The following is a 56,823-nucleotide window of genomic DNA, read 5'->3' on the forward strand; positions in this document are numbered from 1 at the left end:
TAACCGCTGAAAGCATCTAAGCGGGAAGCGAGCCTTGAGATGAGTTTTCCCTGGCACTATAAGTGTCCTAAAGGGTTGTCGTAGACTACGACGTTGATAGGCAGGGTGTGTAAGTGCTGCGAGGCATTGAGCTAACCTGTACTAATTGCCCGTGAGGCTTAACCATACAACACCCAAGGGGTTTTGTGGACTCAAAGAAAGACCAGACCTTGAATGCGTTTGAAGAGACTTTTAAATCAGTTTTCCAGATTATTTTGCCTTTAGTTTTTTTAAAACTGAAAGTAAAAGCAAAATTTGCTTGGCGACCATAGCATTGTGGACCCACCTGATTCCATGCCGAACTCAGAAGTGAAACACAATAGCGCCGATGGTAGTGTGGGGCTTCCCCATGTGAGAGTAGGACATCGCCAGGCTTTAAATTAAATCTTTAGGTTGACCGACCTGGAGATATGGACGCTCACTTAGTGAGTTGACCACTGCGGAGTGGTAGTTCAGTTGGTTAGAATACCGGCCTGTCACGCCGGGGCTCGCGGGTTCGAGTCCCGTCCACTCCGCCACTTATTAGACAAAGCCCTAACAGAAATGTTAGGGCTTTTTCGTATCTAGTGTTTTGGTCTGCGACCAACGAGTCCCGGTGCCTGCAACCCCAGCCGTTCCGCCATTTATTAGAAAGCCTAGTCTTATGACTAGGCTTTCGTCGTTTCAGGGCTGTGAGTTTTTGTCTTCGACTACGATAATATCGCCACAGATTGAGAAGACTCGCTAGGGATAGTGAAGCTTTTTCACTTAAATATCTAAAGTCAGTAGATAACTCTCAAGCTATCCCAAAAATATCACTCTCGACATACACCAATTCCCTAATGACGACTAGTATAAAAACAGTGATCGTTTATTTGGAATTGTTATGAGGTTATTTTGTACATTGGCTCTTATCTTTTGTTCGTTTGTTGTATCAGCAACCTCGTGGGAAAAAGAGAAAAGCCCAACAAGAAATTCAACCTCATCCATAGGTAGTTACGCTAATGGTTGTCTTGACGGGGCGCAAGCTTTGCCAATTAATGGGCAAGGTTATCAGGTGATCCGCCCTCAGAGAGAGCGCTATTATGGCCATGCCGAGGCTATTCAGTTTATTGAAAGGTTAGGTGTCATTACAAGCGAACAACTCAACACTAACTTATTAGTTGGCGATATTTCGCTACCTAGAGGGGGACGTTTCTCATCTGGTCATTCAAGCCACCAGACTGGCTTGGATATTGATATATGGTTAAGGCTCACTGATGAGAGACTTTCCGAAAATGAACTCGCTGTTCCTAAGCCAATAAGCGTTGTCGACCTTACTAATTACAAACTGCGTAAATCAAATTGGACCGATGACCATTTTCAAGTTATTCGCTATGCAGCCAAAGATCAAAAAGTGGTACGTATCTTCGTCCATCCTGTTATTAAACAAACTCTTTGTGACCAAGAAAGCTCCGATGCCAATGAGAGAGCTTGGTTAGGAAAAATCAGGCCTTGGTGGGGGCATCATTCCCACTTCCACGTTCGTTTAAAGTGTCCTGATGACAGCTCAAACTGTATAGCTCAAGCAAGCCCTCCTAAAGGTGATGGCTGTGGAGATGAACTTGCCAGTTGGGCTCCGCAGACCATTCCAGTTCCTCCACCTAAAAAAGTAGCTAAAAGTAAGAAAAAAAAGAAAGTTAAAGTGATGCCGAGTCAGTGTTTGGCCTTGATATCCAATAAGTAATCGCATCTATCGAGGTTAATTACAGTGGTAACCCCACTGGTTTTCTCGACTCTAAAACTGGAGAAATATCACACTTTTGTCTAGAGTTTATAAACACGAGATTAAGAACATCGTTTGATATCAATAAAACCAATAACGATATCAGCAAGGGCGACGATGACGAATTTGACAAGGTTTGGTCAGGGATTGAGTGTTTTTTGGGGTGAAAGATGCGGCTTATACGCAGTATGCGAAATCAGAGTCTGATGCCCGTCGATAGATAATTCAAGGATAAGACTATGACTATGATTTGTGCAAAGGAATTTTCCGAATGGTTAAGACATAGGTTCAATGCTGAAAGCTCGGGTATTTCTATTTCAAGAGCTGATATCAATCAGCTAACTGGCAGACAACGTTTAGACCCTAGCTTCGTAAATGATGTTCACTATGAATTAATGCAGTATGGAATGGCATTTGTGACTGATACCAGTAGAGAAAACTTCTATCTTGTTCCGATAGCTCAATCAATAAACTGGCGTGAACGACTCGAATATCAATTTGAGAAAGAGATGTTCTGCAACATATATCCCATTGAAAAATCGGGTTAAAAAAAAGGTTCAACTTGATGATTAAGTTGAACCTTTTATCTTTTAGGTCAAGCCTTGAATAATGACAAACTTATCTAATAATTCGTCGTCAGTTTCAATATGGTTTGGGTCAGTGATTATGCATTTTGTAATGGGACACACTGACTGACATGTTGGCTTCTCATAGTGACCTTTACACTCAGTACATAAATCAGGATCGATTTCGAAGATACTGTCACCCATAGTGATTGCGCCATTTGGGCATTCTGGGTCACACATATCGCAGTTTATGCACTTGTCAGTTATTAGTAGAGCCATTTATCTTTCCAAAGTAACCGTTATTTACCTGAAGCGTTACGTGTATCTTGTCCTGCGCTCAAGTTACGCATTAACAAACCAAATTCTAGATCAAGATCAGCAGGTACAGGAATAAATACGAAGTGACCGTTACCTTTTGCGTCGTCTACCGCTTCAGATTTACGGTTTTCCATAACTTCTAGTTTGAAAACAATGTTACCTTTCGGTGTCATCATTTCTAGGCTGTCACCAACTAGGAATTTGTTTTTCACTTCTACTTCAGCTAGGTCGCCACGGCGTTTACCTGTGAATTCACCAACAAACTGTTGAGTATCAGAGATAGAATAACCGTATTCGTAGTTTTGGTATGAATCGTGAGTGTGACGACGTAGGAAGCCTTCAGTGTAGCCTCGGTGAGCTAGGCTCTCTAGCGTACCCATTAGACTCTCATCAAATGGCTTACCTGCAACAGCATCGTCGATAGCTTTACGATAAACCTGTGCTGTACGTGCACAGTAGTAGAAAGACTTAGTACGACCTTCGATTTTCAGAGAGTGAACGCCCATCTTAGTTAAACGCTCAACGTGTTGGATTGCGCGAAGATCTTTTGAGTTCATGATGTAAGTACCATGCTCATCTTCAAACGCTGCCATTTTCTCTTCTGGCTTGTGTGACTCAGAAAGCAACACGACTTCGTCTGTTGGCTTGCCAAGGCCTAGAGTGTTGTCTGGGCGTTCGTCTTGAACTTCAATACCTTGAGTTTCTACTTCTTGAATAGCAACACCTGTTGGGTTTGCTTCAACGATCTGACCATTTTCGTCTTCTTTCGCAGCTTCGGTCTTGTATTCCCAACGACAAGCGTTAGTACAAGTACCTTGGTTTGGATCGCGTTTGTTCATGTAGCCAGAAAGTAGGCAACGACCAGAGTAAGCCATGCATAGAGCACCGTGAACAAAGATTTCTAGCTCTGTTTCTGGGCAGTGCTCGCGAATCTCTTCGATTTCTTCAAGAGATAGCTCACGAGATAGGATCACACGCTCAACGCCTTGAGTTGACCAGAACTTAACGGTCGCCCAGTTTACTGCATTTGCTTGAACTGAAAGGTGTATTGGCATTTCAGGGAATGCTTCACGTACCATCATGATAAGACCTGGGTCTGACATGATAAGTGCGTCTGGGCCCATCTCAACAACTGGCTTAAGGTCGCGAATAAATGTTTTTAATTTAGAGTTGTGTGGCTGAATGTTACATACAACATATAACTTTTTGCCTTGAGCATGAGCTTCATCGATACCGATTTGTAGGTTTTCGTGATTGAACTCGTTGTTACGAACACGAAGGCTGTAACGTGGCTGGCCTGCGTATACTGCATCTGCGCCATAGGCGAATGCGTAACGCATGTTTTTAAGGCTTCCTGCCGGTGATAATAGTTCAGGTACAAATGGTTTCTGTGTCGTCATTGCTTCGTTCTCTAATCTGATCTCAAGTCAGGTTGATACCACCAAGTGATATCAAAGGGGCGCAAATTTTACGCTAAAATGAGTTTGGTTGATAGCCCTAAAGATAACAATGGTATTAAGAAGCGAGTTGATAGGTATTGATAAGCGAGAGTAGGAAAGAAAATAAGCTCAGATATCGTCGACACCTGAGCTTCAACTCTGAACAATTAAGCGTTAGGTTGAGTTAACCCGCCTAATGATTCAAATAGGTTTGGTAGGAAAACACTGAACTCACCACAAAGTAGAGAGAAGTCTGCATCAAAACGTGCAGCTTGATCTTCACGAGGAATATCGTCGTTCTCATCTTTTAGTTCATCACTGAATTTTAGACGCTTGATGCTGCCATCTTCAGCAAGAATGAACTCAATGCGATCTTGCCAGTTGATCAGAAGCTTAGTCACAACTTTGTTGGCTTCAATGTGGTTCTTAATCTCATCAGCTTCTAGTTCTTGTTTCTTAACTCGAACAATACCGCCGTCTTCTTGGATTGATTTAAGCTCAGCTTCATCAAGCATAGTGATACCTTTAGGCGTATCACCTGACTTAACCCACTCAGTTAACGTTGTTTCAATTGCTTGCTCTGGAATAGCTGGCACTACTGGCAAGCTACCCATTGTTTTACGTAGTAATGCTAGTACGTCTTCTGCTTTTTTGTAGCTGCTAGCATCAACAACAATAAAGCCTTCTTTAGGCATGATCAGTGCGTAAGTGAAGTTACTGCGGCTGAAAGCGCGAGGAAGAAGATCGATGATGATGTCTTCTTTTAGGCTGTCTTTCTCTTTCTTTTTCAGAGGAGTACCAGACTCCGCTTCAAGCGTTTCTACTTTTGCATTCAATGAATCTTTGATCACAGAAGCTGGAAGCATTTTCTCTTCTTTCTTCGCACAGATGAGAATGCGGTTTTCTGATACGTGCGTCATCATATCGCCGTGTCTACCCATCGCATTTACCCAACCAAACTTCTGTTTGTCTTGGCTACCACAAGGGGTAAAACGGAACTCTTCAAGTTGTTTCTTTAGCTGATCTGCGTTGAAGTCTATATCACGATTAAAGCGATAGACGAGGCAATTCTTAAACCACATAAATATTTCTCATACCTTTATCTGAAGACGCTCATCATAGGAGATTTCGATCCATTTGTCTTATACCTGCAATAAAAATTAAAAGTGAAATGTTTGAGACAGTTATATGAAAATTTGTTTTCAAAGGTCACAAAAGTGTCATAATTAAACCAGATAATGCAATGCGTTGATTAAATACTAAGGCTATTCAATTATGTCGAGAAGGATTCTGGTCGTTGAAGATGAAGCACCTATTCGTGAGATGCTGTGTTTTGTACTTGAACAAAAAGGCTACCAAGCAGTAGAGGCTGAAGATTACGATACAGCGGTAAACAAGCTATGTGAACCTTTCCCAGATCTAGTATTACTAGATTGGATGCTACCTGGTGGTAGCGGGATAAACTTTATCAAGCACATGAAGCGTGAAGAGTTAACTCGCAACATCCCAGTGGTGATGCTGACGGCTCGTGGCGAAGAAGAAGATAAGGTGCGTGGTTTAGAAGTGGGCGCTGATGATTACATCACCAAGCCATTTTCACCAAAAGAGCTCGTTGCTCGCCTGAAAGCGGTTATCCGCCGTGTAACGCCTACTGCACTAGAAGATGTGATTGATGTACAAGGTCTTAAGCTAGACCCTGTATCTCACCGCGTGACAGCAAGCGAAGGCCCAGTTGATATGGGGCCAACCGAGTTCAAAATGCTGCATTTCTTTATGACTCACCAAGAGCGAGTATACAGCCGAGAGCAACTGCTCAATAACGTTTGGGGTACCAACGTTTACGTTGAAGATCGTACGGTTGATGTTCATATTCGACGTTTACGCAAAGCACTTGAATCTGCTGGTCATGACAAATTAATTCAAACGGTTCGCGGCGCAGGCTACCGTTTTTCTACAAAGGCTTAATGTGGCTTCACTGCCCAGTTTATGGAGTCCTGAATGGTTGAGAAGTTAACCTGGAAGAAGCTAGCTTGGGAGCTGGCTTTTTTTTACGCACCTTGGATTATAGTCGGATGGATATTCGGTTATTTACCTTGGTTATTGCTGGCTGCAACAGTATTACAGTTAGCATGGCATCTACACTATCAAATGCGTTTGTCTGCTTGGTTGTGGGATGAAAAGCGGTTAACACCCCCTTCAGGTTCTGGAAACTGGGAGTCTCTGTTTAATGGTATCTATCGTATGCAGCAGAGACAGCGTCGTAAGCGCAAAGAATTGACCAACCTTATCCGCCGTTTCAGAAACGGTGCTGAATCCCTTCCCGATGCCGTTGTGGTGTTTCGCGGTGAAGGCAATATTGTTTGGTGCAACAAGCTTGCTCAGTATTTACTAGGTTTTCGCTGGCCAGACGATTCAGGCCAACCCATCTCTAACTTGATCCGCACGCCGGACTTCATCAAGTACCTTAATAAACAAGATTTCTCAGAGCCGTTAGAGATGCCTTCGCCACTTAATGTGGAGCGCATGCTTGAGCTTCGTATCGTACCGTATACCGAGGGCGAACACCTCATGGTAGTACGTGATGTTACTCAGCTAAAACAGCTAGAAGGCATGCGTCGTAACTTTTTCGCTAACGTTTCTCACGAGCTACGCACTCCAATGACCGTACTTCAGGGCTATCTTGAAATGACGGAAGATCCAGACATGGTCGTTGGACCTATGTGGCCTAAGGCTCATGGTGTTATGACTGAGCAGTTAAATCGTATGAACAGTTTGGTCAATCAGCTTCTTACTCTTTCTAAGATAGAAGCGGCGCCAATGCATGAATTGGATGAAGTGGTTAACGTTCCGGCGATGTTGGAAGTTCTTGAAAAAGAAGCCGCTAGTCTCAGTGGAGAGCGAGAGCACAAGCTGGAATTTGATATTGATAAGAGCTTACGCGTATTAGCTGATGAAGATCAGTTAAGAAGTGCGATATCGAATCTAGTTTACAATGCAGTGAAATACACGCCGCCTGGTGCAACCGTAAAGGTTCGTTGGTATCAAACCAGTCAAGGCGCGTGTTTGGATGTGTCAGACACTGGAGACGGTATCGAACCACAACACTTGCATCGACTTACCGAGCGTTTCTATCGTGTTGATAAAGCACGCTCACGTGATACTGGGGGCAGTGGCCTAGGATTAGCGATTGTGAAACATGCGTTGAGTCACCATGATTCACATTTAGAAATTCAAAGTGAAGTGGGTGTTGGTAGCCGATTCCATTTCACGCTTCCTAGCCGATTGACAGTGTCATGAGTTCTTTAATACGCAGGATGCGTTTCCCCATCAGTTCATTATTAGCATTAGCTTTGGTTACCCCTGTTCATGCCGAACAAGGTGTCGATTCTCTTCCTGATTATTCTAAGGTTCCGGGTATTTCTGGCAGCTTGTTGTCTGTCGGTTCCGATACCTTAGCGGGAATGACTACGTTATGGGTTGAAGAGTTTAAGTCTTACTACCCGAACGTGAATGCTCAAGTTCAGGCTTCTGGTTCATCCACTGCACCTCCTGCATTAACGGAAGGTACTGCTCACCTTGGGCCGATGAGTCGTCCAATGCGCCTACGAGAAGTGGAAGCGTTCGAAAGGGAGCATGGCTATAAGCCGACGGCGCTTCGAGTTGCTATCGATGCGATTGGTCTTTTTGTGCATCGTGATAATCCTATCGAAGGGCTTAATTTTCGCGAAATTGACAGCATATTTTCAGAGACATTGCGCTGTGGCGCGACTAAGCCGCTAAACAATTGGCAAGATTTAGGTATCAACCAGCCGTGGGCAAAACATAGATTCCAACTGTTCGGTCGTAATTCCGTTTCGGGAACCTACGGCTACTTTAAACAAAACGCATTATGTAGTGGCGACTTCAAGAACCGAGTCAATGAACAGCCAGGATCTGCGTCGGTTGTACAGTCGGTCGCTTCATCAATCAGCGGGATAGGGTACTCAGGTATTGGTTATCGAGTGGCTGGTGTTAAGTTAATTCCTATTGCTGAGCATGGTTCTGATTACGTAGAGCCTACTCGAGCGAATATTTTAAGCGGAGATTACCCTCTATCGCGCTTTCTCTATGTATATGTGAATAAACACCCAGATAAACCGCTTTCTCCTGTAGAGAGAGAGTTCCTCACTTTTGTATTCTCGAAGCAAGGGCAAGAACTGGTAGAGAAAGATGGCTATTTAGCGATACCGCCTGAGTTCGCAGAGCAAGAGTTGGCAAAAGTCGGGCTCTGATTGAGGCTAACACAAACTTAGAAAACAAACGTATGAACAGCTTGCTAAGTCGCAGGCTGTTTTTATTTTGACTGGTCGTTATTCTATCTTTAACGACCATCCAGCATTTTGCCAACGTTGTTGTTCTTCTTTGAGTTCATATTCAAGCAGTTGGTTTTGGGCCAACCAATCGCTGTTAGATCCTTTCAATCCCCAGTTATCCTCTTGTTCAATCGTTAGAGTCGTGTCTGGGACTAGTGCTTGATTTCTCTGACGATTGAGTAAGATAGCGAGTCTTAATATGCGAATTAGTAGCGTTATTTGTTGTGGAGAAAATAGAGACAGTTCCGGCAAGTCTTGCCGCTTAATCGCTTTTCTTTGGTGGCGAACCAATGTCGAGATAAGACGTTGTTGCTCAGTATTGAAACCGGGCATTGTCGTGTGCTTAAGCAGATAAGCCGAATGGCGGTGATAGCCTTGGAATGCGATGCTTTGTCCTACCTCATGAAGTAGTGCAGCCCAACCAACTAGATCATACAGTTCATTAGTGACCATAGTCGTTACTTGAGGCTGCACTTGTTTCAGTAATGCAAGGGCGAGTTCTTTGACTTTCTGGCCATGAGCTACGTCAACATGGTATCGAGAGACGAGCGTTTCGGCGGTTCTTGTTCGAACATCAATATCTTTAAATCTATCCTCCATGTCATAAAGAACGCCTTCTCTCAGGGCGCCATCAGAAAAATGTAACTCCTTTGTTCCTAGCGTATCCATAGCTGCTGAAAGAATGATGACGCCAGCAGCAAACACCGGCTTTCTCTCATCACTTAAATCTGAAAGGTCTAAGGTTTTGGATGATGAAAACTCACATAAGTGATTTTTCAAATAGGACAGACGTTGTGGCGTAATGAGACCATCGGTAAACCCTAAGCCAATGAGTACCTCTTTTATTGATTTAGCCGTCCCTGATGAGCCAAAGGCGATTTCCCAAGGGGCCTTTGTGTATTCTTCAATCAATGGTATCAATAGGCGAGTAGCTGCGGTATAGGCATCTGAGAAGTGTTGTGAGGTTAGCTCTCCGTCAGCAAAGAAACGTTGAGTGAAGCTGACGCATCCCATAGGTAAACTGCGCATAATTAGGGGAGTAAAGCCTTGCCCAGAGACGAGCTCCGTACTCCCTCCACCGATATCAATAACCAATTTAGATTCAGAAGCGGTTTGAGTGTGTTCTACACCGTTATAGATTATTCGAGCTTCTTCTTGACCGGAAATGATCTCTATTGGAAAAGGAAACAGTGGTTTGGCTTGCTCTAAGAAGTCTTGAGCGTTTTTGGCTTTTCTTAGGGTATGAGTCGCAACAACTCTGACATCATCAAGTTCAAAATCAGCTAGTCGCTCTGCGAACACCTTGAGGCATTCTAGGCCCCGCTCGATAGCGCTTTCGGATAGGAAGTTACGTTCATCCAATCCATCACCTAATCTCACTTTCTGTTTGTGTCTGCTGACTAATTGCAGGTGTTGTTCGAATACTCGGGCAACCACCATATGAAAGCTGTTCGAACCCAAGTCGATAGCGGCAATACATCGAGAATGTTTGTTATCAATTAGCGGCATGATTTCTTCTCTTGTTTGTACTTCTTGCGAGCAAGTTTCTCCATACGTTTAATATAGTGGTAAGTGGAGAGTTGTGACGTCGGGTAATCGAGTGGGTTTGTTGGAGCTTGTATGTAAGGGTTGCTCATCGATTGCTCTAGCACTCGGGCTTTGTTGCTGTCATCGAAATGAAACTCGGTGATATCGATAATGGTTTGCTTGATCTTTGGATCTAAAATTGGGGCTGCAACTTCGATCCTATGATCGAAGTTTCGTGTCATCCAGTCGGCAGAGGAGATATAGACTTTTGGATTACCAGCGTTACCAAAGATCATCACTCTTGGGTGTTCGAGAAAACGATCGACCACACTAACAATCTCAATCTGCTCACTTATATTGGAGACTCCCGGTACGAGAGAGCACATTCCACGAATGACCATTCTCACTTTTACATTGGCTTGGCTGGCCTGATAGAGCTTCTCAATGATCTCTCGGTCGACCAAATTGTTGAGTTTTAGAGTGATGCTTGCAGGCTTATTCTCCATCGCGTTTTGTATTTCATTATCTATCAATTGATACAGACGTTTTCTTGTATTCTTTGGTGACACAATCAGTTGTTTGAACTGTGATTTTTGATAAGGGTTTTCAATATACTTAAAGACTTGTCTCACCTCTTGGGTCAAATCTTCATTCGCAGTGAGCAGAGAGAAATCGGTATACACGCGCGCTGTTACTTCATGAAAGTTACCGGTGCCAATATGAGCGTAATGCGCCGTATGCTTTCCTTCTTTCCGTTTAATGAGCAGCAGCTTAGAGTGAATTTTCAAACTTGGGATACCATGGATGACTTTGATACCGGCTTCTTGAAGTTTCTTTGTCCACTGAATATTGGCTTGTTCATCAAAGCGAGCTTGAAGCTCAACGACGACAGTTACTTTCTTACCATTGTGCGCCGCATCGATGATCGAGCTAAGGAGCTTTGAACCTTCTGCAACACGGTAAACGTTTATTTTTATGGAAGTTACCTTCGGGTCAAAGGAAGCCTGCCTCACGAGTTCAGTAATGTGATTAAAGGTGTGATAAGGGTAATGCAACAAGATGTCACGAGCTTTGATCGCTTCGAAATAGTTTGGGTAATGACTGAAATGCGCGCACTTAATCGCGGGTAGTGGACGATTAACTAAATCACGTCGATTAAGGCGTGGGAACTCAGAGAAGTGTTTGAAGTTATGGTAGCGACCACCCGCAATGACACTGTCATAGTCAGATAGTTTAAGTCTGACTTGTAAGAAATTGAGCATTTCAGCGGGCATTTCTGACTCATAGATAAGGCGTATCGGTAGTGCCGTCAAACGCTGTTCTAAACCCAACGACATAGATTCTAGTAGAGTATTTTCATTGCTCTCTTGAAGGTCATAATCGGCATCACGAGTCATTTTTATAGCAAAGCAACGCACGGAGTCATACTCAAAGAATCCTTTAAGCAAGTCATCTAAACAAAATCGAACTATATTATCTAATAAGATCAAAGTCGTACGCTGTGAACCCGAAGTGTCTGGTAACTTAACAAATCGAGGGAGAGCTTCAGATGGGATTTCGAGTAAGACATATTGAGAAGATGTCTCTTGCTCAATGTCGATCGCCAAGTAGCTTTGTTCATCTTTGATAATATTGAGTAACTGGCTATCTTCGTTCAAGAGAAACGGAGTTAAATGTGGAAGCACTTTTTTCTTAAAATACTTTTTGATCCACTCACTTTGCTCTTCGCTGATTTGCTGTTCGTTGATCAGAAAAATACGATTGCGCGCCAGTTCCAATAGTAATTCACTATACAATTCATGGAATTGAGCATCGAGCTTACTTGCTTGGCTCTGCATTTGAGTTAGCAGGGTTTTCTGCGAGTTGGCAGGTAATTGAGGATCTTGAAGTAAGATCTTTCGTTTCACATCAGCAAATCGGACTTTGTAAAACTCATCGAGGTTTTTCGAGTAAATACCTAAAAAACGAACTCTTTCGATTAAGGGAACTGACTTGTCGGCCGCTTCTTGGAGTACTCTTTCGTTGAAGGATAACCAGCTAAGTTCTTTTGTGGCATAGTCTTTTTCCATCGAGATGATAATCCTTGAGTGCTGGCTATAGAGCTAATTACTTTAATTTAGAATGACAAAATTCACAAAATCTATGATCTTACTTTAAGAAATATGGTCAACAAACTTGTTATTAGTTTCAGTTGTTTAACGTAACTTGTAATATAATTGTCATCTAACGTACATATTATGTCAGTAGCTAAAAAAAGGTAGATAAACAGATGGCTTCAGCCCAATTTTCATTGAAAGAGCGCGACAAAAAAAGATGGTTGAAAGATCGTCTCGTCCGTTTTTCGGTGACATGTGGCGCGGTCAGTGTTCTAGCTGCTCTGGTGCTGATCTTTGTTTACTTGGCGATGGTCATTTTACCGGTATTTTCTGATACTGGTTTAGAGACAGACCAAGCCGTGAAGACCGTAGCCATAGAAAAGCCTATCGCCTTATCCGTGGATGAATACGGTCAGCATGCGTTTACTATCGAAAAATCCGGTTTGGTTCAGTTTTGGGATTTAGAGTCTCAAAATACACATTCTTACTTTGAGCGTAATGTTTTAGCTAACCCCATCGCTTTTTCTCGAAATACCCCATCTGAAAACTGGTTTGCCTTTGCTGATAGCGCAAGCAACCTTACTTTTTTCTACCCTGAGTATAGTGCGCCTGTGCTGCAAAAGGGCAGTGAAGCCGATCCTAAAATTGAGCAAATCGATCTCCCTGAACCATTTTTAAATGATGAATCGTCAAATGGGACGACAATCGAAAAATTCGCGTTCTCTAAGAATGGGCGTGGTATCACGGTTGCCGCTCAGCTAAGTGACCAACGAGTCTTAGTAAAGTGGTACCAAAATGACGTTACGGGTCAGTATGTTTTTCAGAAGAGCCAGTGGCTATCGGATAAGTTGGGCTTGCAGCAACAGTTGTTAGTCACACCTGATGGCCAAACCTTATATCTCCGAGCTCAATCGGATTTAGTGGTTTTGAAGCTATCAGATAGCGGCTTCAATGTTCGTGAAGTGGTTGATCTTAGCTTGAATGATGCGAAGCATTCGGTGAAAAGTATCGATTTACTGTCTGGAGCTTATTCACTGTTGGCTACGCATGAGGACGGACAGGTTTCTCAGTGGTTCGATGTACTCAAAGATGAAAAGCGTAGCCTGACCCATATTCGCGACTTCCAACTCGCCGAAGAGGTTCAGTTTATTCTGCCAGATACTTATAGAAAGGGTTTTTATAGTTTCTATCAGAATGGCACATTACAAAGCCACTATACGACCAGTGAAAAGCTGTCGCTGTTTGAGCGCGCATTTGATAAGTCACCACAATTAGCGGCTATGTCTGCTAACGAACTGCATTTGGCGACGCTGATTGATGGCACCATCAGCGTGGCTAAAGTTGATAACGAATATCCGCAAATATCATTCTCATCGCTTTGGCAAAAAGTCTGGTACGAAAGCTATCCTGAGCCACAATACGTTTGGCAATCAACGTCGGCGAACGATGACTTTGAAGAAAAATTCAGTTTAGTCCCTATCACATTCGGTACTATCAAAGCCGCTTTGTTTGCGATGATGTTTGCCGTGCCGGTTGCTGTGCTCGGAGCCATTTACACCGCATACTTCATGTCTCCACGAATGCGAAGAGTCGTGAAGCCGTCGATAGAACTGATGGAAGCTCTTCCGACCGTTATCATCGGATTCTTGGCTGGGCTTTGGTTTGCTCCCATTGTTGAAACGCATTTAACGGCCGTCTTCTCGTTAATGGTGCTATTACCACTGAGCACGCTACTGACTGGGCTTGTTTGGTTCTGTTTGCCAAAAATGGTGACGAGCCGTTTTACTAATGGTTGGCATGCTCTGATATTGATCCCGGTATTGGTGATTACTGTGATGGCAGTCTTTGCTGGTGAAAATGGTATGGAAGCCTTGTTGTTTGGTGGTGATATTCGTACTTTCTTAGCTAACTATGGCATCGACTTTGACCAACGTAATGCGTTGGTGGTTGGCTTCGCTATGGGCTTCGCTGTGATCCCGACAATTTTCACGATTGCAGAAGACGCTATTTTCTCTGTGCCAAAACATTTATCCGATGGCTCACTGGCTTTGGGAGCGACGGCGTGGCAGACCCTTATTTATGTGGTGTTATTGACGGCTAGCCCTGGTATCTTTTCTGCAATCATGATGGGGCTAGGACGAGCGGTTGGCGAGACTATGATTGTCTTGATGGCGACAGGTAACACCCCAATTCTTGACTGGAATATTTTGGAAGGGATGAGGACATTATCGGCAACGATTGCTGTTGAATTACCAGAATCTGAGGTGGGCGGTTCTCATTTCCGCTTGTTGTTCTTAGCGGCACTCTTACTGTTTATTTTTACATTCGCGGTGAACTCTGTCGCAGAGTGGGTTAGACAAAGACTGAGAGATAAATATCGTGCGCTTTAGTTTTAAAGCTCTACCTCAATGTGTCTCAATGGCTGTTAGCTGTTTGACTAGTGTATCTCACGAACTTGGCTCTTCCTTGGGTTCAGCACGTCAGAGCAAGGTCGTTCATAATGAATAAACTGAAGTCATTATTGTCTTGGATTAAATCAGGCTCTCCGTGGATATGGCTAACGGGTGGGGCGGTGAGCATCAGTATGCTTTCGGTTCTTGGCCTAATGCTGTTGATTGGCTGGAAGGGCTTGACTTATTTTTGGCCTGCTCCTTTGTACCAATGGCAAGTGGATTCTAAAGATGCATCGTTAGTTGTCGGCCTCGACGAAACGGTAGTAAAGCAAGATGTATTGATTGGCCAGTTATATGAACGAAAATACATCCCGATAGAGCAAGTCCCACAAGTACACGACCTCTTGTCGACTCAAAACCTGTCGACTGGGCTAATTCAGCGCTTAAGTATCAAAGTTGCCAACAGGGAGATTTATCCAGCGGACTTTGTTTCCATTTTGGATGTGAACTTACGTGAACCAACCACCCCACCTGACTGGGCTGTGATTGAGCGAAGTCGAGGTGGTTATTTCTTTGGTAAACCAGTGGGTTTTATAACCGCTTCTGGCACCTTTGATTCGAACATAGACCAAAAGCTCGAGCAAGGCTTGGCGTTCGCTGATACGTTACGTAAAGAAACGTCGCGTGTAGTGAACCAAGAAATCCGCAATATCAGCTGGCAATTGGAAAATTTGCGCTTAGAAAAACGTAAGCTTGAACTCAATGAGTCAGTGAGCGATGAATACCTTAAAACCTATACTCAAACTAAACTGGAATTAAATCGCCAGTTGGCTGAAGCCGAAGTAAAGCTTGAGCATCTTAGAACACAGCTCAATGTCGAAAGCTTGTTGGTAGAAGATATGACAGGAGAGCAGGTTGAAATTTCGCTCAGTCATATTTTGGATTATTGGTACCCGAATAATATGTCTTATCTTGAAAAGGTTGGACATTGGGGAAAACAAGTTTGGAAGTTCTTGTCGGAGAACCCACGAGACTCAAACTCTGAAGGCGGTGTGTTTCCTGCGATTTTTGGCACGGTACTGTTGGTTATTCTTATGTCGATTGTAGTGATGCCTCTTGGTGTGGTTGCTGCGATATATCTTCATGAATATGCAAAAAACAACGCATTAACACGTTTGATTCGTATTGCCGTAATTAACTTAGCTGGTGTACCGTCGATTGTGTATGGTGTATTCGGCTTAGGATTCTTTGTGTATACCATAGGTGGCTCAATCGATTCTTTGTTTTACGCAGAACGATTACCCGCTCCGACATTTGGTACGCCGGGCCTATTATGGTCCGCACTGACCTTAGCGGTATTAACATTACCCGTTGTTATTGTAACAACGGAAGAGGGCTTAACGCGCATCCCTAGCTCCGTGAGGCACGGTTCATTAGCGCTTGGTGCTACTCAATTCGAGACGCTTTGGCGCATTGTTTTACCGATGGCAAGCCCTGCGATTATCACGGGTTTGATTTTGGCAATCGCGAGAGCTGCGGGGGAGGTTGCCCCATTAATGCTGGTGGGTGTGGTGAAACTCGCATCAAGCTTGCCTGTGGATGGTCAGTTCCCATACCTGCATTTAGACAGAAAGTTCATGCATTTAGGTTTTCATATCTATGATGTTGGGTTTCAAACCTCTAATATCGAAGCGGCACGACCTTTAGTGTATGCGACTTCATTTTTACTGGTTACTGTGATTGTTGGATTGAATTTAACGGCCATCAATATCCGTAATAACTTGCGTGAAAAATACCGAACCTTAGGACAAGATTAGATGTTCTCGATTAATGAAACCTTGGGTTACCAAGCACCACTTGATGTTCACAATTTGAAGGATGAGCAAATTGCTATCTCGATTGAAGGGCTGAATCTTTATTATAAAGAGAGCCAAGCACTTGATGATATTTCAATGCAAATCCCAAAGGGACAGGTGACCGCGTTTATTGGCCCATCAGGGTGTGGTAAGTCGACTCTACTGCGCTGCATTAATCGCATGAACGATCTTGTTGAAGGTTGTAAGGTTTCCGGAAAAGTGAAGCTTCATGGCAAGAACGTCTATCACCCTAAGGTGGATGTCGCGACCTTACGACGCCGAGTCGGCATGGTGTTTCAACGTCCGAACCCTTTTCCTAAATCTATCTATGAGAATGTGGTTTATGGATTGAGGCTGCAAGGCGTGAGCAACAGCCGAGATCTTGATGATGCAGTTGAGCGCTCTCTGCGCGCCGCGGCGTTGTGGGATGAAGTCAAAGATCGTTTGCATGAGAACGCCTTTGGGTTATCGGGTGGTCAACAGCAGCGTTTAGTCATCGCTCGTGCGGTTGCCATCGAACCTGAAGTGCTGTTATTGGATGAGCCAACATCGGCACTCGATCCGATTTCGACATTGACGATTGAAGAGTTGATCAACGAACTTAAAACCCAATACACCGTTGTTATTGTTACTCATAACATGCAGCAGGCAGCTCGCGTGAGTGACCACACCGCTTTTATCCATATGGGTAAGTTGATCGAGTACTCAGATACTGATTCTATATTTACTTCGCCATTGAAAAATCAAACGGAAGACTACATTACAGGTAGGTACGGCTAACGTTTAAGTTCGCGCCATCTAGAGCTAAGTCACTCTAAAATAAACGGCTTTATTCATTTCTTTTAAGGAGCTGACATGCATTTTGGTCGCCACATCTCAGGACAGTTTAATGTCGAATTAGAATCTATCCGTACACACGTATTAACTATGGGTGGGTTGGTAGAGCAGCAGTTGTCATTTGCGATGCAAGCGCTTCATAAAGATGATGTTGAATTGGCCAAAAAAGTGATTCGTGATGACCATAAAGTGAATGCGATGGAAGTTTCAATCGATGAAGCATGTACTCGTATTATCGCGAAGCGTCAGCCGACTGCCAAAGATCTGCGTTTGATTATGGCGATCATCAAAACCATTACTGATCTAGAACGTATTGGCGATGTGGCTTCTAAAATCGCACAGGGTGCGATTGAGATCCCTTCAACGAAAGAGCAAAAGTTTCACGTCTCGTTAGAGCCATTGTGTCGTCAGGCTATTACTATGCTGCATCAAGTATTAGATGCGTTTGCTCGTATGGATGTAGACGCGGCGGCAGAAGTACATAAACTTGATGATAAGCTGGATGCGGAATATGAAGCTGTGATTCGTCAGTTGATGACGTACATGATGGAGGATCCTAAGAACATCCCCAATATCCTGCAAGTGATGTGGTCAGCTCGTGCGATTGAGCGAGTGGGAGATCGTTGCCAAAATATCTGTGAATACATTATTTACTTTGTGAAGGGTAAAGATGTACGCCACCTTGGTGATCAAAGCCTAGATGACGCACTGAAGTAGGTATTAACTTTAGAATCGAATAATTGCACCAAGGTTAAGGTTGATTGTTGTGTCGTAAGGCACGAAGGTCTTATTGTGATCAAAAATATTCATATCAACACCAGCTCGTAGCCCAAGCACTGGTGTTGCTTGGTAAACATAGGCTCCACCAAGACTTAATCCATGTGCTGTCTTCTCTTCAATTTCGCCGTTACGCGTTTTTGCCCCGTCATAACTCGCTACGCCAATCTCCGCCTGAAAGCCGTGGTTCTGGTTTCTTCCAAACATATTTTGAATACCAACGCGGTACGCATCGACATTTTCATCGTATCGGTCGCTGTCATACCAAAGGTGAGAATAGCTCAGATAAACCGCACCTAGATTCGCCACATCAGTAATACCTGCTTGCATTCCAAAGCCATGATAAGAACCAATCTTTAGTTCAGGAGATAAGTGAAGACCATTTGAAAGTGCAGAGGTTGAGAATAAAGCTGAAGCTAAAAGAAGTGTTTTAAATTTCATGGTACCACCGAAGTAATTTTGCGCCCTCCTTAGCATTAGGTCGATCCATGCGTGAATCCAGTGAAATCACTGGCTAACGGTGATCATTATATGGGCTTTGAAAGAGCAGGCTAATTCGCATTGGTTATCTCTGTGATAATGCCTGCTTATCAGCAGGGGTGATCATTACACGTGATCTTTGGGGCTTACGTAGCCTTACAAAACGAGCTTGATAGAAGTGTCTAAACATAAGCTGATGCTCTGTAATGTATTTGTTTAAGGCACATGAGAAAAATAACGATAGTATCGATATAGCTCATTGATGCTCGCTATATTCTTACTTATCTTTAATTTATTCTTCTACTGAATTTTTCCCTTACATTTATTTTTAGGTAGATATCAGTATGAAGAAGTTTCTTTTCGTTGTGACTCCTCTTTTCGTGTTAACTGCGTGCGGCAGCGTTGCCATCATGGACAAATCAGATGCGGTTAATCAGCAGCCAGAACTCATGGTTAAAACTGATGGTGATTTTTGGGGGTTAGGACAAGAAGGGACGTTTGATATTGCAGGTATGTACCAAGGTAAATATAGCCGAGATTCATCAGGTTCAACATGGTTTGAGACTGTTTCATTCAAAGAGGGTGAGCTGGCTGCTGAAATCACTAGAGTCGATAATGGCCAAGTGTGGAACTTAGTCTGTTCTGGCGGTGGCACTTCAGTTAACTACATGGGTGTTGATTTTGGTGGCAATAAACCTTACCGCTGTTCTGTATCTCAAAGCAATGAGAATATAGGAGAGTTCGTTTTAGAGCCTCAATCTGGGATGATCAGTGTTAGCTTAGAAAAGAAAGAAGCTGGCTACATCCGAGTTGGGGCGAATAAATATGACGTAGAAACTGTCCATTCAAGTAAAGACCTTTTAATGTCGGTAGAAAAACCACTAGGGTATAGCTTTAAACACGCTTTTAAAGAAATAGCGGCTGCACAGACAAATGGAATGATAACGCTACAGATGTTACCTGAACTTAATGACGCTGAAAAAGACACATTAGTTATCGGTACTATTGCTAGCGCACTGAGTTGGCGTCCGGAAGAGTAAAATACAATATATAACTTTTAATCGAACTTACTTTTGTACTTGTTCTGATAAAACTTGCTCTATGAGTTTTGAAAGCCAATTTGTTAAAGGTGAGTTTCGATTTTTAATGTGTATATAACTATAGACCGGAGTTTTCAGCGTTTTTCCGTCGACTGAGACATCTATCCCGCGTAATGTCGGATAGTTTTCTACTGGGAAAAGGTTGGAATGGGGCATGTACATATCAGTATGTTGAATGACATCGATTATAGCCATGACCAATTCGCTGCGAAAACCGATACGATGCTCGATGGAAAGGTCGGTTAGAATCTGAGACGCTAAGCTAAAATTGTCATTCCAACCTGGTGTTACTAAAGATGCGATTTCGTACCCTGCCATGTCATTTGGAGTCACGGTGTCTTGCTTTAAAGGGTGATCTTTCCTAACAAATATACGTCCTGTTAATTCAATGAGCTGCCTTGTATAGACTTCTTTACTTGTCTTTTCCCCTAAATAGCTTACTCCCATCAAAACCTCATCTTTTTGTATATCTGAGACAGACGAGTTTGACCATGGAACAAGCTTTAGTTTAGCGTTTGGTGCTTGCGCTTTTATATCTTTAAAAAGTGAGCCAGACAGACAAGAAAGCACCACTGGAGATAGGGCTATTTTCAACGTGTAATCGATCTCTTTCGGATCAAAAGTGTTTGATGTATTAACCGCGATAGATAGACCGTCCATGAACGGCTTGATTTGATTAGTGAGCTGCTCTGAAAATGCCGTAGGTTGTAAGCCTCCATGAACCTTTACGAAAAGGTCATCGTTGAAGTGGTGTCTTAGCTTTTGTAGGGCTTGGCTAACCGCTGGCTGAGAAACGAATAAACGTTCCGCAGCCTTTCTGGTGTTTTTTTCTTGATAAACAATAAGAAATGTTCGTAACAGGTTTAAATCAAGAGAGCTGAATAAGTCTTTAGCCATATCTGTCCATGAAAATTTTCTGTGCTATTAACTCTAATATACGCCAGTCCGCTAGATTCGTCAGCGTGGTTCTCTGGATTTGTGTTAGTGACGATTACCCTAAGCGGTGAGGGCAGCTCTCACATTGGATATCTTATTCGCATCAGTTACTGGTATCTGATAATCATCAACATCATTACTGCCCATTTGAGCGCTTGAATTGCTTTCCATTAGGCTGGGTCTTGTTGATTTTCCTGAAAGGTGAAGTGCAGGTACTTGGGTGGAGCTTTGAATCATTTTGGCATTCGTTGCGTTGACGCCTGCACCAGCCATTATATCGATTCTGCCATCGGCTTGTTTGACCATATCTGCGAGCACATTGATGCCTTGCTCTGCATTAATAGCAAGCCCTGACGTCAGGATTCTTTCACATCCAAGCTCAATAATCTGCTCTAACGGTACTTTATAATCCTGAAGTTGGTCGATTGCACGGTGGAAGGTGATTGCTAGTTTGAGTTGGTGAGCCTTGCTTGAGAGAATTTGCATTGCAGACATATCAATCTCACCATCAGGTGGTAGTACACCCAGAACGACGCCATTCAACCCTGCTCTCGCACAAGCTTCAATATCTTCCAGCATACAGAGTATATCGTCATAATCGAATATGAAGTCACCTTGTCTCGGTCGTATCATGGCATAAACTGGTACGGACGAAATTTTTGCCGCTTGCTTCATCATTCCGAAGCTTGGAGTTAACCCGCCAAGTGCTAATGAAGAGCAAAGCTCAATTCGATTCGCGCCACCAGATAGTGCGTTATATAGAGATTCTAAGTTATCGATACAGACTTCAATTTCGGTGTTCATCGTATTTATCCGTTCAAAAAGATACGGACGAAATCATAACAACCTAGATACGGATATGAATAGGTGGTAGCAGAGGAAAATAGGGGTAAAGTTTGTTCTTGTAACTGCCTCTATTAAATGTTGCAGAGACGGTTTAGGTAGAGAATTGTCGTCGGAGAGAGATGAAAAAAGCCCGAAGCGTTAACTTCGGGCTTTTAATAGGACTTTACTTCTTAACTGATTGGCGGTGCGCTTTGCGCTATTAGCTTATGCTTTATTTCTCTTTATAGAGAGTCTTCCAACCATTAACCCGCGTTGAGTTCGGGCTTAAGAGGTAATTACTTGCTTAGGTCGTCAGCGTGCTCAGATAGGAATGCAGCAACACCTTGTGGAGATGCGTCCATACCTGATTTACCTTCTTCCCATTGTGCAGGACATACTTCACCGTTCTTCTCGTGGAAGTTTAGTGCGTCTACCATGCGTAGCATTTCGTCGATGTTACGACCTAGTGGAAGATCGTTAACTACTTGGTGACGTACAAGGCCGTCTGCGTCGATTAGGAAAGAACCACGGAAAGCAACGCCTGCTTCTGGGTGCTCAACATCGTATGCTTTGCAGATTTCGTGCTTAACGTCAGCAATTAGAGGGTATTTAACTTGACCGATACCGCCATCAGCGATAGCAGTGTTACGCCATGCGTTGTGAGAGAATTGAGAATCGATAGAAACACCGATTACTTCAACGCCTTTAGCTTGGAAATCTTCTAGACGGTTGTCGAAAGCGATTAGCTCTGAAGGACAAACGAAAGTGAAGTCTAGTGGGTAGAAGAAAACTACCGCTTTCTTACCTTTAGTGAATTCTGCGAAGTTGAAGTTATCAACGATCTCACCGTTACCTAGAACAGCTGCTGCAGTAAAGTCAGGGGCTTGACGACCTACTAGTACCATTTGGAATCTCCTAAAAAATTAGTTGGCCCAACACATCTTTGTTTGGGCTCCGTTTCTACGGGACAAACTATAGTACAATCGGTACTATAGAAAAAAGCGAATTAAATAGATTAAGTTAATCGAAAAAAGCGATAAGCTTATTCTTTGTCCGTTCCTTAGGTCAAATGACCTTCACTTAAGTTATCCTACTCATATTACAAAGTAATTTTATGAATAAATGGCCAAGTCTTAAGCAACTTCACTATCTTGTTACTCTTCACGAAACTCGCCACTTTAGCGACGCTGCGGATCGCTGCTTCGTGAGTCAATCGACACTAAGTAAAGGCATTCAAAACCTGGAAGAACTCATTGGTTGTCCTCTCTATGAGAAGAAAGATAAAAAGAGCCCATTGGTTTTCACTCAAGCGGGTGAGCTGGTGGTTAAGCATGGTCGAGAGTTATTGGCGAAAGGGCAAGACTTGGTTGAGCTCGGAAATCTATGTAATGGAGACGCGATGCAAGGGCAGTTGCGAGTAGGGTGTATTCCAACTATTGCTCCATTCCTATTGTGCGATTTGGTACAAGAAGCGAACCAACGTTTTCCACAGTTGAACTTGTTGTTACGGGAAGACACGACCACTAACCTATTGGCTGCGTTGCGTCATGGTGAGTTGGATGTACTGATTCTGGCTTTGCCTGTCGATATCGACAACATGGAGAGCAAAGTTGTTGGGCAAGACCCTTTTAGAATGGTAATCAGCCGCAATCAAGCCGATGGTATTCGTGTTCCGATTAAATATGATGACCTGCCAGACGAATCTGTATTCTTGTTGGAGAACGAGCACTGCTTAACCGAGCACGCGGTATCAGCTTGTAAGCTAACCGACAAAGAGAAGATAAACCCGTTCACCGCCACAAGCCTACATACGTTGGTACAAATGGTGGCAAATGGTTTAGGAACCACCTTTATTCCACAAATGGCGATCGATCATGGTTTGTTGCAAAATCAGAATTTAGTGGTGATTGACCCTCCCGGTCAACAAGCTTATCGCGATATAGGCCTTGTATGGCGACCAAGCTCGTCACGTCTTGAAACCTTTCATCAGTTAGCTGATGTAGTCTCAGAATTGCTTTAAAAAACTAGAAAGTAAAATTCAAAAGAAAAAGAGCAGCTATTTGGCTGCTCTTTTTGTTTGTTTATTTGAGAAGAAAAACAAACAAATAGTGGCGTTAGAAGCTTATTTATCTATTTTACTATAACGTTAGATTTTGAAAAAACTCAGCAAGTCTTTTTGCTTAACAGCTAATGAAGAGAGTTCTTCACTTGCCTGTTTGCTCTGCTCAATTCCTGAAACATTTTGATGAACAATATCAAAGGTCAGAGAAACATTTTGTGAAATATCTTGTGTTACGCCAGATTGCTCTTCAGACGCTGTGGCTACTTGTGTGTTCATATCAGATATTAGTTGTACTGAGTCAGTGATAGAAGCGAATGCAGCACGAAGCTGTTCGCTATACTGTCTAGATTCTTCTGCTAACGAAAGATTGGATTGCATAAATTGGTTCGCATCTTTCGCTTGAGCCTGAAGGCGAGATATTATTTCTTGAATATCGACCGTTGATTGTTGTGTTTTAGCGGCAAGAGAACGAACTTCATCTGCAACTACCGCAAAGCCTCGGCCTTGCTCTCCCGCTCGAGCGGCTTCAATGGCTGCATTTAACGCAAGTAAGTTAGTTTGCTCAGAAATTGAATTGATCACTTCAATCACACTACCGATCTCTACCGAGTACTCTTGCAATTGATTAACGATGTTTGATGTTTCTTCGATCGAGTCTTCAACTTTTCGTGATATATCATCTGATGCATCGAGTGAAACACTGCCATCTTTGACATTTGTCGTTGCCCCAGTTGCAGCGCTCTCTGCGCTAGCTGCATTCTGGCTAACCTCACTCGCGGTACTAGAAAGTTCATTGATAGCAGTTGCGATTTGCTCCATTTGACTCAGTTCTTGCTGAGCATTTCCTTCTGTTTGGCTCATCACTGCGGTTAGCTCAACGGAGGCTGCTGAAACATTATCTGAAATTTGGTGGAAACCATCGATGATTCGACGTAGTTCCTGGCGCATTTCTAAAATGTTTGCGTATATACCGGTTTCTTTACCCGTAATTGGAATCTGCTTTGAAAGATCACCAGCGGCGACTTCGGCAACAATTGCTTGGATGTCACTTGGCTCTCCTCCAACGACTTTCCATACACTGCGGTAAATCGAAACGGCAATGCTAAGAGAAGCGGCGACAACGAGAATTGAAAGAACGCCAAGCACAAATTGCGCGTTAGAGAATCGCTCGACCATATTAGGCCCGACAGAGTCTTGCTCTGACTTTGTTGATAGCTTTATCTCTTCAATTGTTTTTGCTGCATTAACACCAGCAAGATCAAGAGTCCCTGAAATGATGCCATTTCGCGTGTTTATAGTGTCAACGATCTTTGAAAATGTGTTGCGGTAAATTTTGAAGGCACTAGTGAAATCGTTTAAGTAGTTGATTTGTTCCATCGACATGAGTTGAGATTCGATTGTTTCTGCAAGTAGTGCGGCAGAGGCAAACTCTTTTTCAGCACGCTGAGCATCTTCTGTTTTATTGCTCGTCAGAAATTTAGAAGCGTACAATCTTGATAGCAATACATGCTGCTGAAGCTGTCCTGAACTGACAGCAACTTCTAAATCTTCTTCAGCTGAAGCCTGGGTCATTAGGTTAGTCACTGCCTCACGCATATTGACCCCTGATGGGTCTAAGGCCTCTTGAACTAGGTTGTTTCGAGTATTAACAAGTTGAACAACCTTGTTAAAGCCTTGGCTATATTGATCAAGCTGCTTCTTTATCGTTAGGAATTCATTTTTGTGTAGATCGTCAAGATGAGAGTCTAATATTTCATCTATCAATTGATTTGATGCGGTGATACGTCTATTCAGTTCAGAAGCATGTGACGGAATAGGGTTCTTAATATATTTAAGTGCAGATAAACGAGCTTCCAGAATATTGGCTTGGATTCGACCTGTTGAGACACTTGTTATTGCAAGAGAGCGGTAGGTGTTAAACCCATCACTCGATTGATAAAAGCGTAATGAAGCAACGACTGAAATAACCAAAATTAGCGCGAGAATCACGCCAAAACCTAAGGACAGCAATTTCTTTAAACTCATAAATATCATTCCTAGTAAGGCAGCTTGTTTTTATTCTTAACAAATTCTTACATGATTCTAACGATAAATATATCAATAAATAGTATGTATCCACTATATTTTTATGTCTAAGAGTGATGGATAAATAGGTTGTTGATATTATTGGGTTTTGTAACTTGCCTCTCGGCTTTTCATAAAAATAGATGAGATTTTAGACGTGTCAGAATTTAGATATGTTAAGAGCCTCAGGTTCAAAGGCTCTAAGGATTATCGTGAGTAATACAAACGGACTAACTTTCGACCTCTTCCGGTTCCGCTTCTTCTTGTAGCTCTAGCAGGTTAATGGCTATCGTGACAAAATCGCTGTCTGTAATGATGCCCACGAGTTCGTGGTTTTCTACGACAGGTAAACAGCCCACTTTATGTTTTTGCATATAGATAGCCGACTCTTTTAATCCTGCACGCGGCTCTACCGACATAACACTTTTGTGCATGATGTCGTTAAGGGGCGTGGCAAGAGTAAAAGACTGAGCTTGTGGGATGTTTTGTAGGCTGGATTCTTGAGCGGCTAGAACGTCTCGTTGTGTGACGACACCTAGTAGTTGCCTGTCGGAATCGACGACCGGAATATGGCGGATATCAAGCGCTTCCATCATGTGCTTAGCGTCGGCCAGTGAGTGTGAGCGCAATAGGGTATGAGGGTTGCGAGTCATCATATCTTCAACCTTGATCATACGGACCTCCTTCTTTTTTATTTGTTGCTATTACTATAGTTTTTTATCCAAAAAATAACTGAGATCTAACGCATTTTTGGGTGAGTTTCATGCAACTAATTTTGTTTTTTTATGAGGGGGAATGGTCGTATTATTTTACGACTCTTTACAATAATCCAATGCTGTAAACCTTGCTATTGCGGCTCGTGTGCCTATACTAGCCCACTGCGAAATTTTTAGTCATGTTTACGATGTGTTTCTGGTAACGATTTACTTACCGAAACGATTGTTCGGCAACTTCGACTTATTATTCGTCAACGGCATAAATATCATCAACTAAGACAAGACTCGACACATGCAAGTTTCAGATTTTCACTTTGACCTACCAGATGAACTCATTGCTCGCTACCCTCAAGAGGAGCGCACAGCAAGCCGCCTACTTAAATTAGATGGCAACAATGGCAACCTAGCTGATGGTTCGTTTAAGGACGTTTTAGACTTGGTTGAGCCAGGCGATCTTGTTGTTTTTAATAACACTCGCGTGATTCCTGCTCGTGTATTCGGTCGCAAGGCATCAGGCGGTAAGCTTGAAGTGTTGGTTGAACGTATGCTGGATGAGAAAAGCATTCTTGCGCATGTTCGTTGTTCTAAATCACCGAAACCGGGTACCAAATTGTTCCTTGGTGAGAACGATGAGTATGAAGCTGAAATGGTGGCACGTCATGATGCGCTATTTGAAATCCATTTCACATCCGATCAAAGCGTTTTAGAGATTCTTAACAGTGTTGGTCACATGCCACTGCCTCCTTACATCGATCGTCCAGATGAAGACGCCGATAAAGAGCGCTACCAAACTGTCTATAATGAAAAGCCGGGTGCGGTTGCTGCGCCAACAGCAGGCCTTCACTTTGATGACAAGCTAATGGCTGACATGAAAGAAAAAGGTGTTGAGTTTGCTTACGTGACACTTCACGTTGGTGCTGGTACGTTCCAGCCAGTAAAAGTCGATAATATCAATGACCACCACATGCATGCTGAGTACGTTGAAGTACCGCAAGAAGTGGTAGATGCCGTTGCAGCTGCAAAAGCTCGCGGCGGACGCATCATTGCCGTTGGTACAACCTCTGTGCGTTCACTAGAAAGTGCGGCTCAAGATGCAGTGAAAAATGGCACTGAGTTAGTTCCTTTCTTTGGTGACACAGAAATCTTCATCTTCCCTGGTTATGAATATCAGCTGGTGGATTGCTTGATTACCAACTTCCACTTACCAGAATCAACGCTGATTATGCTGGTGAGTGCATTTGCTGGCTACGACAATGTGATGGGCGCATACGATCACGCAGTGAAGAACGAATACCGTTTCTTCAGCTACGGTGATGCGATGTTCATCAATAAGAAAACGAGCTAATTTTAGCTGGTTATAAACGATATAAGCAGAATTTACGGGTGCTAGCAGTAAGCTAGGAGTCGGGCAGGGTGTCTGTCTAATCTCTCGCAAGGAATACGCGACCGCTCCTCATAGAACCCACTAGACTGAACTTTTGTTTGGCCTAAGGTTCTGAATTAACAGTCAGATTGTTTCTCTGGCATATTGGAGGCTTCGTGAAATTAAAATACGAACTTAAAAAAACTAATAGCGGCGCACGTCGTGGTCAACTTCAGTTTGAACGCGGTACCGTTGAAACCCCAGCATTCATGCCTGTAGGTACTTACGGTACGGTTAAAGGCATGACACCTGAAGAAGTAAAAGACACAGGTGCTGAAATCCTATTAGGTAATACATTCCACCTATGGCTACGTCCTGGTCAAGAAATCATGAAACTGCACGGTGATTTGCACGATTTCATGAACTGGAAAGGTCCTATCTTGACTGATTCAGGTGGCTTCCAAGTATTCAGCCTAGGCGCAACGCGTAAAATCACTGAAGAAGGTGTTCATTTCCGTAACCCTGTAAACGGTGACAAGATCTTCATGGACGCTGAGAAGTCGATGGAAATCCAAAAGGATCTAGGCTCAGACATTGTAATGATCTTTGACGAATGTACGCCTTACCCTGCGACGCATAAAGAAGCTAAAGACTCGATGGAGATGTCTCTTCGTTGGGCTCAGCGTTCACGCGATCACTTTGATAAGCAAGAAAACCCGAACTCATTGTTCGGTATTGTACAAGGTGGCGTATACGAAGACCTTCGTGATGTATCCGTTAAAGGCCTAACAGAAATTGGCTTTGACGGTTATGCAGTAGGTGGTCTAGCAGTAGGTGAACCAAAAGAAGATATGCACCGTATTCTTGAGCACACATGTCCTCAACTGCCTGAAGATAAGCCTCGTTACCTAATGGGTGTAGGCAAACCTGAAGACTTGGTTGAAGGTGTTCGTCGCGGTATCGATATGTTTGACTGTGTTATGCCAACGCGAAATGCACGTAATGGTCACCTGTTTGTAACGGAAGGTGTGATCAAGATCCGTAATGCGAAGCATAAAACCGATACAACACCACTAGATTCAGATTGTGACTGTTACACTTGTAAGAACTACAGCAAGTCGTACTTACACCATTTGGATCGTTGTAACGAAATCCTAGGTGCTCGACTGAACACGATTCACAACCTGCGTTTCTACCAACGAGTAATGTCAGACATTCGTCAGTCTATCGATGAAGATCGCTTTGAAGAGTTCGTTGCAGAGTTCTACGCAAGAATGGGGCGTGAAGTGCCACCACTAGGTAAAGAATCTTAGTATTTCTTTTTTGCGAGCCCTATCTCTCTTCCGAGTGATGGGGCTTGAAAATAAAGGGATACGACCCAATTAGACAAACAATTACGAAAATATAATAGAGGATGTTTTAAATGTTTATTTCTCAAGCTCACGCAGCAGCAGAAGGTGCACCAGCAGGCGGCGGTTTCGAAATGCTTATCATGCTAGGTATGTTCGCTGTGATCTTCTACTTCATGATCTACCGTCCACAAGCTAAGCGTGTTAAAGAGCACAAGAGCCTTATGTCTTCTATGGGCAAAGGCGATGAAGTTCTTACAAGCGGCGGCCTAATCGGCAAGATCACTAAGATTGCTGAAGACAGCGACTACGTTGCTATCGAACTGAACGCAAACAACGAAGTCGTTATCAAGAAAGACTTCGTTACAGCAGTGCTACCAAAAGGTACTCTGAAATCACTATAAACAGCTAGAGGATCCTCGCTGTGCTAAACCGTTATCCGTTATGGAAGTATTTGATGGTGATGTTTGCCATCGCTATCGCTGCGTTGTACGCACTTCCAAATATATACGGTGAAGATCCGGCAGTTCAAGTTACAGGGGCGCGTGGCGCCTCTGTAGATCTGTCTACGCTGGATGCTGTCACCAATGCTCTTGAAGCAGAAAACCTTTCTACTAAATCCGTTGCTCTCGAAAACGGTTCCATTCTTGTTCGATTTAACGATACAGATACGCAAATCAGTGCCCGTGATATCATCACAGAAGCACTAGGTGATGATGTTATCGTAGCTTTAAACCTAGCGGCTTCAACTCCTGATTGGCTTGAATCTATTGGTGCTGCACCAATGAAACTGGGTCTTGATCTACGTGGTGGTGTTCACTTCTTAATGGAAGTGGATATGGACGCTGCGATGCAAAAACTGGTTGGCCAACAAGAAGAAGCGTTCCGCAGTGAACTTCGTGAAGAGAAAATCCGCTACCGTGCTATTCGCCCATCGGGTAAAGATGCGGTTGAAGTGATTCTGCGTAACGAAGAGCAGCTTGCTGAAGCGAAATCGCTACTGCAATCTAAGCACCAAGATATGACGTTCGTAGATTCAGAATCTAACGGTCGTTTCTCTTTGATTGCTAACTTCACTGAAACTCGTCTTCAAGAAATCCGCAATTATGCGGTAGAGCAAAACATTACTATTCTACGTAACCGTGTTAACGAACTTGGTGTTGCTGAGCCTTTGGTTCAACGTCAAGGTGCTAGCCGTATCGTAGTGGAATTGCCAGGTGTTCAAGACACGGCTCGTGCTAAAGAAATTTTAGGCGCAACCGCGACTCTTGAATTCCGTGAAGTGGACAGCAGTGCCGATTTGGCCGCTGCAGCTTCTGGCCGTGCTCCTGCTGGTAGTGAAATTAAGCAAGACCGTGATGGTCGTCCTGTAGTACTTAAGAAACGCGTTATCTTAGGCGGTTCTAGCATTACAGATGCAAGCTCAAGTGTTGATGAATATGGTCGCCCACAAGTTAACATCTCGCTAGACAGCGAAGGTGGTAGCAAGATGTCTACATTCTCTCGTCAAAATATCGGTAAGCTAATGGCAACCGTATTTGCAGAGTATAAAGACAGCGGTCGTAAAACACCTGAAGGCCGAGTGATCCTAAGCAAGCACGAAGAAGTGATTAACCAAGCGACGATTCAATCTGCGCTTGGCCGTAACTTCCGTATTACAGGTATCGACTCAACGGCTGAAGCTCATAACTTGGCACTTCTACTACGTGCAGGTGCATTGATTGCGCCTATCTCGATTGTAGAAGAACGTACGATTGGTCCATCTATGGGTCAACAAAACATCGATATGGGTATCATGGCGATGGTTTGGGGTATGGCTGCAGTAATGCTGTTTACACTGCTTTACTACCGTACTTTCGGTTTGATTGCGAACGTCGCTCTGATGGCTAACTTAGTGTTGATTATTGGTGTGATGTCGATGATTCCTGGCGCGACAATGACGCTACCAGGCATTGCCGGTATCGTATTGACGGTCGGTATGGCAGTCGATGCCAACGTTCTTATCTTTGAGCGTATACGTGAAGAACTTCGAGATGGACGTAGTCCACAACAAGCGATTCACCAAGGTTATGCAAACGCATTTAGTACAATCGCCGATGCCAACATCACCACACTACTAACAGCAATCATTCTATTTGCTGTCGGTACAGGTGCGATTAAAGGCTTCGCGGTAACGTTATCAATTGGTATCTTGACTTCAATGTTTACAGCTATTATCGGAACACGTTGTATCGTGAACCTGATGTATGGCGGCAAACGCGTTAAGAAACTGTCGATCTAAGGCTAGGAATTAATATGTTTCAGATTCTAAAAGCAGACAAAATGATCGACTTCATGCGTTGGTCAAAGGTTGCCTTTTTATTCTCAATCTTGATGATTGGTACTGCTATCTTCACCCTAACAACGAAATCGTTGAACTGGGGTCTAGATTTTACTGGTGGTACCCTGATTGAAGTGGGTTTTGAGGAGCCAGCAAATCTGCCTGACATTCGAAGCGCACTAGAAGCTGAAGGCTTTGGTGATGCTACGGTACAGAACTTTGGTTCTGCGCGTGAGGTAATGGTTCGTCTACGTCCACGTGATGGTGTTGCGGGCGAAACGCTTGGTAACCAAATCCTGTCTGCAATTAAAGATGGTACTGGTGAGCAAGTTGAGATGCGTCGTATCGAGTTCGTTGGTCCTAACGTAGGTGACGAATTAACAGAAGCTGGTGGCCTTGCTATCCTTGTTTCTCTGATCTGTATCTTGATCTACGTATCCGTACGATTTGAATGGCGATTAGCTGCAGGTGCTGTATTAGCCCTAGCGCACGACGTTATCATCACACTAGGTGTGTTCTCTCTAATGCAAATTGAGGTCGACCTTACCATCGTAGCAGCCTTGCTAACGGTAGTCGGTTACTCCCTCAACGATACCATAGTGGTATTTGACCGTATTCGTGAGAACTTCCGTAAGATGCGTAAAGGCGAGGCACCTGAAGTGCTGAACAGCTCAATCACACAAACATTGAGCCGTACATTGATCACTTCTGGTACCACGTTATTCGTAGTTATCGCACTGTTCGTTCAGGGCGGCGCTATGATTCACGGCTTTGCGACTGCACTTCTACTGGGTATTACCGTTGGTACTTACTCTTCTATCTACGTTGCATCTGCACTAGCTATGAAGTTGGGTATTACGCGTGAACACCTAATGCCACCACAAGTGGACAAAGAAGGTGAAGAGTTTGACGAAATGCCTTAGGCCGCGGCTTAACAACTTTCGCTAAACCAAAAAAACCGCTGGGCAACTAGCGGTTTTTTTATGTCTGTATATTGTGGGTTAGCTTTTGTATCCGATTGTACATTGTCGTATTTGCCAATACCAATACCAATACCAATACCAATACCAATACCAAGTGCCAAAGTAGCTAAGTCACTATCTAGTGGCGATCTAAATACAGCTTACAGAGCAGTGATTTGTGCTCACTGTAACTAACCGACATTTTGGTCGTATCTCGTATCTCGTATCTCGGATACAAAAAAGCCTCGCAATAGCGAGGCTTTGAAAATCTTCTGCTCTTAACTAAAGAGCATTAACGCAAGGTCTGAATTACTTCAGCATACCTTCGTTAGAGTTCTCACGAACGTGCTTAAGAATAGACTTAACACCACGCGCGCTTGAAGCAACAACATTACCAGACGTCATGTAATCAGTGCCGCCAGCAAAGTCAGTCATGATAGCACCAGCTTCACGAGCGATTAGATCGCCAGCTGCTAGATCCCATGGCTTAAGGCCTAGTTCTAGGTAACCGTCAACACGGCCAGCTGCTAGGTAACATAGGTCAAGAGCTGGAGAACCAGTACGACGGAAATCAGCACAATCAACGAATAGACCAGAGATGATCTTCATGAAAGATTCAGAGTGTTGTTTTTGCTTGAATGGGAAACCAGTCGCTAGAACAGTACCTTGAAGGTCTTTTAGTTGAGTAACACGCATACGAGCGTTGTTAAGTTGAGCGCCAGCGCCACGTTGAGCTGTGAATAGCTCGTTTAGCATTGGGTCATAAACACAAGCAACTTCTGTACGACCGTTCATGCGAACAGCGATAGATACAGAGAAGTGAGGGAAACCTTTTACAAAGTTGTTGGTGCCATCTAGTGGGTCAACGATCCATTGTACGTCAGAATCTTTACCTTCAGTTAGGCCTGACTCTTCAGAAATAATGCTGTGCTCTGGGTAAGATGATTTGATTGTCTCAATGATCATGTACTCAGCTTCTTGAGCAATGTTAGTAACGTAATCGTTGTTACCTTTTAGAGACGATTCGATCTTATCAGTTGTTTCTAGAGATTTAGCAATATGGTTGCCAGCTTTACGCGCAGCGCGTATCGCAATGTTTAGCATTGGATGCATATGGTTTTTCCCACAAGATGTTAAAGAACAGTTTAAAGCGGCGGCGAGTATACCAAAGTTTCCCCAAAAGGGAAGTGGTTATTTTTTGAACTCTTGATTTCACATTCCGAGAAGGGTCTGACCATTTTACTTAGCTATGTGTTAATATCTCGCGATTATTTTTAAAGTGGTGTCATATAGCATGTTAGACAATGTAAAAGTCGTTCTGGTTGGTACGTCTCATTCGGGAAATATCGGATCAGCAGCTCGCGCAATGAAAGTGATGGGTTTGAGTCAGTTAGTTCTTGTAGACCCTCAATGTGAAGTTGACGAGCAGACCTTAGCACTGGCTGCGGGTGCAGGTGACATCGCGGAAAACGCGACCATCGTTTCTACACTGGATGAAGCAGTAAAAGACTGTGGTTTGGTGGTTGGTTCGAGTGCACGCTCTCGTACGCTTGAATGGCCAATGCTTGAGCCGCGTGAATGTGGACAAAAATTTGCAGTTGAAGGTCAAAAGCACCCTGTATCGTTAGTGTTCGGCCGTGAGCGTACTGGCTTAACCAATGATGAGCTTCAGAAGTGTCATTTCCATGTATGTATTCCTGCAAACCCAGAATACAGCTCACTAAACCTAGCAATGGCAGTACAGACTCTTAGCTATGAAGTGCGTGTAGCACACCTTGATATGGTGGCGAGCCAGTACCAGCCGCAGCAACAAGATGAGTACCCTCGTCACGAAGAACTAGAAATGTTCTATGAGCACCTTGAAAAAGTGATCATTGATACCCAATTTATCTCTAAGGATAAGCCGGGTCAGGTGATGAATAAGCTACGTCGTTTGTTCAGTCGAGCTCGTCCAGAGCTGCAAGAGATCAACACTCTACGCGGCATTTTGACTTCAATTGAGAAGAGCAAAAACGACAAATAAAGCCCATACAAACCTTAAGGGTGAATACCTGACTAAAATAGTCAACTAAATACTTGACCAATTTAGTCGGGTATGGGAAAATTCCAACCACATAAACAATGTGGATACGGTGTGATATGAAACTTACATCTAAAGGAAGATATGCGGTAACAGCTATGCTAGATGTAGCACTGCATTCGCAAAAAAGCCCAGTTCCTCTGGCTGATATTTCAGAGCGACAAGGCATCTCGTTATCTTACTTAGAACAACTTTTTTCTAAGTTACGTAAAGCTGGCTTGGTTGCTAGTGTTCGTGGTCCTGGCGGTGGTTACCGTTTAGGTGCTGAAGCGAGCGACATCGCTGTCGGAACTGTAATTGCTGCAGTTGACGAATCAGTCGATGCAACTAAGTGTCACGGTCGAGCAGATTGCCAAGGTGGTACTCGTTGTTTAACTCACACTTTATGGCGTGATTTAAGCTCCCGAATCAGCAGCTTCTTAAACGACATTACGCTCGGTGAGCTAATGAAAGATAACGAAGTTTTAGAAATTTCTGATCGTCAAGATATCGATCTTGCGGTTAATAATGGTTTTGCACATAAAAATACGAGCACTACAACGATTAGTGCAGCACCTCACGGTGTTAATGCCCGCTCTTAGCGGTCAGTTTTTACATTGGAGTAGAAAATGAAACTGCCTATTTACTTTGACTATTCAGCTACATGCCCAGTCGATCCACGTGTTGCTGAAAAAATGGTTCAGTGCATGACGATGGACGGTAACTTCGGTAACCCTGCATCTCGTTCACACCGTTACGGCTGGCAGGCAGAAGAATCAGTAGATAATGCTCGTGAGCAAATTGCCGATCTACTAAATGCAGACCCACGTGAGATTGTTTTCACGTCAGGTGCTACAGAGTCAGATAACCTTGCTATCAAAGGTGCTGCGCACTTTTACGAGAAGAAAGGTAAGCACGTAATCACGTGCAAAACAGAACACAAAGCGGTTCTTGATCCATGTCGCCAATTAGAGCGTGAAGGCTTTGAGGTTACATACCTTGAGCCAGAAGCAAACGGCATCATTGATCTAGACAAGCTACAAGCTGCAATGCGTGAAGATACTGTTCTAGTTTCTATCATGCACGTAAACAACGAGATTGGTGTAATCCAAGATATCGGTGCAATCGGCGAATTATGTCGTGCACGCAAGATCATCTTCCACGTTGATGCGGCGCAGTCTGCGGGTAAAATCCCACTAGACGTAAAAGAGATGAAAGTTGATCTTATCTCTATGTCTGCACACAAAGCATACGGCCCTAAAGGCATCGGTGCTTTGTACGTTCGTCGTAAGCCACGTATTCGCCTTGAAGCGCAAATGCACGGTGGCGGTCATGAACGTGGTTTCCGTTCTGGTACGCTTGCTACTCACCAAATCGTGGGTATGGGCGAAGCGTTTGCTATCGCTAAGCAAGACATGCAGAAAGATTACGATCACGCACTAGCACTTCGTGAGCGCCTATTGAAAGGTGTTCAAGATCTAGAAGCAGTAACCGTAAACGGCGACTTAGACCAACGTGTACCACACAACCTAAACGTGAGCTTTGCTTTCGTTGAAGGTGAGTCTCTGCTTATGTCTTTAAAAGACCTAGCGGTATCATCAGGTTCTGCATGTACATCAGCAAGCCTAGAACCTTCATACGTTCTACGTGCTCTTGGTCTGAACGATGAACTGGCACACAGCTCAGTACGTTTCTCATTCGGCCGTTTCACAACGGAAGAAGAAATCGACTACGCGATTGCACAAATCCGTGTAGCGGTAAACAAATTACGCGACATGTCTCCTCTATGGGATATGTATAAAGAAGGGATTGATTTGAACACTGTTGAGTGGGCTCATCACTAATCTCACGGAAATAGAGGATTCGAGGTAACTATCATGGCATATAGCGAAAAAGTAATTGATCACTACGAAAACCCACGTAATGTAGGTTCGTTTGATAAAGAAGACCCAAGTGTAGGTAGCGGCATGGTTGGCGCTCCGGCTTGTGGTGATGTAATGAAACTGCAAATCAAAGTATCTGCAGAAGGTATTATTGAAGACGCAAAATTCAAGACTTACGGTTGCGGTAGCGCAATCGCTTCTAGCTCACTAGTAACTGAGTGGGTTAAAGGTAAAAGTATTGATGAAGCAGCTGCTATTAAAAACTCTGAAATCGCAGAAGAGCTTGAGTTGCCACCAGTGAAAGTTCACTGTTCAATTCTTGCTGAAGATGCAATCAAAGCAGCTGTTGCGGATTACAAAAAGAAGCACTAATCGCTTCAATAACGTAATTACGTCGACAAAAAAGTAATATTTGGGAGCATCCTTTGTGCTCCCCCTGAGTTCTCAATTTATATAAAACACAAGGTTGTAGTATGGCCATCACCATGACAGATACGGCAGCAAGCCGAGTTCAAGCTTTCCTAGATAACCGTGGTAAAGGTCTCGGGTTACGCTTAGCAGTAAAAACTACTGGCTGTTCGGGTATGGCGTATGTACTGGAATTCGTTGACGAGCTTAACGAAGAAGACGAAGTGTTTGAGCATTCAGGTGTTAAGGTCATCATTGATCCAAAGAGCCTAGTATACCTTGATGGTACTGAGCTTGATTATGTAAAAGAAGGCCTAAACGAAGGTTTTGAATTCAACAACCCGAACGCGAAAGGCGAATGTGGTTGTGGTGAGAGCTTCAATGTTTAAACGCTTGAATCGTTAAGCGTTGTAAGCGAAGAATAAAATTAGGCTCTGAACAAAGAGCCTAAACTTAGGACCACCTTTACATGAATCATTTCGAATTATTTGGGCTACCACTTCAGTTTCAACTGGATGGTAGCCTTCTTTCTTCTCAGTTTAGAGATCTGCAACGTCAATTCCATCCTGATAAATTTGCGATAGCTTCTGAGCGTGACCGCTTATTAGCCGTGCAAAAAGCGGCACAAATCAACGATGCGTACCAGGTATTGAAGAATCCAATCAGCCGAGCAGAATACCTGCTAGTTCAACACGGTGAAGACATTCGTGGCGAACAACAAACCATGCAAGATCCGATGTTCCTGATGGAGCAAATGGAACTGCGTGAAGAGCTGGAAGATATCGCAGACAGTTCTGATCCCGAAGATGCGCTATTTGCATTTGAAGGCAAGGTTAGCAAAATGTATAAACAACAATTAAGCGCTATCCAACAAGAACTCGAAAGCGAAGCTTGGCTAGAAGCTGCAGACCGAGTAAGAAAGCTTAAGTTTATTGCAAAATTAAAGAATGAAATCGAATTAGTTGAAGATCGTTTGATCGGCTAGTTTGTATAACAAGGACACATCCATGGCACTACTTCAGATTGCAGAACCAGGGCAAAGCGCCGCTCCTCACCAGCACAAGCTTGCTGTGGGTATTGATTTAGGTACAACAAACTCGTTGGTTGCTGCAGTACGCAGTGGCGAGGCAAGTACACTCGTTGATCAACAAGGTCGAAGCATTTTACCTTCAGTTGTTCACTATACGTCAGAGTCGTACACCACTGGCGATGAAGCTCGTGCTAACGCGCAGACTGACCCTAAAAATACCATTATCTCAGTTAAGCGATTAATCGGTCGTTCACTGTCAGATATTCAACAGCGATACCCGTCTCTGCCATATCAGTTTGAAGAAAGTGATAATGGTTTACCTGTGATCCGTACAGAACAAGGCAACAAGAACCCAATCCAGGTTTCTGCTGATATTCTACGAGCGCTTGGCCAACGTGCTGAGTCTACGCTAGGCGGTGAGTTATCTGGCGCCGTAATTACGGTTCCTGCGTATTTTGATGATGCACAGCGTGCTGGTACGAAAGACGCGGCTCAACTTGCTGGTCTTCACGTGTTACGTCTTCTTAATGAACCGACTGCGGCAGCGATTGCTTACGGTCTGGATTCAGGTAAAGAAGGGGTGATTGCGGTTTATGATCTTGGCGGTGGCACGTTTGATATCTCTATCTTACGCCTGTCTAAAGGTGTTTTTGAAGTATTAGCAACGGGTGGCGACTCTGCATTAGGCGGAGACGACTTTGACCACTTGATCGCAGAGCACTTCCAAGAGCAAATGGGCTTATCAGAGCTAACCGCAGAACAGAATCGTATTCTTCTAGATGCAGCAACAGAAGCGAAGATTGGCTTATCTGAAGCTGAAAGCGTTAATGTTGAAGTGTTGGGTTGGGCTGGTTCATTAACTCGTGAAGAGTTTGAAGACATCATTAAGCCACTGGTTAAGAAAACACTGCTTTCGTGCCGTCGTGCATTGAAAGATGCTGAAGTTGACGCGGATGATGTTCTAGAAGTCGTGATGGTCGGCGGTTCAACTCGTACATTGCTTGTCCGTGAAATGGTGGGTGACTTTTTTGGTCGTACGCCATTAACCAGCATTAACCCAGATGAAGTGGTTGCGATTGGTGCTTCTATCCAAGCGGATATCTTAGTCGGTAACAAGCCTGACTCTGAAATGCTGCTGCTTGATGTTATTCCTCTTTCCCTAGGTATCGAAACCATGGGTGGCTTGGTCGAAAAGATCATTCCACGCAATACCACTATCCCTGTTGCTCGCGCACAAGAATTTACCACGTTCAAAGACGGTCAAACTGCAATGACAGTGCACACCGTGCAAGGCGAACGTGAGATGGTTGATGACTGTCGTTCATTGGCTCGTTTTGCTCTAAAAGGTATTCCACCAATGGCGGCTGGTGCGGCGCATATTCGTGTGACTTACCAAGTAGACGCTGATGGCCTGCTATCGGTTACTGCTATGGAGAAGAGCACAGGTGTTCAAGCTGAAATTCAGGTTAAACCGTCTTACGGCTTAAGCGATAATGAAGTGGCGAGCATGCTGAAAGATTCGATGACGTTTGCTAAAGAAGACATGCAAGCGCGTGCTCTAGCTGAGCAACGTGTAGAAGCAGATCGTGTTATCGAAGGCCTTATTGCTGCAATGCAAGCTGATGGCGATGAGCTGCTTGATGAGCAAGAAAAGCAGCACCTTCTACAAGCTATTGAAGCACTGATTGAAGTGCGCAATGGCGAAAGCGCTGATGCCATCGAACTAGAAATTAAGAATACCGACAAAGCGAGCCAAGACTTTGCTTCTCGTCGTATGGATAAATCAATTCGAGCTGCACTGTCAGGTCAGTCAGTCGATAATATTTAATAGTTAGAGAATAGATAAACATGCCAAAGATTATTGTTTTACCTCACGAAGATCTATGTCCAGAAGGCGCTGTTTTAGAAGCAAAAACTGGTGAGACGGTTCTTGATGTTGCATTGAAGGCCGGTATTGGTATTGAACACGCATGTGAGAAGTCGTGTGCATGTACTACATGTCACGTCGTGATTCGTGAAGGTTTCGACTCTTTAGAAGAGAGTGATGACCTAGAAGACGACATGCTAGATAAAGCATGGGGTTTAGAGATGGAATCTCGCCTTGGTTGCCAAGCTAAAGTAGCTGATTCGGATCTTGTTGTAGAGATTCCAAAGTACACGTTGAACTTAGCTTCTGAAGAGCATTAAGAAATAAGCTCGACTAAAACTGTTAGTAAAGCTGGCATAGAATATAAGTCACTAAGATGACAAATCGTCGCTGATAAAGATAAGGAAATGTTATGAGTTTGAAATGGATTGATTCGCGAGATATTGCGATTGAACTATGTGATTTATACCCAGATACCGATCCTAAAACAGTACGCTTCACGGACTTGCATCAATGGGTGCTAGATCTTGAAGATTTTGATGATGAGCCGAATCACTCGAATGAGAAAATTCTAGAGGCCATTATATTGTGCTGGATGGATGAGATGGATTAATCCTCTTGTCTAATCACTTGGTCGCGGGTTGGTATCAGTCCAATGTAAAACGCAGCCAAGTTAACAATTCTTACTAAAAAAAGCGGACCTTATGGTCCGTTTTTTTATCAAAATGACATTTTCCTCCTACATAATGCTAACATCAGTGCGCTAATAAAAAACAATCAGAATCACATACTCAAAGTGGTTCATGACAAGGAGAAATCATGTCTACACAGATGTCAGTATTTTTAAGTCAAGAAGCTGCCCAGCCTCAGTGGGGAGCAAGAGCTATTTTATCGTTCTCAGAAGCGGGAGCGACAATTCACATTGGTGAAGGCCACGATCTAGGCGCGGTTCAACGTGCGGGTCGTACGCTTGACGGACAAGGTATCGCATTGGTTGCACTTAGCGGTAAAGGCTGGGATCTAGAAAGTGTTTGGGCTTTTTACCAAGGCTACCGTGGACCAAAGAAAAAGAATGCATTGGAGTGGGATACTCTAGCTGAAGCTGATCAGGTTGAATTGGAAGCACGTATCCGCGCGACAGATTGGACGCGTGACATCATCAACAAAACGGCTGAAGAAGTTGCCCCTCGTCAATTAGCGACAATGGCAGCTGAATACATCAAATCAGTGGCACCAGCAGGCACTGTTAAAGCGAAAATCGTTAAAGATAAAGATCTCCTAACTGAAGGTTGGGAAGGCATCTATGCGGTAGGCCGCGGCTCTGAGCGTACTTCAGCAATGCTTCAATTGGACTTCAACCCAACCGGTGATGAAAACGCACCCGTGTTTGCTTGTCTTGTGGGTAAAGGTATCACTTTCGACTCAGGCGGTTACAGCATCAAGCCAGGTCAATTCATGACAGCAATGAAGGCTGACATGGGTGGTGCAGCGACTATTACCGGTGGTTTAGGTCTAGCGATTGAACGTGGCCTGAACAAGCGTATTAAGCTTATTCTATGTTGTGCGGAGAACATGATCTCGGGTCGTGCATTGAAGCTTGGCGACATCATTACTTACAAAAATGGTAAGACTGTCGAGATCATGAATACCGATGCGGAAGGTCGTTTAGTTTTAGCTGATGGCCTGATGTTCGCAAGCGCTCAGAATCCAGAGTTGATCATCGACTGTGCAACGCTAACAGGCGCGGCTAAAAATGCATTAGGTAACGACTACCACGCATTATTGAGCTTTGATGATGAGTTGTCTCATCAAGCACTAACGGCTGCGAACCAAGAGAAAGAAGGTCTATGGCCATTGCCTCTTGCTGATTTCCACCGTGGTATGTTGCCTTCAAACTTTGCTGATCTTTCAAACATCAGCTCTGGTGATTACACACCGGGTGCAAGTACAGCTGCTGCGTTCCTTTCTTACTTTGTAGATGACTACAAAAAAGGTTGGATTCACATGGATTGCGCGGGTACTTACCGTAAGTCATCAAGTGATAAGTGGGCTGCAGGCGCGACCGGTATGGGTGTTCGTACACTGGCTCGTCTTCTTATCGACCAAGCAAAATAATAATAAGAGTGAGCGGTATTTCGATACCGCTTATTCATAAACTCAGATCGAATGATCTTAGTAATTTCAGTATTTAATAACAAAAAAATGAAGTGAAGGAATCCCTATGGCTCTAGAAAGAACGTTCTCAATTGTTAAGCCGGATGCAGTTAAGCGTAACCTTGTCGGTGAAATCTACCACCGCATTGAAAAAGCTGGCCTACAGATTATTGCCGCTAAAATGGTTTCTCTTACAGAAGCGCAAGCAAGTGGCTTCTATGCAGAACATGAAGGTAAAGAGTTCTTTGGACCACTAAAAGAGTTCATGACTTCTGGTCCTATCATGGTTCAAGTACTTGAAGGCGAAAATGCGATCGCTCGTTACCGTGAACTAATGGGTAAAACTAACCCAGAAGAAGCTGCATGCGGCACTATCCGTGCTGACTACGCAATCAGCATGCGTTACAACTCAGTACACGGCAGTGATAGCCCTGAATCTGCGGCTCGCGAAATCGAATTCTTCTTCCCAGAATCTGAAATTTGCCCGCGTCCAGCTGAATAAGCAGACAACAGCAAGTCTCAATAAAGGCTTCACTTCGGTGAAGCCTTTTTCATTTCTGGTGAGTTCTCGTGTCATTCCTGAGAGTGAAGAAGGAGCATATCAGGAGTCTGAGTTTACTATTGGAGATTCCAGATACCTCGTTCCTCGGTTCTGGAATGACGAACAAGTCGCGTTAGTAGGAGGTCGGAGAGGGTGCGAGTATTAGGTGGTTAAAGCCCGTCATTCCCGAAAGCGACGGAGGAGCGTAATCGGGAATCTCTCTTTGAATTGGCCGAACTTAAGCAGGTAAATTTGACTGTGTAAATTTTAATCACTTAAGTTTGAATGTCTTAGTAAACACAAGGTTTTACAGTGCTTGTTGAAGTTGCGTAAAGGCTGTACAATTCGCGCCCTTAATTATTGTTCCGTCATTGAGAGGCATCATGACCACAGCTAAAGTCAATCTACTCGATTTTGATCGTAAAGGTCTTCGTAAATTTTTCACAGAAGAACTGAATGAGAAAGCGTTTCGAGCAGAGCAAGTGATGAAGTGGATTTATCACTTCGGTGTCGATGACTTCGAACAAATGAACAACATCAACAAAAAGTTACGTGAGAAACTGCTGCATCGCTGTGAGATTGTTGCACCTATCGTTTCTGAAGCTCAGCACTCTGCGGATGGCACCATTAAATGGGCGATGAGCGTTGGTGACCAAGACGTTGAGACTGTATACATCCCAGATGGTGACCGTGCGACGCTATGTGTTTCTTCGCAAGTAGGCTGCGCGCTTGAATGTAAATTCTGCTCTACAGCTCAACAAGGCTTCAACCGTAACCTGAAAGTTTCAGAGATCGTTGGTCAAATCTGGCGTGCAGCACGTGAAATCGGTTTAGAGAAAGAAACGGGTCGTCGTCCAATTACTAACGTCGTAATGATGGGTATGGGTGAACCTCTATTGAACATGAAGAACCTAATTCCATCATTGGAGCTGATGCTTGATGATCTGGGTTTCTCACTGTCTAAGCGTCGTGTAACAGTATCAACATCTGGTGTTGTTTCTGGTCTTGATCAGATGACAGACAACATCGATGTCGCTCTGGCGATTTCTCTACACGCACCAAACGATGCACTACGTAGCCAAATCATGCCAATCAACGACCGTTGGGATATCCAAGATTTCCTAGCATCGGTTCGTCGCTACATTGCATCTTCAAATGCTAACCGCGGCAAAGTAACGGTTGAGTACGTTCTGTTGGATCATGTAAATGATGATATGGACCACGCTCGTGAACTTGCTGAGTTAATGAAAGATACGCCTTGTAAGATCAACTTGATTCCATTTAACCCTTATCCGGGTTCGCCTTATAAGAAGCCAAGCAACTCTCGTATTGATCGCTTCCAAAAAACGCTGATGGAATACAACTACACAGTTACGGTTCGTAAAACTCGTGGTGATGATATTGATGCCGCATGTGGTCAGCTGGTTGGTGATGTTATTGATAGAACCAAGCGTACTAAAATGCTGAAAGCCGCCTCTGAAGCTAACTTGATCGCAGGTGATGTGATTCAAGTGAAAGCGGTTTAAATACCATTTAGATCTAAACAAGCCAGAAGGATTCCTTCTGGCTTGTTGCTTTTCTGGAAGGTGAATTTCCAATAATTGGATTTTTTCCCCACGCTTTCTTACATTTTTCGTCAAATTTTGGACAAAACCATGAGCTGACGGTAAATTTTGTTTAAAGTGTTTTTGCCTTGCAATGGCATTAGCTTATGATTAACTCATCTTAAATTAATTTAAGTGCTCGCTTGTTACCCGATAATCATCAATGTGTCTATTTAGGTTGGCTACTTGATAAACTAGCTTCCTGAGAAGGTCATCCATAGTCAATGGGTGATGTTCGTCTTTAAGGGTTGATGATTTAGATAACAGGAAAAATTCCACATAAAGTGGGTTGTTAGATTGAGCTTAAACGACAATAAAAATGCTCTCATCAACCTGCGATAATACTTTAGAAGTTCACTCTCTATGAACACAGAACACGAAACACAAACAAAAGAAACTGTCGCTCCAGAAATCGAAGCGGGAACGCTGCTTAAAAATAAACGAGAATCTCTTGGTTTAACACAAAAGCAGATTTCTGATCGTTTAAAGCTGCGCGTTACGCTGATCCAACAAATTGAAGAAAACCAATTCGAGTCAGATCAAGTTGCAACCTTTATGCGTGGCTACATTCGTTCATACGCGAAATACGTCAATCTTGACGAAAAGGTCGTATTGAGTGCACTCCATCATGCTGGTGACGCTCAACATCAAGAACAAGAAATGTTGAGCTTTTCTCGTAAGACCAAAACCGAGAAGCACAACAGCCGTATTATGATCCTTACTTGGAGCATTTTTGCGGTAATTGCGGGTATCTCCTCACTGTGGTGGTGGCAGAACCAACAACAAGACACCCTATCTCAATCTTTAGCTAATACTGAAAGCTCAGAAGAGCTAGCTGTAGAAGAATCACTTGCCCCTGAATTCACCTCTTTAGAAGTGATTGAAGCTGAACAAAATGAAGAGGGTACTTCTGTTGTTGAAGGTACTGATGACCTTGCTGCGATAAGCGATGCGGAAGATTCTGTTACATCAACTGACGAAACTACTGCACAGCAAGCAACAGAGACAGAACCAACTGCTGAAGTTGCTGCTAATGCTGTTAATGCAGAAGCTGTTGAAGCAAGCACTGCGCCTGAAGCTGTGATTAACGAGTTAGTGATGCAGTTCTCTGCTGATTGCTGGATCCAAGTGAAAGATGCTTCGGGCAAAACCTTGTCGACTGGCATCAAAAAAGCAGGCCAGTCGTTAAATCTATCAGGAACTGCGCCATATAAAGTGATTCTAGGTGCGCCAGAGGGCGTATCGATGACATTTGCAAGTGAACCTGTCGACCTTTCTGGGTATACTTCAGGCAAAGTAGCTAGAATAACCTTACCTTAGAGTTAATATGCAACACGAATCTCCTATTATTCGTCGCAAATCAACCCGTATTTATGTGGGTGATGTGCCGATCGGTGATGGTGCACTAATTGCTGTGCAATCCATGACTAACACAAGAACAACAGATGTAGCCGCGACCGTTGCTCAAATTAGAGCTCTGGAAAAAGTTGGCGCTGATATCGTTCGCGTATCTGTACCGACTATGGATGCCGCTGAAGCCTTTAAGCTAATCAAGCAGCAGGTCTCTGTTCCTTTGGTTGCTGATATTCACTTCGACTACCGTATCGCACTTAAAGTGGCTGAATACGGCGTTGACTGTCTGCGTATCAACCCAGGTAACATCGGTAACGAAAGCCGCATTCGCTCTGTTGTGGATTGTGCTCGTGATATGAATATCCCGATTCGTATTGGTGTTAACGGCGGTTCTCTTGAAAAAGAGATCCAAGAGAAATACACAGAGCCTACAGCAGAAGCGCTTGTTGAATCTGCAATGCGTCACGTAGACATCCTAGACCGTTTGAACTTTGATCAATTTAAAGTCAGCGTTAAGGCGTCTGATGTATTCCTAGCCGTCGGTTCTTACCGTTTGCTTGCTAAGCAGATTGATCAACCTCTTCACCTTGGCATTACCGAAGCGGGTGGTGCGCGTGCAGGTTCTGTGAAGTCAGCGGTAGGTTTAGGCATGCTTCTCTCTGAAGGTATCGGCGATACGCTGCGTATTTCGCTCGCGGCTGATCCTGTTGAAGAGATCAAAGTTGGCTTTGATATTCTTAAATCTTTGCGCATTCGCTCGCGTGGCATCAACTTCATTGCGTGCCCGAGCTGTTCTCGTCAAGAGTTCGATGTTATTAACACCGTTAATGCCCTTGAAGAGCGCCTAGAAGACGTGATTACTCCAATGGATGTATCTATCATCGGTTGTGTGGTTAACGGCCCTGGTGAAGCTGAAGTGTCTCACTTAGGTCTAGCTGGTAGTGCACGTAAGAGTGCTTTCTACGAAGACGGTAAGCGTCAGAAAGAGCGCTTCGATAACGATGACCTTGTCGACAAACTTGAAGCTAAGATTCGTGCAAAAGCATCAGTGCTTGATAAAGCAAATCGCATTGATGTAGAAAACTTAGAAGATTAATACAACGCGATGGGGTGTGATTGTCTATTCGCACTGATACCTGGTCGTGAGAAATTACGGAATAAATACTGTGGCTAAAAATATCCAAGCAATTCGAGGCATGAACGACTGCCTTCCAACTCAATCACCACTGTGGCAGAAAGTAGAAAGCGCAGTTAAAAGTGTGGTGAGCGCATACGGTTACAACGAAGTACGTATGCCTATCGTTGAAGAAACAAACCTATTTAGCCGTGCGGTTGGTGAAGAGACAGACGTTGTTTCTAAAGAGATGTACACCTTTGATGACCGCAATGGTGACAGCCTAACGCTGCGTCCAGAAGGCACAGCAGGTTGTGTACGTTCATGTATTCAAAACAGCCTTATTAACCGTGATGAACAGCGCCTATGGTACATGGGCCCAATGTTCCGTCACGAGCGTCCTCAAAAAGGTCGTTACCGTCAATTCCACCAATGTGGTGTTGAAGTGTTTGGCCTAGACGGTCCAGACGTTGACGCAGAACTTATTATGATGACAGCACGTCTATGGCGTGAACTAGGTATCGATAAGCACGTTCGTCTTGAATTGAACTCAATCGGTTCTCAAGAAGATCGCGTAAGCTACCGTACTGCGTTAGTGGCTTTCCTTGAGCAACACATTGATGTGCTAGATGAAGACTGCAAACGTCGCATGCACACTAACCCTCTACGTGTTCTGGATACTAAGAACCCGGATGTTCAAGCTATCTTAGGTGACGCACCTCGACTATCTGAATATCTAGGTGAAGAATCGAAGCTACATTTTGCTGGTTTGTGTGAACTTCTTGACGCTGTTGGTATCGAATACCAAGTTAATGAGCGTCTAGTGCGTGGTCTAGATTACTACAACCGCACCGTATTTGAGTGGATCACAGACAGCCTTGGTGCCCAAGGTACAGTGTGTGGTGGTGGCCGTTACGATGGTCTTGTTGAACAACTAGGCGGCAAAGCAACCAATGCGGTTGGCTTCGCTATGGGTCTAGAGCGTCTAGTCCTTATGATGGAAACGCTAGAGCTTACAGAAGTTCGTCGTAGTGTTGACGTATACATGGTTGCTGCTGGCGAAGGTACAATGATCGCGGGCATGCAGTTAGCGAATCAATTACGCGACACCGTTGAAGGCGTACGTGTGATGAACCACTTCGGTGGTGGTAACTTCAAGAAGCAATTCAAACGTGCTGACAAAGTAGGAGCTGTTGTGGCGTTGGTACTTGGTGAGAACGAAGTTGCTGACAATACAGTTGTGCTAAAAGATTTGGTTGGCGGCGAGCAACAAACCGTGTCTCAAACGGAAGTTGCAGAAAAAGTTGCTGCGTTAATCTAAGCCATTGAGCAAACGCTCATCATGAATATCAACGTCAGCACTATGCTGGCGTTTAAAGAATTAAAGAGGACAGGAAGTGGAACTTTACGATAGCGAAGAGCAACAAGTTGAAGCCATTAAAGATTGGTGGAAAGAGAATGGCAAAGCCGTAATCTTTGGTGCGGTTATTGGTTTAGGTGGCCTATTTGGTTGGCGCTATTACCAAGATTCAGTCGTTGAAGCGCGTGAAGCCGCTTCAGAAAGCTACACCTCTGCAATCTCAGCTCTAGATGCTAAAGGCGTTGATGCTCAATCTGATATTCAAGCTTTCATCGACGCAAACAAAGACGCTGAATATTCAGTACTTGCTGCTATGCAATTAGCAAAAGCGCAAGTTCAAGCGGGTGACCTTACAACTGCACTAGAACAACTTGAGTGGGCAAAATCGGCAACTAAGGACGCGGCATTAGCGCCACTACTGACTTACCGTGTTGCTCGTATCAAAGCTGAGCAAGGTGAATTTGACGCAACATTGACTGATCTTGAAGCGATGACTGACGAATCTTGGAAAGGCCGTGTTGCTGAACTGCGTGGTGATATCTCACTTCGTAAAGGCGACACAGATGCAGCTTACAGTGCATACTCTGAAGCTCAACAAGCTGCTGATGCGAGCCAAACGCTTCAAATCAAACTTGACGACCTAGCTAAATAAGGCGCTTTGAATGAAGAAGATGTTTCCAAAAGCGGCGTTGTGTGCGATTGCTCTTGGCCTGCTAGCGGGCTGTGCAAGTGAAGAAGACACCGTAATCATGGCACCAGTACCAACGGTAAACAGCGAGTTTACTCCTAGCCAGGAATGGTCTACGTCGGTTGGTGATGGTGTTGGTCACTACTTTTCAAAACTAACGCCAGAATTGGCTTACGACAAAGTATTTGTTGCAAGCCGTGAAGGTATGGTTAAAGCGCTTGACCCTGAAACAGGTAAAGAGCTTTGGAAAGTCGATCTTGAGAAAGAAGTACTGGCTCGTTTATCGGGTGGCTTAACGGCAGCTTACGGCAAGGTATTTGTTGGTTCTGAAAATGGCGAAGTGATCGCGCTGGATGAATCAACCGGTGAAGAGCTGTGGCGTGTATCAGTGAATGGTGAGGTGCTTGCATCCCCAGCAACTGAAAGCAACATGGTTATTGTTCATACCAGTCGTGGCATGTTGACCGCGTTAGATCAAGAAAGCGGTGAGCAAAAATGGACCATCAGTACAGAAGTACCAAGCCTAACACTTCGTGGCGATAGCTCACCTGTTACGGTTTCAGGTGGTGTATTCTGGGGTACGGCAAATGGTCGTTTAGCCGCAGCTATCGTTGATCGTGGTCAGCTTATTTGGCAACAGCCAGTAGGTACACCAAAAGGCGCAACGGAAATTGATCGTTTGGTTGATGTTGATGCATCACCAATTGTTCTTGGCGGCACCCTGTATACCGTAGGTATCAATGGTCAGCTGATTGCTATCGATCTTCGTTCTGGTAAGCCAGTTTGGAAACGTAACTACTCGTCAGCGATTGATTTAGCAAGTGATGGCAGCCGTTTGTTCGTAGTGACTGACAAAGACCATGTGGTTGCGGTTGATGCGCGTAGTGGTACTGAACTGTGGAGCACTCCATTGTTAGAAAACCGCTTACTGACAGCACCTGCTATTATTAATGGTTATGTAGTTGTTGGTGATACTGAAGGTTATCTGCACTGGTTAGATCGTTCATCGGGTGAGTTTGTTGCTCAACAGTTGGTCGATGATAGCGGCTTTGCGGTTGCGCCAATTGAAATGCCTGAAGGCTACTTAGTGACGACTCGCAATGGCGATGTAAAGAAACTAACGATTAGCCAATAAAAGCGTGATATAATTCACAGTCGGCTCCTGGTTGGTAACAGCTAGGAGCCGTTTTGTTGTTATAAATTAATAAACCGTGTGGTTATAGGTAAGAGTTTAAACTTGCGATCAAGTGCTTACCTATAACTACATTTAGAGAAGAAATTGTAGAGGTTGTTATGGTACCTGTTGTTGCTCTAGTAGGGCGTCCGAACGTAGGTAAATCTACGTTATTTAACCGATTGACTCGAACTCGTGATGCATTGGTTGCGGATTTCCCTGGCTTAACGCGTGACCGTAAATACGGTCATGCTCATTTTAGCGAGCATGACTTTATTGTTATCGACACTGGTGGTATCGACGGTACCGAAGAAGGTGTTGAAACTAAAATGGCTGAACAGTCGCTAGCGGCGATTGATGAAGCTGATGTCGTTCTATTTATGGTAGATGGCCGTGCGGGTCTAACACCTTCAGACGTAGCTATTGCTAAGCACCTTCGTCAACTAGAAAAGCCTTCAATGCTAGTAGTAAACAAGGTTGATGGTATCGACCCTGATGCTGCAAGTGCTGATTTCTGGCAACTAGGCGTAGAAGACATGTACCAAATCGCTGCAGCGCACGGTCGTGGTGTAACTGCGTTGATTGATCTTGCTCTAAACCCATTCGCTGAAGCGTTAAAAGCTGAGAATGGCGAAGTAAGCGATTTAACTGAATTTGAAGACGAAGAAGAAGAGCAAGTTGATTTCACTGAAGAAGAAGCGGAAGAAGAATTCAAGCGCCTTCAAGATCAACCGATTAAGCTAGCGATCATTGGTCGTCCAAACGTAGGTAAATCAACACTAACTAACCGTATTCTTGGTGAAGAACGTGTTGTTGTTTACGATATGCCAGGTACAACTCGTGACTCTATCTACATTCCGATGCAGCGTGATGAGCGTGAATACGTTCTGATTGATACTGCGGGTGTTCGTCGCCGTAAAAATATCAACGAAACAGTTGAGAAGTTCTCAGTGGTTAAAACACTGAAAGCGATTGAAGATGCTAACGTTGTATTACTGCTTATCGATGCTCGCGAGAACATCTCAGATCAAGATCTAAGCTTGTTAGGCTTTGCGTTGAATGCTGGTCGTTCAATTGTTATTGCCGTAAACAAGTGGGATGGCCTAGATAACGACGTTAAAGATCGTGTTAAGAAAGAACTAGACCGTCGTTTAGGTTTCGTTGATTTCGCACGTATTCACTTTATTTCTGCACTTCACGGTACTGGTGTTGGTCACTTGTTTGAGTCTGTTCAAGAAGCTTATAAGTCAGCAACGACTCGTGTTGGTACTTCTGTACTTACTCGTATCATGAAGATGGCGACTGATGATCACCAACCACCTATGGTTCGTGGCCGTCGTGTTAAATTGAAATACGCGCACGCTGGTGGCTACAACCCACCGATTATCGTTATCCACGGTAACCAAGTACGTAACTTGCCAGATTCATACAAACGATTCTTGATGAACTACTACCGTCGTTCACTAGAAATTATGGGTACACCTATTCGCATTCAATTCCAGAACAGCGAGAACCCATTTGAAGCTAAGACTAACAAGCTGACAATTTCTCAAGAACGTAAACGTAAACGTATGATGAGCATGGTTAAAGGTCGTAAGTAAACCTTTCCAATAGATTTGATACCCGAGCCTGTCTCGGGTATTTTTTTAAGTAAAATTCACGTTATCTGATAATCGCGTCTTTGATTCCGTTATCAGCTAGCGACTTAGACTAGATTCCAAAAGAAGAATGATATGACAATTAGCAATTCGACTACACCAGCGTTAGCAATCACCCCAACCATCACTCAATTTTGTCATCAAATTTGGCTGCTCAATGCAAAAGCGGTGTACGTTGAATGCGACGACAGCAAAACTTACTTGATCACCGACGTGACGCCTTTCCACCCAGTGAGTCATATTTGGCCCGATCACCCAGCAGACCGAGGTTTTGTCAGCGTAGGTGGTGAACAGTATATTGTTGAAGATTGCCTTGTTGGTGCAATAGAGCAATCTACTGGAAATCTTTATATTTCAGCAGATATCCCTGTTAAGCGTGATACGGAAGGGTGGGCGTTTGTGGTTGTCCACCAGCTACCTGTATCAGCTTCTATGATTAAGGTTAACGACGAAGTCGTGTTGTCGGTTGATAAAGAGCACCAAGCCAGTTTGAGCCGCGGTCATAGTGCCGGACATATTGCTTTCTTAGCGTTGAATAAAGTATTGGCTGAGAGTTACTGGCGTAAAGATGCGGACAGAAAAGATCCACTCGGCAGCTATGACTTCAATAGCTACGCACAGGTGACTAGCTTTGTGACTCCAGAGTTGTGTACCGATAAGTATCGTTTAGGTAAAACCTTGAAGAAACGCGGTCTGAACGTTGCTGACATGCTAATGAACCTTGATGGCATTGAGGCCAATATCAACCAGATGATTGCAGGCTGGCTTGCTGAATCGACTCTTGTAACGATGAGACTAGAAGGTGAGGCGTTAACAGACTCTCGCTACTGGGAATGGCAGCTAGATGACGAGACTTTAGTGTCTATTCCGTGTGGTGGTACTCACATCGACAATACTTCAGAACTTAAGGCATTGTCGGTTAAGTTAACCCAATTAGATGACCAACATATCGAAATGCAGACGTGTGTATCTCGATGATCTCAATTAAAGATCGAAAATATATTGTTCTGCATTGTTGGTTTTATTTATTTGCTTTTAGTTATATATTCTATTGTAAATTGAAATGCAGTATATGTAACTTATGCTTTCGGTGTGTGGTGATATAAATATTCTTTTTGGGGTAGATCGCTGATCAAAGTAGATAAAGCAAAAGATCAACCTATGATCTTCGGTGGTGTGTTGTGGTAATTTAGTGTGTTAATATTGACCAGTATACAGGCTTGCATAAGAACAAGCTGTTCCCAGTAAATAATTGAAAGCTTTAGTGAATGAAACAACAATTTTTATTAGAAGGTCACCGAGCAGTAAACAGTTTGCTTCGAAAGCTTGCCCTTGGGTTGGATCGCAAAGAATTGAATCGCAAGATCATTCAACTCACCGAGCAGATTTTTGGTCAAAGGATGGCCTCTATCCTATTGCTAAACCCCGAATCGAATACATTACATTTAGAATATGCTCCAAACTTGCCTGATTTTTATAACCAGCAGATAGAAGGGGTGGGGGGTGGTGCCGGAATTGGTTCCTGTGGCGAAGCGGCGGCACTTAAGAAAGCTGTCATGGTCTCCAATATTAATGCACACCCGAATTGGACTCCTTTCTTAGCCTTAACCAATCAGGCTAACCTTCATGCATGTTGGTCAGTGCCAATCATCTCTTCACATGGTCACGTATTGGGTACCTTCGCAATTTACAGTCAGTACATCTCTGAACCTCATGAGTTTGAACTTGAGATCTTAGAGTTATTGGCTTCTCTGTATTCAGTCGCGCTTGAGAAGTATGAGTTAGAGAATCAACTCAACTTTTTTGCCAATCGAGATTCTCTAACACACAGTTTGAATCGCCGAGCATTGCTGAGAGAAGCCGAGCAGGTGTTAACTAACCGCTGTTTTACTGAAAAAGTGATGGCATGCCTGTTTGTTGATGTTGATAAATTTAAGTCAATAAACGATACGTTTGGCCACAGCTTTGGTGATGATGTGTTGTTAGCCGTTGCAAAAGTGCTTGATGAGGCAACGACTGCCTGTGCCAAGATAGGGCGCTATGGGGGCGATGAGTTTGTCGTGTTCTCTTGCTTTGATGATCAAGAAAGCGTGCTGAACTTTTATCGAAGCTTAGAAAGAGCCTTGGAACAAGCTCTCTATATCGATGGCACTCAGTTTTCTGTCAGCGTTGGACTTTCTTATGAGAAAGATCCTGATTCATTGGAAGACTTGATCGCACAAGCTGATAAGAACATGTACCAAATCAAGCAAGCTAAGTCTCAGCGGTAGTAGATTGTAAAAAAGTAGTGAATTAGGAAATGCTAATGAGTGAAAATATCTGCCCTAAGTGCCAATCAGAGCTAGGTTGGGATGGAAAGTATCACTGTGAAAGTTGTCAGGCACACTTTACTAAGGTTGGGTTTTGCCCTGAGTGCAGCAGCCAACTTGAGAAGCTTCAAGCCTGTGGTGCAGCGAGCTATTTTTGTAATGGTGAGTGTAATGAGCTTAAATCTAAATCGAGAGTAAAGTTTGTATTTCAACCTGCGGAATAGACTTAAGCCGAATCGCTTAAACGACTATCTGTAATGTTATATCAGAGACTCAATACCGAAGAGTTGGGTCTTTTTTGTATCTAATGAACCTAGAGCTCGCTCTTAGCGACTCTTGTTGTCACTTGCGATTCAATCACACCGTCTTCAACTTGGGTGGTGATCACTTCACCGATTTCGACATCGTTAATCGATGACACAGTTTTACTCGATGCTGAATGGGTGATGCTGTAGCCACGTTTTAGGGTGGCTAATGGACTTACTGTTTCTAACTTCTCGGCAGCCATGGCTAGTTGGTGGCGAGTAGTTAGTAGTGTTTTATCCATTGCATCCAATAGCTTTTGCTCTGAACGTTGTAGATGCAGTTTCTGTTCACCAAGGCGTTTCACTGGCGAGTTCAGCTGAAGTTGGTGCTGCTTACGTTCAACACGCTGCGCATGCTGCTTTAGGTATTGAGTCATACCACGACGTAAACGCATGTCTAAGTCATCAAGCTGCTGACTCTGCTTTTGCAGTTGGTAGCTCGGGTGTTGTTTCTCTAAGCGGTATTTCAACGTTTGAGTTGATTGCGCTTGTTTGATTAACACATGACGAATCGCACTCACTAAACGAGCACGTTTAGACGCATAAGCTTGCTCTTTATGACTGTTGTCACGGCTAACCAATTCAGCGGCTGCTGATGGCGTTGGAGCTCGCATATCTGCGACGAAATCGGCGATAGTGACATCAACTTCGTGTCCAACGGCGCTGATAATCGGGATCTGACTTGCTGCAATGGTGCGAGCAACGATCTCGTTATTGAAACACCATAAGTCCTCTAATGAGCCGCCACCACGGCCAACGATCAATACATCACACTCGTTACGCTCATTGGCACGTCCAATCGCTTGAGCGATCTGAATCGCCGCTTCTTCGCCTTGAACCATGGTTGGGTAAACCACAATAGGCAATGAAGGATCGCGTCTCTTGAGAACATCGAGAATATCGAAGAGGGCTGCGCCTGTTTTAGAGGTGATAACACCGACGCATTTAGGATGTTCTGGAAGAATTTGTTTACTGGACTGAGCAAATAAACCTTCCGCCGCCAAGTTCATCTTAAGTTTTTCAAACTCTTGCTGAAGCTTGCCGTCACCTTCTGGCTGCATGCTTTCGATGATCAGTTGATAGTCACCGCGTGGCTCATAAAGAGACAGACGCGCTTTAACTAGCACTTGATTACCGTTCTGAGGCTTAAAAGTCACACGACGGTTATTGCCACGAAACATAGCGCACTTAACTTGAGCGCGGGAGTCTTTAAGCGTGAGGTACCAGTGACCAGAGACAGGTGCAGAGAAATTTGAGATTTCACCAACGAGCCAGACTATTCCCATTTCGTTTTCTAATAGGAGACGAACCTCTGAATTGAGGCGAGAAACAGTAAAGATGTTTGGATTGGTCATAGAAGCGCTATCTATCCTTGAAGGAAGGTCTTTCTCTTGGAATCTCACTGGGCGTGAGTATGGAAGATAGCGGCAATATAATACATAGCAAGGGGCTAAATGCAAATTAAAAGTATAAAAATGTGTAGCCAAGCGATTTCGTTGGCCGTATAATCCGTCCGCAATATCTAATCCAAATGCAGTTTGATTTTCCTTAATTGGCTGCCCTCATTAGGCGAAACGATGAGATTGGATTGTTTCTTTTTACTCCTATTATTGTGAGATATTGCAAATGCTAAGAATTGCCAAAGAAGCGCTGACATTCGACGACGTACTGCTAGTGCCAGCACACTCCACCGTTCTCCCTAATACAGCTGATCTTCGCACTCAGTTGACGAAGAATATTTCCCTAAACATCCCAATGATCTCTGCATCGATGGATACTGTGACAGAAGCTCGCCTAGCGATTGCACTGGCACAAGAAGGCGGAATAGGCTTCATTCATAAGAACATGTCTATTGAACAACAAGCTGAAATGGTTCGCCAGGTTAAAATTTACGAAGCTGGTGTGGTTTCTCACCCAGTAACTGTAAGCCCTGACGCGACAATCGCTGATGTTGTAGCCCTTACCCAAAAACACGGCTTTGCCGGTTTCCCTGTTGTTACTGAAACAAACGAACTTGTTGGTATTATTACTGGCCGTGACGTTCGCTTTGTGACTGACCTTTCTAAGAAAGTTGATGTAGTAATGACGCCTAAGGCTCGCCTTGCTTCTGTTAAAGAAGGTGCAACTCGTGAAGAAGTTCAAGAGAAAATGCACGAAGCGCGTGTTGAAAAAGTTCTTGTTGTAAATGATGACTTCCAACTTACTGGAATGATCACTGCAAAAGATTTCCACAAAGCAGAACGTAAACCAAACGCTTGTAAAGATGAGCGCGGCAGCCTACGTGTAGGTGCAGCTGTTGGTGCTGGTGCTGGTAATGAAGAGCGCGTTGCTGCTCTAGTTGAAGCTGGCGTAGACGTTCTACTTATCGACTCTTCACACGGTCACTCTGAAGGCGTACTTAACCGTATCCGCGAAACTCGCGCTGCATACCCTGATCTACAAATCATCGGTGGTAACGTAGCAACTGGCGCTGGCGCTCGTGCTCTTATCGAAGCAGGTGTTAGTGCGGTTAAAGTAGGTATCGGCCCGGGTTCAATCTGTACGACTCGTATCGTTACTGGTGTTGGTGTTCCTCAAGTAACAGCAATCGCAGACGCAGCTGAAGTAGCTAACGAATACGGTATTCCAGTAATCGCAGATGGCGGTATCCGCTTCTCTGGCGATATCTGTAAAGCTATCGTTGCTGGCGCATCTTGTGTGATGGTTGGTTCAATGTTCGCGGGTACTGAAGAAGCACCGGGTGAGGTTATCCTTTATAACGGTCGTTCTTACAAGTCTTACCGTGGTATGGGTTCTCTTGGCGCTATGTCTCAAGGTTCTTCTGACCGTTACTTCCAATCTGACAACGCTGCAGACAAGCTTGTTCCAGAAGGTATTGAAGGTCGTATCGCATACAAAGGTCGTCTAAAAGAGATCGTTCACCAACAGATGGGCGGTCTACGCTCAAGCATGGGCCTAACGGGTTCTGCAACTGTTGAAGACATGCGTACTAAAGCTGAGTTTGTTCGTATCTCTGGTGCGGGCATGAAAGAATCTCACGTACACGATGTTCAAATCACGAAAGAAGCACCTAACTACCGTTTAGGTTAATAATACGTCCAAACGTTTGAATAATGTGCTGATTTAGTCGGCACATTAATATACCAATCGTAGTAAATAACTGGTCATCCTAGCTTGTTAAAAACCTCGATAACT

Annotated in this window: 51 protein-coding genes, 1 tRNA gene and 2 rRNA genes; 41 read left to right on the forward strand and 13 right to left on the reverse strand. The window is 43.9% G+C overall.

Annotation, left to right across the window (positions count from 1 at the left end; genetic code table 11):
- From ACED28_RS15420 to ACED28_RS15440, 5 genes are all read left to right on the forward strand, one after another.
- Positions 1–166: ribosomal RNA gene (locus ACED28_RS15420) — 23S ribosomal RNA — on the forward strand; the annotation flags it as partial.
- Positions 167–297: 131 nt separating this feature from the next.
- Positions 298–413: ribosomal RNA gene (rrf, locus tag ACED28_RS15425) — 5S ribosomal RNA — on the forward strand.
- 67 nt (positions 414–480) lie between these two features.
- A tRNA-Asp gene (locus ACED28_RS15430) sits at positions 481–557 on the forward strand.
- Positions 558–904: 347 nt separating this feature from the next.
- Positions 905–1,744, forward strand: coding sequence for a penicillin-insensitive murein endopeptidase (gene mepA / locus ACED28_RS15435; protein WP_371710192.1), 840 nt, complete (start codon positions 905–907; stop codon positions 1,742–1,744).
- A 278-nt stretch (positions 1,745–2,022) separates the two neighbouring features.
- Positions 2,023–2,331, forward strand: coding sequence for a hypothetical protein (locus ACED28_RS15440; protein ID WP_009848260.1), 309 nt, complete (start codon positions 2,023–2,025; stop codon positions 2,329–2,331).
- Between the two features lie 42 nt (positions 2,332–2,373).
- On the opposite strand, the gene ACED28_RS15445 is transcribed toward ACED28_RS15440, so the two are convergent.
- From ACED28_RS15445 to rdgC, 3 genes are all read right to left on the reverse strand, one after another.
- A complete protein-coding gene (locus ACED28_RS15445) occupies positions 2,374–2,628 on the reverse strand; it encodes a YfhL family 4Fe-4S dicluster ferredoxin (RefSeq protein ID WP_135383029.1) in 255 nt (84 codons plus the stop codon).
- 20 nt (positions 2,629–2,648) lie between these two features.
- Positions 2,649–4,067, reverse strand: a complete 1,419-nt coding sequence (yegQ, locus tag ACED28_RS15450) for a tRNA 5-hydroxyuridine modification protein YegQ (RefSeq protein ID WP_065678437.1) — start codon at positions 4,065–4,067, stop codon at positions 2,649–2,651.
- Between the two features lie 206 nt (positions 4,068–4,273).
- Positions 4,274–5,188: a recombination-associated protein RdgC gene (gene rdgC / locus ACED28_RS15455; protein WP_371710193.1), complete on the reverse strand. Its 915-nt coding sequence runs from the start codon at positions 5,186–5,188 to the stop codon at positions 4,274–4,276.
- Positions 5,189–5,381: 193 nt separating this feature from the next.
- On the opposite strand from rdgC, the gene phoB reads away from it, so the two are divergent.
- The 3 genes from phoB to ACED28_RS15470 are packed head-to-tail and all read left to right on the forward strand — an operon-like array spanning position 5,382 to position 8,377.
- On the forward strand, positions 5,382–6,071 hold the full coding sequence (phoB, locus tag ACED28_RS15460; protein WP_004735064.1) for a phosphate regulon transcriptional regulator PhoB: 690 nt from the start codon (positions 5,382–5,384) through the stop codon (positions 6,069–6,071).
- A 33-nt stretch (positions 6,072–6,104) separates the two neighbouring features.
- Positions 6,105–7,403: a phosphate regulon sensor histidine kinase PhoR gene (gene phoR, locus ACED28_RS15465; protein WP_017106503.1), complete on the forward strand. Its 1,299-nt coding sequence runs from the start codon at positions 6,105–6,107 to the stop codon at positions 7,401–7,403.
- Positions 7,400–8,377 (forward strand): PstS family phosphate ABC transporter substrate-binding protein, encoded by a 978-nt coding sequence (locus ACED28_RS15470; protein WP_371710194.1) that lies wholly within the window; start codon positions 7,400–7,402, stop codon positions 8,375–8,377. The genes phoR and ACED28_RS15470 overlap by 4 nt, the downstream gene beginning before the upstream one ends.
- Positions 8,378–8,455: 78 nt before the next feature.
- Here the strand turns inward: ACED28_RS15470 and ppx are convergent, their stop codons facing one another.
- The gene (gene ppx / locus ACED28_RS15475) at positions 8,456–9,967 is read right to left on the reverse strand and encodes an exopolyphosphatase (protein WP_371710195.1); all 1,512 of its coding nucleotides are present in this window, start codon (positions 9,965–9,967) and stop codon (positions 8,456–8,458) included.
- Positions 9,958–12,054, reverse strand: coding sequence for a polyphosphate kinase 1 (ppk1, locus tag ACED28_RS15480; protein ID WP_371710196.1), 2,097 nt, complete (start codon positions 12,052–12,054; stop codon positions 9,958–9,960). Before ppk1 ends, ppx begins: the two co-directional genes overlap by 10 nt.
- A gap of 200 nt (positions 12,055–12,254) precedes the next feature.
- On the opposite strand from ppk1, the gene ACED28_RS15485 reads away from it, so the two are divergent.
- The 4 genes from ACED28_RS15485 (at position 12,255) to phoU (ending at position 17,884) form a co-directional block, all read left to right on the forward strand.
- A complete protein-coding gene (locus tag ACED28_RS15485) occupies positions 12,255–14,471 on the forward strand; it encodes an ABC transporter permease subunit (protein ID WP_371710197.1) in 2,217 nt (738 codons plus the stop codon).
- Between the two features lie 110 nt (positions 14,472–14,581).
- Positions 14,582–16,291 carry a phosphate ABC transporter permease PstA gene (gene pstA / locus ACED28_RS15490; RefSeq protein WP_017098087.1) on the forward strand — a complete coding sequence of 570 codons (1,710 nt, stop codon included), beginning with the start codon at positions 14,582–14,584 and terminating at the stop codon, positions 16,289–16,291.
- The gene (gene pstB, locus ACED28_RS15495; RefSeq protein WP_004735071.1) at positions 16,292–17,110 is read left to right on the forward strand and encodes a phosphate ABC transporter ATP-binding protein PstB; all 819 of its coding nucleotides are present in this window, start codon (positions 16,292–16,294) and stop codon (positions 17,108–17,110) included.
- A gap of 75 nt (positions 17,111–17,185) precedes the next feature.
- A complete protein-coding gene (gene phoU / locus ACED28_RS15500; protein ID WP_009848270.1) occupies positions 17,186–17,884 on the forward strand; it encodes a phosphate signaling complex protein PhoU in 699 nt (232 codons plus the stop codon).
- 9 nt (positions 17,885–17,893) lie between these two features.
- Here phoU and ACED28_RS15505 read toward each other — a convergent pair whose 3' ends face one another.
- Complete coding sequence (locus tag ACED28_RS15505; protein ID WP_029225503.1) at positions 17,894–18,385, reverse strand: hypothetical protein; 492 nt, start codon at positions 18,383–18,385, stop codon at positions 17,894–17,896.
- Positions 18,386–18,768: 383 nt separating this feature from the next.
- Here ACED28_RS15505 and ACED28_RS15510 point away from each other — a divergent pair, with 383 nt between their 5' ends.
- Entirely contained in the window at positions 18,769–19,464 is a 696-nt protein-coding gene (locus ACED28_RS15510) for a hypothetical protein (protein ID WP_371710198.1), read from the forward strand.
- Positions 19,465–19,491: 27 nt separating this feature from the next.
- Here the strand turns inward: ACED28_RS15510 and ACED28_RS15515 are convergent, their stop codons facing one another.
- The 3 genes from ACED28_RS15515 to ACED28_RS15525 all read right to left on the reverse strand — a co-directional run bounded on the left by ACED28_RS15515 (position 19,492) and on the right by ACED28_RS15525 (position 22,190).
- On the reverse strand, positions 19,492–20,421 hold the full coding sequence (locus ACED28_RS15515) for a LysR family transcriptional regulator (RefSeq protein WP_012603303.1): 930 nt from the start codon (positions 20,419–20,421) through the stop codon (positions 19,492–19,494).
- Between the two features lie 99 nt (positions 20,422–20,520).
- The gene (locus ACED28_RS15520; RefSeq protein ID WP_371710199.1) at positions 20,521–21,264 is read right to left on the reverse strand and encodes a copper homeostasis protein CutC; all 744 of its coding nucleotides are present in this window, start codon (positions 21,262–21,264) and stop codon (positions 20,521–20,523) included.
- Between the two features lie 317 nt (positions 21,265–21,581).
- The gene (locus tag ACED28_RS15525; RefSeq protein ID WP_009848275.1) at positions 21,582–22,190 is read right to left on the reverse strand and encodes a peroxiredoxin C; all 609 of its coding nucleotides are present in this window, start codon (positions 22,188–22,190) and stop codon (positions 21,582–21,584) included.
- Between the two features lie 209 nt (positions 22,191–22,399).
- Between ACED28_RS15525 and ACED28_RS15530 the strand changes: the two genes are divergently transcribed.
- Positions 22,400–23,305 carry a hydrogen peroxide-inducible genes activator gene (locus ACED28_RS15530; RefSeq protein WP_009848276.1) on the forward strand — a complete coding sequence of 302 codons (906 nt, stop codon included), beginning with the start codon at positions 22,400–22,402 and terminating at the stop codon, positions 23,303–23,305.
- Between the two features lie 126 nt (positions 23,306–23,431).
- Here ACED28_RS15530 and ACED28_RS15535 read toward each other — a convergent pair whose 3' ends face one another.
- Together ACED28_RS15535 and ACED28_RS15540 are read right to left on the reverse strand one after the other, a co-directional pair.
- Entirely contained in the window at positions 23,432–25,372 is a 1,941-nt protein-coding gene (locus ACED28_RS15535) for a methyl-accepting chemotaxis protein (protein WP_009848277.1), read from the reverse strand.
- 269 nt (positions 25,373–25,641) lie between these two features.
- Entirely contained in the window at positions 25,642–26,085 is a 444-nt protein-coding gene (locus ACED28_RS15540; protein WP_122046885.1) for a CBS domain-containing protein, read from the reverse strand.
- A 334-nt stretch (positions 26,086–26,419) separates the two neighbouring features.
- Here ACED28_RS15540 and queA point away from each other — a divergent pair, with 334 nt between their 5' ends.
- The 5 genes from queA to secF all read left to right on the forward strand — a co-directional run bounded on the left by queA (position 26,420) and on the right by secF (position 32,082).
- The gene (gene queA, locus ACED28_RS15545; RefSeq protein ID WP_371710200.1) at positions 26,420–27,472 is read left to right on the forward strand and encodes a tRNA preQ1(34) S-adenosylmethionine ribosyltransferase-isomerase QueA; all 1,053 of its coding nucleotides are present in this window, start codon (positions 26,420–26,422) and stop codon (positions 27,470–27,472) included.
- A gap of 194 nt (positions 27,473–27,666) precedes the next feature.
- Positions 27,667–28,803: a tRNA guanosine(34) transglycosylase Tgt gene (tgt, locus tag ACED28_RS15550; protein WP_009848280.1), complete on the forward strand. Its 1,137-nt coding sequence runs from the start codon at positions 27,667–27,669 to the stop codon at positions 28,801–28,803.
- A gap of 110 nt (positions 28,804–28,913) precedes the next feature.
- Positions 28,914–29,243, forward strand: coding sequence for a preprotein translocase subunit YajC (gene yajC / locus ACED28_RS15555; protein ID WP_009848281.1), 330 nt, complete (start codon positions 28,914–28,916; stop codon positions 29,241–29,243).
- A 20-nt stretch (positions 29,244–29,263) separates the two neighbouring features.
- Entirely contained in the window at positions 29,264–31,120 is a 1,857-nt protein-coding gene (gene secD / locus ACED28_RS15560; RefSeq protein WP_009848282.1) for a protein translocase subunit SecD, read from the forward strand.
- Positions 31,121–31,134: 14 nt separating this feature from the next.
- Positions 31,135–32,082 carry a protein translocase subunit SecF gene (gene secF, locus ACED28_RS15565; RefSeq protein WP_012603308.1) on the forward strand — a complete coding sequence of 316 codons (948 nt, stop codon included), beginning with the start codon at positions 31,135–31,137 and terminating at the stop codon, positions 32,080–32,082.
- Between the two features lie 348 nt (positions 32,083–32,430).
- Here the strand turns inward: secF and suhB are convergent, their stop codons facing one another.
- Positions 32,431–33,234: an inositol-1-monophosphatase gene (gene suhB, locus ACED28_RS15570; RefSeq protein WP_009848284.1), complete on the reverse strand. Its 804-nt coding sequence runs from the start codon at positions 33,232–33,234 to the stop codon at positions 32,431–32,433.
- A 181-nt stretch (positions 33,235–33,415) separates the two neighbouring features.
- On the opposite strand from suhB, the gene trmJ reads away from it, so the two are divergent.
- The 21 genes from trmJ to ACED28_RS15675 all read left to right on the forward strand — a co-directional run bounded on the left by trmJ (position 33,416) and on the right by ACED28_RS15675 (position 53,547).
- The gene (trmJ, locus tag ACED28_RS15575) at positions 33,416–34,144 is read left to right on the forward strand and encodes a tRNA (cytosine(32)/uridine(32)-2'-O)-methyltransferase TrmJ (protein WP_371710201.1); all 729 of its coding nucleotides are present in this window, start codon (positions 33,416–33,418) and stop codon (positions 34,142–34,144) included.
- A gap of 116 nt (positions 34,145–34,260) precedes the next feature.
- Entirely contained in the window at positions 34,261–34,782 is a 522-nt protein-coding gene (gene iscR, locus ACED28_RS15580) for a Fe-S cluster assembly transcriptional regulator IscR (protein ID WP_012603310.1), read from the forward strand.
- Between the two features lie 27 nt (positions 34,783–34,809).
- Positions 34,810–36,024 carry an IscS subfamily cysteine desulfurase gene (locus ACED28_RS15585; protein ID WP_009848287.1) on the forward strand — a complete coding sequence of 405 codons (1,215 nt, stop codon included), beginning with the start codon at positions 34,810–34,812 and terminating at the stop codon, positions 36,022–36,024.
- Between the two features lie 33 nt (positions 36,025–36,057).
- On the forward strand, positions 36,058–36,435 hold the full coding sequence (gene iscU / locus ACED28_RS15590; protein ID WP_004735094.1) for a Fe-S cluster assembly scaffold IscU: 378 nt from the start codon (positions 36,058–36,060) through the stop codon (positions 36,433–36,435).
- A gap of 101 nt (positions 36,436–36,536) precedes the next feature.
- Complete coding sequence (gene iscA / locus ACED28_RS15595) at positions 36,537–36,860, forward strand: iron-sulfur cluster assembly protein IscA (RefSeq protein WP_004735095.1); 324 nt, start codon at positions 36,537–36,539, stop codon at positions 36,858–36,860.
- Between the two features lie 80 nt (positions 36,861–36,940).
- Positions 36,941–37,456, forward strand: a complete 516-nt coding sequence (hscB, locus tag ACED28_RS15600) for a co-chaperone HscB (RefSeq protein ID WP_009848288.1) — start codon at positions 36,941–36,943, stop codon at positions 37,454–37,456.
- A 22-nt stretch (positions 37,457–37,478) separates the two neighbouring features.
- Entirely contained in the window at positions 37,479–39,329 is a 1,851-nt protein-coding gene (gene hscA, locus ACED28_RS15605; protein WP_135385417.1) for a Fe-S protein assembly chaperone HscA, read from the forward strand.
- Between the two features lie 20 nt (positions 39,330–39,349).
- Entirely contained in the window at positions 39,350–39,688 is a 339-nt protein-coding gene (gene fdx, locus ACED28_RS15610) for an ISC system 2Fe-2S type ferredoxin (RefSeq protein ID WP_017098073.1), read from the forward strand.
- Between the two features lie 92 nt (positions 39,689–39,780).
- Positions 39,781–39,981: a Fe-S cluster assembly protein IscX gene (gene iscX, locus ACED28_RS15615; RefSeq protein ID WP_004735099.1), complete on the forward strand. Its 201-nt coding sequence runs from the start codon at positions 39,781–39,783 to the stop codon at positions 39,979–39,981.
- Between the two features lie 206 nt (positions 39,982–40,187).
- Positions 40,188–41,483: an aminopeptidase PepB gene (pepB, locus tag ACED28_RS15620; protein WP_017099586.1), complete on the forward strand. Its 1,296-nt coding sequence runs from the start codon at positions 40,188–40,190 to the stop codon at positions 41,481–41,483.
- A 106-nt stretch (positions 41,484–41,589) separates the two neighbouring features.
- Entirely contained in the window at positions 41,590–42,024 is a 435-nt protein-coding gene (gene ndk / locus ACED28_RS15625; RefSeq protein WP_004735101.1) for a nucleoside-diphosphate kinase, read from the forward strand.
- 422 nt (positions 42,025–42,446) lie between these two features.
- On the forward strand, positions 42,447–43,589 hold the full coding sequence (locus tag ACED28_RS15630; RefSeq protein WP_009848292.1) for a bifunctional tRNA (adenosine(37)-C2)-methyltransferase TrmG/ribosomal RNA large subunit methyltransferase RlmN: 1,143 nt from the start codon (positions 42,447–42,449) through the stop codon (positions 43,587–43,589).
- A gap of 441 nt (positions 43,590–44,030) precedes the next feature.
- Entirely contained in the window at positions 44,031–44,987 is a 957-nt protein-coding gene (gene rodZ / locus ACED28_RS15635; RefSeq protein ID WP_017099587.1) for a cytoskeleton protein RodZ, read from the forward strand.
- Positions 44,988–44,994: 7 nt separating this feature from the next.
- Positions 44,995–46,116 (forward strand): flavodoxin-dependent (E)-4-hydroxy-3-methylbut-2-enyl-diphosphate synthase, encoded by a 1,122-nt coding sequence (gene ispG / locus ACED28_RS15640; protein ID WP_371710202.1) that lies wholly within the window; start codon positions 44,995–44,997, stop codon positions 46,114–46,116.
- A gap of 70 nt (positions 46,117–46,186) precedes the next feature.
- Complete coding sequence (hisS, locus tag ACED28_RS15645; protein ID WP_371710203.1) at positions 46,187–47,455, forward strand: histidine--tRNA ligase; 1,269 nt, start codon at positions 46,187–46,189, stop codon at positions 47,453–47,455.
- A gap of 76 nt (positions 47,456–47,531) precedes the next feature.
- A complete protein-coding gene (locus tag ACED28_RS15650; RefSeq protein ID WP_371710204.1) occupies positions 47,532–48,146 on the forward strand; it encodes a YfgM family protein in 615 nt (204 codons plus the stop codon).
- Between the two features lie 10 nt (positions 48,147–48,156).
- On the forward strand, positions 48,157–49,317 hold the full coding sequence (gene bamB, locus ACED28_RS15655; protein WP_371710205.1) for an outer membrane protein assembly factor BamB: 1,161 nt from the start codon (positions 48,157–48,159) through the stop codon (positions 49,315–49,317).
- Between the two features lie 158 nt (positions 49,318–49,475).
- Positions 49,476–50,957 carry a ribosome biogenesis GTPase Der gene (gene der, locus ACED28_RS15660; protein ID WP_010440555.1) on the forward strand — a complete coding sequence of 494 codons (1,482 nt, stop codon included), beginning with the start codon at positions 49,476–49,478 and terminating at the stop codon, positions 50,955–50,957.
- A gap of 132 nt (positions 50,958–51,089) precedes the next feature.
- Entirely contained in the window at positions 51,090–51,992 is a 903-nt protein-coding gene (locus ACED28_RS15665) for an alanyl-tRNA editing protein (protein WP_371710206.1), read from the forward strand.
- A 290-nt stretch (positions 51,993–52,282) separates the two neighbouring features.
- The gene (locus tag ACED28_RS15670) at positions 52,283–53,284 is read left to right on the forward strand and encodes a sensor domain-containing diguanylate cyclase (protein WP_371710207.1); all 1,002 of its coding nucleotides are present in this window, start codon (positions 52,283–52,285) and stop codon (positions 53,282–53,284) included.
- A gap of 35 nt (positions 53,285–53,319) precedes the next feature.
- On the forward strand, positions 53,320–53,547 hold the full coding sequence (locus ACED28_RS15675; protein ID WP_009848301.1) for a zinc ribbon domain-containing protein: 228 nt from the start codon (positions 53,320–53,322) through the stop codon (positions 53,545–53,547).
- 89 nt (positions 53,548–53,636) lie between these two features.
- Here the strand turns inward: ACED28_RS15675 and xseA are convergent, their stop codons facing one another.
- A complete protein-coding gene (xseA, locus tag ACED28_RS15680; RefSeq protein ID WP_371695577.1) occupies positions 53,637–54,983 on the reverse strand; it encodes an exodeoxyribonuclease VII large subunit in 1,347 nt (448 codons plus the stop codon).
- A gap of 271 nt (positions 54,984–55,254) precedes the next feature.
- On the opposite strand from xseA, the gene guaB reads away from it, so the two are divergent.
- Entirely contained in the window at positions 55,255–56,718 is a 1,464-nt protein-coding gene (gene guaB / locus ACED28_RS15685; RefSeq protein WP_017062496.1) for an IMP dehydrogenase, read from the forward strand.
- The last annotated feature ends 105 nt before the right edge of the window (positions 56,719–56,823 follow it).

It is taken from the genome of Vibrio sp. 1F253, from assembly GCF_041439295.1.
GTDB lineage: Bacteria > Pseudomonadota > Gammaproteobacteria > Enterobacterales > Vibrionaceae > Vibrio > Vibrio tasmaniensis_A.

Coding starts and splice junctions, on each gene's coding strand:
- mepA (WP_371710192.1), top strand. CDS start 905: ATGAGGTTATTTTGTACATTGGCTCTTATCTTTTGTTCGTTTGTTGTA.
- ACED28_RS15440 (WP_009848260.1), top strand. CDS start 2,023: ATGACTATGATTTGTGCAAAGGAATTTTCCGAATGGTTAAGACATAGG.
- ACED28_RS15445 (WP_135383029.1), bottom strand. CDS start 2,628: ATGGCTCTACTAATAACTGACAAGTGCATAAACTGCGATATGTGTGAC.
- yegQ (WP_065678437.1), bottom strand. CDS start 4,067: ATGACGACACAGAAACCATTTGTACCTGAACTATTATCACCGGCAGGA.
- rdgC (WP_371710193.1), bottom strand. CDS start 5,188: ATGTGGTTTAAGAATTGCCTCGTCTATCGCTTTAATCGTGATATAGAC.
- phoB (WP_004735064.1), top strand. CDS start 5,382: ATGTCGAGAAGGATTCTGGTCGTTGAAGATGAAGCACCTATTCGTGAG.
- phoR (WP_017106503.1), top strand. CDS start 6,105: ATGGTTGAGAAGTTAACCTGGAAGAAGCTAGCTTGGGAGCTGGCTTTT.
- ACED28_RS15470 (WP_371710194.1), top strand. CDS start 7,400: ATGAGTTCTTTAATACGCAGGATGCGTTTCCCCATCAGTTCATTATTA.
- ppx (WP_371710195.1), bottom strand. CDS start 9,967: ATGCCGCTAATTGATAACAAACATTCTCGATGTATTGCCGCTATCGAC.
- ppk1 (WP_371710196.1), bottom strand. CDS start 12,054: ATGGAAAAAGACTATGCCACAAAAGAACTTAGCTGGTTATCCTTCAAC.
- ACED28_RS15485 (WP_371710197.1), top strand. CDS start 12,255: ATGGCTTCAGCCCAATTTTCATTGAAAGAGCGCGACAAAAAAAGATGG.
- pstA (WP_017098087.1), top strand. CDS start 14,582: ATGAATAAACTGAAGTCATTATTGTCTTGGATTAAATCAGGCTCTCCG.
- pstB (WP_004735071.1), top strand. CDS start 16,292: ATGTTCTCGATTAATGAAACCTTGGGTTACCAAGCACCACTTGATGTT.
- phoU (WP_009848270.1), top strand. CDS start 17,186: ATGCATTTTGGTCGCCACATCTCAGGACAGTTTAATGTCGAATTAGAA.
- ACED28_RS15505 (WP_029225503.1), bottom strand. CDS start 18,385: ATGAAATTTAAAACACTTCTTTTAGCTTCAGCTTTATTCTCAACCTCT.
- ACED28_RS15510 (WP_371710198.1), top strand. CDS start 18,769: ATGAAGAAGTTTCTTTTCGTTGTGACTCCTCTTTTCGTGTTAACTGCG.
- ACED28_RS15515 (WP_012603303.1), bottom strand. CDS start 20,421: ATGGCTAAAGACTTATTCAGCTCTCTTGATTTAAACCTGTTACGAACA.
- ACED28_RS15520 (WP_371710199.1), bottom strand. CDS start 21,264: ATGAACACCGAAATTGAAGTCTGTATCGATAACTTAGAATCTCTATAT.
- ACED28_RS15525 (WP_009848275.1), bottom strand. CDS start 22,190: ATGGTACTAGTAGGTCGTCAAGCCCCTGACTTTACTGCAGCAGCTGTT.
- ACED28_RS15530 (WP_009848276.1), top strand. CDS start 22,400: ATGAATAAATGGCCAAGTCTTAAGCAACTTCACTATCTTGTTACTCTT.
- ACED28_RS15535 (WP_009848277.1), bottom strand. CDS start 25,372: ATGAGTTTAAAGAAATTGCTGTCCTTAGGTTTTGGCGTGATTCTCGCG.
- ACED28_RS15540 (WP_122046885.1), bottom strand. CDS start 26,085: ATGATCAAGGTTGAAGATATGATGACTCGCAACCCTCATACCCTATTG.
- queA (WP_371710200.1), top strand. CDS start 26,420: ATGCAAGTTTCAGATTTTCACTTTGACCTACCAGATGAACTCATTGCT.
- yajC (WP_009848281.1), top strand. CDS start 28,914: ATGTTTATTTCTCAAGCTCACGCAGCAGCAGAAGGTGCACCAGCAGGC.
- secF (WP_012603308.1), top strand. CDS start 31,135: ATGTTTCAGATTCTAAAAGCAGACAAAATGATCGACTTCATGCGTTGG.
- suhB (WP_009848284.1), bottom strand. CDS start 33,234: ATGCATCCAATGCTAAACATTGCGATACGCGCTGCGCGTAAAGCTGGC.
- trmJ (WP_371710201.1), top strand. CDS start 33,416: ATGTTAGACAATGTAAAAGTCGTTCTGGTTGGTACGTCTCATTCGGGA.
- iscR (WP_012603310.1), top strand. CDS start 34,261: ATGAAACTTACATCTAAAGGAAGATATGCGGTAACAGCTATGCTAGAT.
- ACED28_RS15585 (WP_009848287.1), top strand. CDS start 34,810: ATGAAACTGCCTATTTACTTTGACTATTCAGCTACATGCCCAGTCGAT.
- iscU (WP_004735094.1), top strand. CDS start 36,058: ATGGCATATAGCGAAAAAGTAATTGATCACTACGAAAACCCACGTAAT.
- iscA (WP_004735095.1), top strand. CDS start 36,537: ATGGCCATCACCATGACAGATACGGCAGCAAGCCGAGTTCAAGCTTTC.
- hscB (WP_009848288.1), top strand. CDS start 36,941: ATGAATCATTTCGAATTATTTGGGCTACCACTTCAGTTTCAACTGGAT.
- hscA (WP_135385417.1), top strand. CDS start 37,479: ATGGCACTACTTCAGATTGCAGAACCAGGGCAAAGCGCCGCTCCTCAC.
- fdx (WP_017098073.1), top strand. CDS start 39,350: ATGCCAAAGATTATTGTTTTACCTCACGAAGATCTATGTCCAGAAGGC.
- iscX (WP_004735099.1), top strand. CDS start 39,781: ATGAGTTTGAAATGGATTGATTCGCGAGATATTGCGATTGAACTATGT.
- pepB (WP_017099586.1), top strand. CDS start 40,188: ATGTCTACACAGATGTCAGTATTTTTAAGTCAAGAAGCTGCCCAGCCT.
- ndk (WP_004735101.1), top strand. CDS start 41,590: ATGGCTCTAGAAAGAACGTTCTCAATTGTTAAGCCGGATGCAGTTAAG.
- ACED28_RS15630 (WP_009848292.1), top strand. CDS start 42,447: ATGACCACAGCTAAAGTCAATCTACTCGATTTTGATCGTAAAGGTCTT.
- rodZ (WP_017099587.1), top strand. CDS start 44,031: ATGAACACAGAACACGAAACACAAACAAAAGAAACTGTCGCTCCAGAA.
- ispG (WP_371710202.1), top strand. CDS start 44,995: ATGCAACACGAATCTCCTATTATTCGTCGCAAATCAACCCGTATTTAT.
- bamB (WP_371710205.1), top strand. CDS start 48,157: ATGAAGAAGATGTTTCCAAAAGCGGCGTTGTGTGCGATTGCTCTTGGC.
- der (WP_010440555.1), top strand. CDS start 49,476: ATGGTACCTGTTGTTGCTCTAGTAGGGCGTCCGAACGTAGGTAAATCT.
- ACED28_RS15665 (WP_371710206.1), top strand. CDS start 51,090: ATGACAATTAGCAATTCGACTACACCAGCGTTAGCAATCACCCCAACC.
- ACED28_RS15670 (WP_371710207.1), top strand. CDS start 52,283: ATGAAACAACAATTTTTATTAGAAGGTCACCGAGCAGTAAACAGTTTG.
- ACED28_RS15675 (WP_009848301.1), top strand. CDS start 53,320: ATGAGTGAAAATATCTGCCCTAAGTGCCAATCAGAGCTAGGTTGGGAT.
- xseA (WP_371695577.1), bottom strand. CDS start 54,983: ATGACCAATCCAAACATCTTTACTGTTTCTCGCCTCAATTCAGAGGTT.
- guaB (WP_017062496.1), top strand. CDS start 55,255: ATGCTAAGAATTGCCAAAGAAGCGCTGACATTCGACGACGTACTGCTA.